We start from the raw sequence: 55,460 nt of genomic DNA, 5'->3' as shown, positions 1-55,460 counted from the left end.
TGCCCGTGACCACGGTGGCCATGAACATCAGCAACGCAAAGTTGCCTTCAATCAGGCCGAGGTACCACGACCCGGCGTAGCTCACAAAGGCTGCGAGCACAAAAGCGGTCAAAGTTGCCATCAATCCTCCACTTGCAGGATGGCCAAGAAGGCCTCTTGCGGCACTTCAACGGAACCAATTTGTTTCATGCGTTTCTTACCTGCTTTTTGTTTCTCTAGGAGCTTACGCTTGCGGCTAATGTCACCACCGTAGCATTTTGCCAGCACGTTTTTGCGCAGGGCCTTGATGGTTTCACGCGCAATGATGTTGGCACCGATGGCGGCTTGAATGGCCACGTCAAACATTTGACGACTGATGATCTCGCGCATCTTGGCCACCACGGCACGCCCGCGGTATTGCGCTTGGGTGCGGTGCACGATGATGGACAAGGCATCGACTTTTTCGCCATTGAGCAAGATGTCGACCTTCACCACATCGGACGTGCGGAACTCTTTGAATTCATAGTCCATCGACGCATAGCCACGACTGACCGATTTGAGCTTGTCAAAGAAGTCGAGCACGATTTCGCCCAGCGGCATGTCATAGGTGAGCATGACTTGGCGGCCGTGATAAGCCATGTTGAGCTGTACACCACGCTTTTGATTGGCCAAGGTCATGACAGCGCCCACATAGTCTTGCGGCATGTACAAATGCACGGTGACGATGGGTTCGCGAATTTCTTGCATCTTGCCCTGGTCGGGCATCTTGGCTGGGTTCTCGACCAAGACGACTTCGCCATCTGGTTTCACCACTTGGTAGACCACGCTAGGGGCTGTGGTGATGAGGTCTTGGTCGAACTCGCGTTCGAGTCGCTCTTGCACGATCTCCATGTGCAACAGACCCAAGAAGCCGCAACGAAAACCAAAACCCAGCGCTTGCGACACCTCGGGTTCGTAGTGCAAGGAGGAGTCATTGAGCTTGAGTTTTTCCAAGGCGTCGCGCAGGGCGTCGTATTGGTTGGCTTCGGTCGGGTAGAGCCCTGCAAACACTTGTGGCTGAATTTCTTTGAAACCGGGCAAAGCTTGTTCGGCAGGTCCTAAGTTGTTGGGCAGCTTCTTTTCCAGCGTGATGGTGTCGCCCACCTTGGCCGCTTGCAGCTCTTTGATGCCCGCGATGATGTAGCCCACCTGACCCGCTTCGAGTGACTCGCGTGACTCGTTGGCCGGCGTGAAGACACCCAGGTTATCCGCGTTATAGACAGCGTTGGTGGCCATCATCTTGAAGCGTTCTCCTTTGCCCAAGCGGCCATCAACCACACGCACCAGCATGACGACACCCACATAGGTATCAAACCAGCTGTCAACGATCATGGCGCGCAAGGGCGCATTGGGATTGCCTTTGGGTGGCGGAATCTTGGCCACCACGGCTTCGAGAATCTCTTCGATACCCATGCCTGTTTTAGCCGAGCAGGGAATGGCGTCGGTGGCGTCAATGCCAATGACGTCTTCGATTTCTGCTTTCGCGTTGTCGGGATCTGCCTGCGGCAAATCCATCTTGTTGAGCACTGGCACGACCTCCACACCGAGGTCCAGTGCGGTGTAGCAGTTGGCAACGGTTTGCGCTTCGACACCTTGACTGGCATCGACTACCAAGAGCGCGCCTTCGCATGCAGACAGTGAACGCGACACTTCGTAAGAGAAGTCAACGTGGCCCGGTGTATCAATCAGATTCAGGTTGTAGACCTGTCCATCTTTGGCCTTGTAGTGCAGCGCAGCCGTCTGCGCTTTGATGGTTATCCCACGCTCTTTCTCAATGTCCATCGAGTCAAGGACTTGCGCTTCCATGTCGCGCTCTTCTAATCCACCACAGCGCTGAATCAGGCGATCGGCTAGCGTAGATTTGCCGTGATCAATGTGGGCAATGATCGAGAAATTTCTGATGTGGTTCATCAAGGGGGACACTTAAGTGATTGAATTCAAAGGGTTGAAGGCATGAAAAAAGGGCGCGTCAGATGCTGACGCGCCCAGAACCAACAAGCAATGGCAACTGCGATAGTTGGGACTTCATTGTAGGCAAAAACCCGCAAACGTACAGCGACCTAGGCACTACTGCACGCTCGTTGCAGGCTAACAACATCGACTTATTCACAACTTATCAACATTCTGGAGGCGGGGTTATTTGGACAACTTGTGGGTGATCTGTGGAGCACCTGTGGAGCGTATCTTCCAATCCCATATCGTGGATTTCATGGTTCGCGATATATCGCAAAAGCTCTTTCAGCCCCTCGATTCTATACAAAAAGAGCTTGAACCCTCTTATTTAAGTTAGTAAGTGCAAACAAATAAGAGGGCTAAGAAGATTGAAAAATATTTTTCTTTCAACTCACACGCACCAAATCAGCCCCAAACCCGACTGAGTCTTAGGGGTTTAACGCTGTGGACGAATCACCGTGTACTGAGCCCAATCGCCACGACGAATCAAGAGACTGACAGGTTTGCTGCGGTCTAGCTTGGCCACCAAGCCCTCAAAGACCTGGACAGTCGGTGTTTCTGCGTTAGACAGCGCCAAAATCACGTCACCTTCTTGAATGCCAGCACGGGCAGCCAATTCAGCCACGGCATCGACACGCACACCACCACGCAGCTTGAGTTCTTTCTTCTGCGCATCGCTCAAGTCGCTCACAGACAGCCCCAAAACTTTTGCAGCCAAGGAAGAAGAGCTCGGCTTCTCCGCTGGTGCAGCAGCTTTTTTGGTAGGTTTTTCAGCTTCAACTTCACCCACCGTGACGGCCATGTCGCGGGTCGTGCCACGACGCAAGATTTGCAACATGCTGCGAGTGCCGGGTTTGGTGTTGCCCACTATGCGTGGCAAGTCTGAGGATTTTTCAATCGCCTTGCCATCGAAGCGCAAGATGATGTCGCCAGCCTCGAGACCCGCTTTTTCAGCAGGAGAGCCTTGCTCCACACCTCGCACCAATGCACCTTGGGCTTTACTCAGCCCCAAAGATTCGGCGACTTCTTTGCTCACTTGATCAATCTGGATCCCCAAACGACCGCGCTGCACCCTACCCGTCGCACGCAGTTGCTCGCTCACGCGAATCGCTTCATCGATAGGAATCGCAAAAGAAATTCCCATGAAGCCCCCGGAGCGGGAATAGATTTGGCTATTGATACCCACCACCTCACCTCGCATATTGATGAGGGGCCCGCCTGAGTTACCTGGATTGATGGCGACGTCGGTTTGAATAAACGGTAAATAGTCTCCGGTGTCACGCTGCTTGGCACTGACAATGCCTGCGGTCACCGTATTTTCCAATCCAAAGGGCGAACCGATGGCCATGACCCACTCGCCAACTTTGAGTCGACTCACATCCCCCACCTTTACGCTAGGCAAGCCACTGGCTTCGATTTTGACCACAGCCACATCGCTGCGCTTGTCAGCACCTACGATGCGGGCTTTGTACTCGCGTTTGTCAGGCAAGGTCACTACCACTTGATCTGCACCGTCGACCACATGGGCGTTGGTCATGATGAAGCCGTCGCTCGACAAGATAAACCCGGAACCCACGCCTCGCGGCTGCTCTTCGTCAGGTTGCTGGGGTTTATTCGGGCGCTGCTGGCGCGGCGAATTAGGGCTTGGCATAGGCACGCCAAAAAAGCGACGGAAAAACTCTTGCATTTCTTCGTCTTGCGGACTGTTTTGAGTCTCACGCACGGAAGCTTTTTCTAGGGTCCGAATGTTCACCACGGATGGCCCGACTTGCTCCACCAAATCCGTGAAGTCAGGCAGGGTACGCACAGATTGCGCGAATGCGGGTTCGGTGACACCAAGCCCTAAACCAGCCACAGACAAGCTGCTGATCATCAGGGCAATCGACAGGTAGCGTTTCAAAGCCATAAGAGCTCTCTTTCAGGACAAATAGGCACGGTCATACACAGCGCGTCGCAGATCTTGCCAGCGTGTGGGCTGAGTTGAGCGATTCAGCCACAGCCAACGGGTGACAACATTGTGTGGTTTAGATAAGGGTTGCCAGCGCAAAAGCAAGATGTGTTGAAAATCCATACAGACATGAGGCTGCCCCAACTGGTCAGAACCATGTTTCGAATTTTCTTCATGTAAAAGCCACACGTCCCCGTTCCAATACAAAGTCGCCAATGGGAGTTGCAGAACACGCCGACCCCAAAGCGCTGCACCAAGAACGCAACTCAAACCCACAAACAACCACACACTTCGAGGCTGTACTATGGCCCATGCGAACCATACGCCGCATGTCGCAATCATGAAAGCTATGTAAAGCCAACGCTCAAAAGCACAACGCCCCACCGGATAAGCAACCGATGGGGCGTTGTACATAGCAGTCGACTCAAACGCGCTTGAAAACCAATGCGCCGTTGGTACCACCAAATCCAAAGTTATTTTTCAGGGCTACATCGATTTTCATATCGCGCGCCACATTGGCGCAGTAGTCCAGATCACACTCGGGATCTTGGTTAAATATGTTGATCGTCGGGGGACTCTTTTGGTGATGAATGGCCAAGACAGTGAAGACACTCTCAATGCCGCCAGCACCACCCAACAGATGGCCGGTCATAGATTTGGTGGAATTAACCACCACTTTTTTGGCGTGATCGCCCAAAGCTGCCTTGATGGCATTGGTTTCGTTGATGTCACCCAGCGGTGTCGACGTACCGTGTGCATTCAAATAATGAATCTGGTCCGCATTGACACCTGCATTACGCATGGCATTGAGCATGGCTCGCCTTGGACCGTCCATGTTTGGCGCTGTCATGTGGCCCGCATCTGCGCTCATGCCGTAACCAGACAACTCAGCGTAAATCTTGGCACCACGGGCTTTGGCATGCTCATACTCTTCGAGTACCACAACGCCAGCGCCCTCTCCCAATACAAAACCATCGCGATCTCGATCCCATGGGCGCGATGCGGTAGTGGGGTCGTCATTGCGGGTCGACAACGCGCGCATGGCGGCAAAACCACCCACGCCCAGGGGCGACACAGTGCATTCAGAGCCACCAGCAATCATCACATCCGCATCACCATATTCGATGATCCGGCCAGCCTCACCAATGCTATGCAAGCCAGTAGTGCAGGCAGTGACCACGGCCAAGTTCGGGCCTTTGAAGCCAAAACGCATGGACACGTGGCCTGAAATCATGTTGATGATGGATGCTGGCACAAAGAAAGGCGAAATGCGTCGTGGGCCTTTGGCCAACAACTCACTGTGCATATCTTCAATCAGTGGCAAGCCACCAATGCCAGAACCAATCAGTACACCGACACGGGTGGACTCTTCCTCGCCTTGGGCTTCGCCCGTAGCAAGGCCAGAGTCATTCACCGCTTGAATGGCAGCCGCCACACCATAGTGGATGAACCGATCCATGGCTCGCGCTTCTTTGGGCGAGATGTATTGATCCAAATCTAAATCTTTGACCTCACCTGCAATGTGGCAGTTGAGGTTAGAGGCATCAAAACGTGTGATGGTGCCAATGCCGGATTTACCAGCCAAAAGATTGGCCCAGGCGTCAGCCACCGTGTTTCCCACGGGGCTGATACATCCCAGACCGGTCACGACGACGCGACGACGGCTCATGCGGAGGTTCCTATGAATTAGGCTTTTTTGTGCGTCAACGCGTAATCAATCGCGTTTTGCACAGTGGTGATTTTTTCGGCATCTTCGTCTGGAATTTCAATACCAAATTCGTCTTCCAATGCCATCACCAATTCCACGGTGTCCAAGGAGTCGGCACCCAAATCAGCCACAAAGGCTTTTTCACTGGTGACTTGTGACTCTTCCACGCCAAGTTGTTCGGCAATGATTTTTTTGACACGTGCTTCGATATCGCTCATGGGGTCCCTCAGAGGGTTGTGAATAAGTCCGCAATTTTAACCGGGCGGACACACCGTTTTGAATCAGTCGGTTCGAGCCAGCTCAAACCATGAACATGCCACCGTTGACATGCAGTTCTTGCCCAGTCACATAAGAAGCGTTGGCACTGGCCAAATACGCCACAGCATGAGCCACGTCAGATGGTTTGCCCAAGTGTCCCAAGGGAATTTGGGACAACAAGGCTTTTTGTTGTTCTGCTGGCAGTGCAGCAGTCATATCGGTTTCAATAAAGCCTGGCGCCACACAGTTGACCGTGATGTTACGACTACCCAGCTCGCGAGCCAGAGCACGCGTCATACCTGCTACCCCCGCTTTGGCGGCGGCGTAGTTGGCTTGACCAGGATTGCCAGAAGCACCCACCACACTGGTGATGTTGATGATGCGACCATAGCGCTGTTTCATCATCGGGCGAATCACGGCACGTGACAGGCGAAATACAGCTTTGAGGTTGGTGTCGAGCACCGCATCCCAATCGTCATCCTTAAGACGCATCGCCAACATGTCGCGTGTAATCCCCGCGTTATTGACGAGCACGTGCAAAGCACCGTGTTCTTTGGTGATGTCATCGACCAGCGCTTCGATCGCTGCCGCATCGTTGACGTTCAGGTTCGTCCCCTTGCAACCTGGATAAGTTGACAGGGTTTGACTGATTTTGGCTGCACCTTCATCCGTTGTGGCTGTGCCTACAACTGAAAACCCTTGTTGCGCCAACAGTTGGGCGATGGCTGCGCCAATTCCACGCGACGCACCCGTCACCAAAGCCACTTGAGGGGTCATTTGTTGTTCACTCATATTTCAATACTCAGGCCAAGGTCGTTTTGACGTCTGCAAGAGACGCGGGATCAAGTAAAGGCATGCCAACCAATTCAGCATCAATCCGCTTGATCATGCCTGCTAGCACTTTGCCTGGTCCGCACTCTACCAAGGTGGACACCCCACGCGCTTTGATGGCTGCGACACATTCGACCCAACGCACGGGGCCAAACGCTTGGCGATACAAAGCATCGCGAATACGATCCGCATCGCTCTCTACCTGGACATCAATGTTGTTGACCACGGGAATTTGAGGCGCCGCAAAACTTGTTGCAGCCAATTTTTCTTTCAATCGCTCTGCTGCGGGCTTCATCAAACTGGAATGGAAAGGTGCGGAAACTGGCAACAGCAAGGCACGTTTCGCGCCATTGGCCTTAAGAACTTCACAGGCTTTCTCTACAGCAGCTTTGCTGCCTGCAATCACCGTTTGACCTGGATCATTGAAGTTCACAGCTTCCACGACTTCAGCAGAACCAGCACCAGCACCAAAAGTAGCTTGGGCCTCAGCGCAACCGGCAATGACTTTGGCAGCATCCAAACCCAAGATGGCCGCCATGGCACCTGTGCCCACAGGTACGGCATCTTGCATAGCCTGTGCCCGAAAGCGCACCAAAGGCGCAGCTTGTGCAAGAGTCAATACGCCAGAGGCCACAAGTGCCGAATACTCGCCCAATGAATGACCCGCGACCACAGAAGGGGCCTCGCCGCCTTCGGCCAACCACACGCGGTAAGCGGCTACAGCAGCGACCAGCATGACGGGTTGGGTATTGGTGGTCAAAGCCAACGCCTCTTTGGGGCCTTCGTGAATCAACTTCGCCACGTCTTCGCTCATGGCATCGGAGGCTTCAGCCAGTGCTTCCAAGACCACTGGGTGATCGCCCCAGGCGTCCAGCATTCCTACCGACTGAGAGCCTTGCCCCGGAAAAATAAATGCAAATGATTTCATAAATGAATGATTGCTTTGATGTCTCCAAGAAATGGAGACTTACAACTTCAAGAGCACGGCACCCCAAGTAAACCCGCCACCCACGCCTTCAAGCATGAGTGTTTGCCCAGGCTTGACTTGGCCACTGCGCACAGCCTCGTCCAAAGCCAAAGGAATGGATGCCGCCGACGTGTTCCCATGGTTGTGGACTGTCAGCACGACCTTGTCCATTGGGAGTTTGAGTTTTTTGGCTGTGCTTTGAATGATTCGAATGTTGGCTTGATGAGGAATCAGCCAGTCGATGTCACTGTCTTGCAAACCTGCCTTGTTCAAAGCAGCCCTAGCAGCGCCTTCCAACAAGCCAACTGCCAATTTGAAAACTGCTTGACCATCCATTTTGAGGACCGGATCGCCCAAGACTTCGCCACCTCGCACATGGCCAGGAACGCACAAGATGCCTGCATGTTTGCCATCGGCATGGATGTCTGTTGCCAAGATCCCGGGCTGATTGGAAGCTTCTAACACCACAGCACCCGCACCATCGCCAAACAACACACAAGTGGTGCGATCTTTGAAGTCGAGGATGCGCGAAAAAACCTCCGCACCAACAACCAAAGCACGTGTTGCGGAACCGGCACGAATCATGGCGTCCGCCACGGTCAAGGCGTAAATAAAACCACTGCACACCGCTTGCACATCAAAGGCTGGCGCGCCAGCAATACCAGCGGCAGCCTCATCAATTTGTGCCAACTTATGTTGCAGCAGGCATGCCGTAGACGGGAAGACCATGTCCGGAGTGGACGTCGCCACAATGATCAAATCAATGTCTTGCGGACTGCGCCCCGCCGCAGCCAGGGCATGCTTGGCCGCTTCAAAAGCCAAATCACTGCTACTGACATCTGGAGCGGCAAAGTGGCGAGCATGAATACCTGTGCGCTCCACAATCCAGTCGTCTGAAGTTTCGACGCCTTGGGAGGCCAATTCCGCGACCAAATCTGCATTGGTCAACCGACGAGGGGGGAGAAAACTTCCGGTGCCGGTAATTCGGGAAAAACGGGTCATCAATGAGGTGGGTCAGACGGTCACTTCTGTCGATTGCGCCATAGCCAACAAAGGAGCGGCATGGGCAATGCGAGAGCGTACGCGTTCGAGCAAGTTATGGTGGGCTGCATCATACGCCCGGTTCAATGCTGTCTCGAAGGCTACCTCATCGGCTGAGCCATGACTCTTGAAAACGATGCCATTGAGGCCCAAAAGAGCCGCGCCGTTGTAGCGTCGATGATCCACCTTATCCTTAAAGTCAGATAAAACCGGATAAGCAAAAAACGCTGCAATTTTCGTGAAGATATTGCGCGTAAAAGAGTTTTTTAAGGTATCGCTGATCTTGAATGCCAAACCTTCGCTGGCTTTCAAGGCCACATTACCAACAAAACCGTCGCACACAATCAAATCCACAGTACCTTGGTAAATATCATTACCCTCAACATTACCGAAAAAATTCAAATCACCGGATTTGGCAGCAGTTCGAAGCAAATCACCAGTTTTTTTGATGATTTCATTCCCTTTAATCGCTTCTTCACCAATATTCAAAAGACCCACAGAAGGGCTCTCAATCTCATCCAACACAGATACCAAGGCTGAACCCATGACAGCAAACTGGAGCAAGTGGTCAGGCGTGCAATCGACATTGGCCCCCAAATCGAGCATGGTGGTGCCGCCACCTTTGAAATTGGGCATGCGCCCAGCAATTGCGGGCCTATCAATACCATCAATGGTTTTGAGCACATAACGCGCGATCGCCATCAAAGCCCCCGTGTTGCCAGCTGAAACAACCGCTTGGGCAGCACCATGCTTGATTTGCTCAATGGCCACGCGCATTGAAGAGTCTTTTTTGCGCCGCATGGCAACCTCGACCGGATCGTCCATGGCCACAATTTCAGAAGCAGCAATGACCTCAGCACGTGGATGAGCAAACGACGACAAAGCCTGCGGCAACCCGACCAACAACAAACGTGCATCAGGATGCGTCTCTAAAAATCGACGACATGCCGCGAGCGTGACACGTGGCCCGTGGTCGCCGCCCATGCAGTCAACAGACACAGTGATCATGTGAGCTCTCGTAGAAAAAACAAAAGCCCGAGGCGCTTACAGTGCCACGGGCCAGTGTGTGCCGAAATCAATCAGGCTTCTGATTTGCTTTTCAGCACTTTGCGACCACGGTAGAAACCGGTGGGGCTGATGTGGTGACGCAGGTGGGTTTCGCCAGTGGTTGGCTCAACAGCGGTACCTGGCACATTCAAAGCATTGTGCGAGCGGTGCATGCCGCGCTTGGAAGGAGATTTTTTGTTTTGCTGGACAGCCATGATTGGCTCCTGGACGTAAAAGTGGGTTGATCATTGGGCCACAAACCAACCTAAGCCAGTGTGACACGAAGCCCACGATTATAGACCAAGTCGCTGATTTCTTAGTTTTTGCGTATTTTCAATCCACGCAAAGCCGCAAAGGGGTGCGGTTTTTCTTCCAAAACATCGGCAGCAGACGCATCAGAAGTTGGCGCATGCTCACTTTCACAGGTCTGATGCATCGGCACAATCGGCATCGCCATCAAGAGCTCGTCCTCAATCAAAGCCAGTACATCAAAGTCTCGACTGAGCACCAGCAAATCCTCGTCAGACTCATCGTCTTCAGCCAAGGCGGTGGCCTCGTCTGCCACGAATCGAAAATCTTGGTCAATGTTCAAAGCAAGGTCGACCTTACCCAAGCAACGCTGACAGATCAGAGGAACGGACGCTGTCGCACTCACATGCAACCAAACTGATTCAGTACCCGCAGAAGCGGGCTGCATGGATCCCTGCACCGACCACACAACCTCACCCCGAACATCCCCCACACAGTCCTGGGACAAACGCTCAAATTGGCTAAGCGGTGTCTGCCCGGTCAAATGTGTCTGTGCTTTGGCAAAAGCTTTGACGTCAATATGTGGCGCATTCGATTGATTTTCCATTCGGGCAGTGTAAGAGAATTGCACCATGTCTACCTTATCTCGCCCCTTGATTCTGGGTTCTACCTCTCGCTATCGGCACGAACTGCTGAGCCGTTTACAACTTCCTTTTGAAGTGGTCTCACCTCATGTCGATGAAACGCCATTACCCCACGAAGCCCCTCAAGCGTTGGCATGTCGTTTGGCTTTGGCCAAAGCGCAGGCCGTGGCAACGCTGCACCCCGAAGCGGTCGTGATCGGCTCAGACCAAGTCGCCGATTTGGCAGGTGAACCACTCGGTAAACCTGGAACTCACCAGCGCGCAACACAACAGTTGCAACGCATGCGTGGTCAAACCGTGGTCTTTCAAACGGCCGTGGCCGTGGTATGCCTGTCCACAGGCTTTGAGCAGTGTGAGCTGGCATCAGTTGAGGTGAAATTTCGAGACTTGAGCGATGCAGAAATAGAGGCTTATTTGCTGGCAGAGCAGCCTTATGACTGCGCAGGCAGCGCCAAAAGTGAAGGACTGGGAATCAGCTTGCTCGACGCCATTCACAACGACGATCCAACGGCCTTGGTTGGATTGCCACTGATTCGAACCTGCCGCATGCTGCGTGCTGCGGGCATACAACTGCTATGACCCCCCAAGCAAACCTTGGCACCTTGTACCTGGTGCCCACCCCCCTGGACTTTGGCTGCGATATCCAGTCCCCCATCACTGACGTTTTGCCACAAGAAACATTGCTTGTGGCAAGCCGTGTAGCTCACTGGATCACAGAAAACGCGAAAAGTACCCGTGCTTTTTTGAAACGTGTCGACGGTTTGCTGCCGCTGGCTCTGCCTGTCCAGCAAGTCAGCATCACCGAGCTGCCGCGTGAAGTCCACAAAAAGGGCGATCATGCGGGGCAGTTCGATGCCAAGCCTTTGTTGAAAGCGGCTTTGGCTGGACACGACATGGCACTGGTCAGCGAAGCAGGCATGCCTGCTGTGGCCGATCCGGGCTCATCGGTCGTACGTGCCGCCCATGAATTGGGGCTGCGTGTCGTACCTTTGGTGGGGCCTGTGTCACTGTTGCTGGCACTGGCAGCGAGCGGACTGAACGGACAAAACTTTGCTTTTGTCGGTTATCTGCCTCAAGACGGGAGCGCACGCACCCAACGCCTGCGCGAGCTGGAAACCCTGGCCCTCAAAACAGGCCAAACCCAACTCTTCATCGAGACCCCTTACCGCAACCAAGCCCTCTGGGACGCATTGCTGCGGGGCCTGCAAAGCAGCACACGCCTGGCACGCGCCAGTGGCTTGACGCTGGCCAGCATGGATGTGAGCTCCCGCAGCGTGCAAGCCTGGCGCAACCAGCCTGTAGGTGTCTCGAACCAACCCACAGTGTTTGCCATCGGCAAATGACAAAGGCTCCCTCAGGAGCCTTTGTCATGCAGTCAGCACCGCTTCAGCGCAAGGGCTGCTGACGTTGCAGCGCATGCACCGCACCCTCGCCAATCGCCGCGCCAAATCGCTTGGCCAAACGCTCGGCCACGTTGTCGTGACGGGTGTAGTCGATGATGTCTTCGGCTTTGACAATCTCACGGGCCACAAAGTCCAAGTTACCCAAGCCGTCGGCCAAACCTAAGTCAACCGCTTGTTGGCCACTCCAAAACAATCCGCTGAACAACTCGGGGGTTTCCTTCAAACGCTTACCACGGCCTTCGCGCACCACCTGAATGAACTGCTGGTGAATTTGATCCAACAGCGTTTGGGCGTGGGCGCGCTGAGGTTTGGTTTGGGGGCTGAAGGGGTCCAAAAATCCTTTGTTCTCACCGGCTGTCATCAAGCGACGCTCGACGCCCAGTTTGTCCATCAAACCGGTGAAGCCAAAGCCATCCATCAGGACGCCAATGCTGCCCACAATGCTGGCCTTGTCGACATAAATTTCATCCGCTGCCACCGCGATGTAATAAGCGGCTGAGGCACACGACTCTTCCACCACGGCATACACGGGCTTGTTGTGTTTTTTCTTCAAACGACGGATTTCGTCATTGATGATGCCCGCTTGAACGGGACTCCCTCCTGGAGAATTCACCAACAACACCACAGCTTGCGAACCCTCGTCTTCAAAGGCAGTGCGCAGCGCGGTCACGATCCACTCTGCACTCGCATCTGCGCCATCGGCAATTTCACCCTTGATCTCCACCACCGCTGTATGCGGCTGGCTGGGGTTCGTGCCTCCCATGCCACCTTTGTGCAGACCCGTCCAAAACAAGGCCACCGCCAACAACAGCCAGGCAAACCGAAAAAAGATACGCCAGCGGCGCGTAGCACGTTGCTCTGCCAAGGTAGCAAAGGCCAAACGCTCCAACGCATCGCGCTCCCACGTCACCTTAGGTTCGGATAGATCGGGATTGGCATCAGACAAATAGGGGTCAGACATGACGGTTTCTTTGCGAAAAATAAATCAAAAAATCAAAACAAAAATTCAAAAGGCTTCAGGTTGTAGGCAGTATGCCAGTGCACCACACCGTCCATTTCCGTGAGGTCAATTTTTACCAAACCACCTCGACACGGGCCGCCAGCGCATTCACCCGTGTCGGGAGCATACGCAGCACCGTGTGTTGCACACAACAACCATTGGCCTGTATCGTCAAACAAACGGTTGGGTTGAAAGTCCATCTCCATCGCCACATGACTGCAACGGTTGAGGTAAGCATGGGCACGCCCTTGAAAACGGACGGCAAAAGCACGGCACGTTTGCCCGGCATACACCACATCGAAGGGTACGGCGAGTCCCCCTTCGACCAAATCAGCGCTTTGACAAAGCGCCAGTTGTACTGGAATGTGCGACTCAGGCATGGGTCAACAACCAATCGTGCAAAGCCCCCACCGAATGTGCCACATAGCGCGGCTTCAAAGGCTCAAACTGATCGTGCGCATGGGCGCCGTAACTCACGCCCACACTGGCACAGCCTGCGTTGAGCGCCATCTGCAAATCATGGGTGGTGTCCCCAATCATCAAAGTCCGTTCCGGCTCAACACCGAACTCACGCATCAACTCATGCAGCATGCGAGGGTGCGGCTTGCCCGCTGTTTCATCCGCAGTACGCGACCCATCAAAGACGCCTTTCAACTCAGAGGAATGCAAAGCCTCATTCAAGCCTCGGCGGCTTTTACCCGTGGCCACCGTCAACCAGTGGTGCCGTGCACGCAACGCATCTAACATGGGTAAGACGCCGTCAAATAACGCAATGTCATCTTTGTGTTGCACGTAATGATGGCGGTAACGCTCGTTGAGCAAGGGGTACTTTGCCTCAGGCACATCAGGCGCGGCATGGGCCAGTGCTGGCATCAAGGCCATGCCAATCACATAAGACGCGGCCTCGTCGCTTGGTTTTGCCCCACCCACATCGACCACGGCCAATTGGATACACCGCGTGATGATTTGGGTGGAGTCAAACAACGTGCCATCCCAATCGAAGGCAATCAAATCAAACTGGCGGGGTCGCAAGGTCATGGCCTCAATGGTCTTGGGTTTTGGATTGAATCGGCGGCTGAATCGAATCGACAAAATTTTGTAACTCAGCCGGCAAGGGGGCTTGCAAGGTAATCGGGCGCCCGCTTTGCGGATGCTGGAACTTGAGTTGCCAGGCATGTAAAAACATGCGTTTTAGCCCTAGCTTTTGCAGCTGTTTGTTTTGCTCAAAGTCACCGTATTTGTCGTCACCTGCAATCGGGTGACCTTGACTGGCCAAGTGCACGCGAATTTGGTGGGTGCGTCCGGTCTTGATGGTCACTTCCAACAAGCTGTAAGGGCCCACCGTGCGTGCCACGCGCACCAACGTGATGGAGCGCATGCCGTTCGGGTCATCCTTGCCCACCACCTTGACGCGACGCTCTCCCTCGCCATCCCCTTTTTCCACAATGTATTTGTGCAGCGGTGAATCAATGACTTTTTTATTAGAAGGCCACAGCCCAAGCACCAACGCCAAATACGTCTTACCCGTCTCGCGATCACGAAATTGGTCCTGCAAGTGTTTGAGTGCGCTGCGCTTTTTGGCCACCAGCAGCACCCCCGAGGTTTCGCGGTCCAGCCGGTGCACCAATTCCAAATTCAAGCTGGCCGGCCTTGCTCGACGCAACTGCTCAATCACACCAAAACTCACCCCACTGCCGCCGTGCACGGCCACACCGGCCGGCTTGTCGATGGCGATCAAAGATTCGTCCTCCATCAACACCGGGAACTCGCGTGCCGGCGCCGGACTGTCAGCCTTGGCGGCCACTTGAGCCGAAATACGCACAGGGGGTACGCGAATCAAATCGCCCGCGACCACCCGCTGGTCCGCCGTGGCACGGCCTTTGTTCACTCGCACTTCACCCGAACGAATGATCCGGTAAACGTGCGTTTTGGGGACACCCTTGAGGTGACGCAGTAAAAAGTTGTCCAGGCGCTGACCTGCCGAGTCTTCGTCAACAGCGAGGGTTTTCACCGAGGGGGCGTTGGCAGCAGTGGCTGCCTCTATAATGTTCTTCACCAGCGTTTTGTTCTAAGTGCTTGATTTAACTGAGATTAGAGCACGGACCAACAAACGCGGTGAGGTCGATGCCCCTTTTGTGCCTGCGATGCAGACCCAGTACCCAAGAGACTGGATGGCCCGCACCCCAAGAGATGAGCCGATGCTCAGAAAACACTGAAACGGAATACCCCAAGTTGCTGAAGCTCAGAAAGGCTTCAACAACGGATCACAGCGAGAAGCAAACCCCATGGTTTTGGTAATGATGATGTTGGAACTCTGTGCGCAATGGCTTTGGCCTTTGCAAATGCGCAGCTTTGCCCACATTGCCACCAACCCCAGGTCACGCCCTGCTCCACGTGCAACAGCCATACACATGGCGCACGCACAGCCCGGCACACGACTCGCCCCCATCCACGCGCCCACACACCGTCGCCCGCGCTAAAGCGCGAATAGCAGCGGTTTCAGCGGCAATTCCCTTCGTTTTCTGACGTTCGTTCCGGCATCGTTGGCCCGTCATGGGCCTGTGATGATTTGACAACGTGAAGGAATGCATCATGAAACGGATGCTGATCAATGCAACCCAGTCGGAAGAGCGCCGCCTGGCCATCGTCGATGGACAAAAACTGCTCGACTACGAAATCGAAATTGAAGGCCGCGAACAACGCAAAGGCAATATTTACAAAGCCATCGTGACGCGCGTCGAGCCTTCGCTCGAAGCCTGCTTTGTGGATTACGGCGAAGACCGCCACGGCTTTCTGCCATTCAAAGAAATCTCCAAACAGTACTTCGCCCAAGGCGTCTCAGTCAGCCAAGCGCGTATCCAGGACGTGATCCGCGAAGGCCAAGAGCTGCTGGTACAGGTTGAAAAAGAAGAGCGCGGCAACAAGGGCGCTGCCCTCACCACGTTCGTGTCCTTGGCGGGTCGCTATGTGGTGCTCATGCCCAACAATCCACGTGGTGGTGGCGTCAGCCGTCGCATCGAGGGCGATGACCGGGCTGAACTCAAAGAAGCCATGGACCAGTTGGAATATCCCAACGGGATGTCCATCATTGCCCGCACCGCAGGCATTGGCCGCACCGCCCCTGAACTTCAGTGGGACTTGAACTACCTGCTCAAGTTGTGGACGGCCATCGATGGCGCCAGCAAAACCAAAGGCGCTTTCCTGATTTATCAGGAATCGAGCTTGGTGATTCGCGCAATTCGCGACTACTTCAACAACGACATCGGTGACATCCTGATCGACACCGATGACATCTATGACCAAGCGCAGCAGTTCATGGCACACGTCATGCCCGAGCATGCCGCCCGCGTGAAACGCTACAGCGACGACACCCCATTGTTCAGCCGCTTCCAGATCGAACACCAAATCGAATCTGCTTATGCGCGCACCGTCAACCTGCCCTCTGGCGGCGCGATTGTGATTGACCACACCGAAGCCTTGGTCTCGGTGGACGTCAACTCCGCACGTGCCATCAAAGGTGGTGACATCGAAGAAACTGCCACCCGCACCAACCTAGAAGCCGCCGACGAAGTGGCCCGCCAGATGCGCTTGCGCGACTTGGGCGGCCTGATCGTGATCGACTTCATCGACATGGATGAATCGCGCAACCGCCGTGACGTGGAAAATCGCTTGCGCGATGCGCTGCGTCAAGACCGCGCCCGTGTGCAATTTGGCACCATCAGCAAATTCGGCTTGATGGAAATGAGCCGCCAACGCCTGCGCCCAGCGCTGTCGGAAGGTGCGTCTATTCCTTGCCCACGTTGCGGCGGCTCAGGCCATGTACGTGACACTGAAAGCTCGGCACTGCAAATCTTGCGCATCATCCAAGAAGAGTCCATGAAGGACAACACAGCCGCTGTGTACGCTCAGGTGCCGGTGGAAGTGGCTTCGTTCTTGCTCAACGAGAAGCGCACCGAGATCGCCAAGATCGAATTGCAACAGCGCCTCAACGTGCTGTTGGTGCCCAACAAGTCGCTGGAAACGCCCAACTACAAGTTGGAGCGCCTCAAGCACGACGATCCGCGCTTAGACCGCATCGAACCAAGTTACAAAATGGTTGAAATGGTGGAAGACCCCACCGCCGTGACCCGTCGCTCACAAGAGCCCACCAACAAACAAACGCCTGTCATCAAAGGCGTGTTGCCGGATGCACCCGCACCCGTGGTGGAGCCCAAAGCACCTGTAGCACCCAAAGCGGCTGCTGCAACAGCCGCACCCAAAGCCAAACCCCAACCAGCCCCTCAAGCTGAAAAAGGCTTCTTTGGCTGGCTCAAAGGCTTGTTCGGTGGCGGTGATGCGACACCGGCCACAACCCCTGTCGAGAAAAAGCCAGGTGAGAAAAAAGACGAACGACGCGAAGGCCGTGGCCCACGCGGAGAAGGTCGCGGAGAGGGTCGCTCAGAGGGCCGTGGCGAAGGTCGCGGTCGAGGCGGACGTGGTGGCCGAGGCGGTGACCGTGCAGAACGCGGCGAAGGCCGTGGCGAACGCACAGAGCGCGGCGAGACTAGAACAGGTGAGCGCCAAGACCGCAACGGTGAACGCACGGAGAACCGCACAGAGCGAGGAGGCGAACGCCAAGAACGCAACGGCGAGCGCGCAGAACGCGGTGAAGGCCGTGGTCCACGTCAAGACCGCAACCGAGGCCCCCGTCAAACCGCTGAGGGTCAAAACAACCGTCCGGCGGAGGCACAAGCTGGCGCAGAGGTCAGCCCTGAAGCTCAAGCCGAAATGCGTGCCAAAGCGCGCAATGAGCGCATGGCCCGTGAAGAACGCACCAGCGAACCCAATGGCAACGGCGAAGCACCTCGTAGCGAAGGTCGCCGCGAACGAAGCCCCCGTGGCGAGAATCGACGTGGTGAGCGTCCTGCCCGTCAAGATGAGCCAAGCGATGTGCAAAACACACTGCCTTTGACTGAGCAAGACGCGCAACTTGCGCCTGCAGCGCAAGCTCCCGCCGAAGACAACGGTGGCGAACGCCAACGCCGCTCACGTGACCGCTACGGTCGTGACCGTCGTGAACGTGGCGAACGCGCACCGCGTGAAGAAGGTCAAGCGCCTGAAGGCCAGGCCATCGAGGCGGAGCAAGCTCCTCGCGAGTTCGCACAGCAGCAAAACGCACCACGTGCATCCCAGCCAACGGCCCGGGCACCAGCCGCCCCCGCGGCTGTAGCTAACGTGGTGTCCGCATCTGCCCCTGTACACCGTGGTATGCCGCCCGTGCAACCGTTCACACTGGTGCTGTCTGACCTGGAAGCCATTGCGCAGCAAAGCGGTTTGCAGTGGGTCAACTCCGATGCTGAACGCGTCGCAGCAGTTCAAGCCGCGATTGCCGCAGAACCCAAGCCCGTCCACATCCCACGTGAGCGTCCAGCCCCTTTGGTGTTGGATGAAGGTCCTCTGGTGTTGGTGGAAACTCGCAAAGACCTGTAAGGCCTTTGTCTCAAGCCGCTGAATTAAGCGGCTGCCACTTCAGCGGCGCGTTTCCAGTACATCTGGGCACGCGCCGTTTCTTCTTTGTGCTCGGCCAATTGGGCCAATGTGCGCCAAGCTTGGCGCTGCAACTCGGCATCAGTGAGCTGAGGTGCCGCCAGTTCCAGCATCTGCTGAGCCTTGCCCCACAGCGTGTGCTGCCAGCACACCATACCGGCCAAATACTGCAATTCAACCCAACGTGGATAGACCTGACGCGCACGATCAATGCTGGCCAACCATTCGGCATCGGCTGGCAACATGGCCAAGGCTTGTGCCAACAACTGCACCAAACGTTGACGAATCACAGGCGTGCAACTGTCTGCCTGCTGGACCATGCGATTCCACAACGGCGTCAACCAAGGCATCACGGACTCGGCCTGTCCACTCAAGCGCAACATGCGTTGTGCCGCATGCAACACAACCTCGGGCAACGCTTGTTCACTGGGCTCCAAAGCGTCCCATGCCCGCTGTAACTGGGCGCTGTCGTGTGCATCATTCAAACTAGCCACGGCCAACTCGCGTACCAAGCTATTGGCCGCCGTGGCAGAAAAAGCCCCATGCTTGGTCAATAAGCGCGCGGTGTCCAATGCCAACGTATGTTGGCGATTCAGGCGCGTCGCTTTGAGTCGCATGCGCAAACTCAAGGTGCGACGTGCCGTGCCATGTGGCAGGCTGTCTAACCAGCGCAACGCTTGGGTCGCATCGCGGTCACTCAGCGACCAGCGGGCTGCGCCTAATTTGGCCGCGTCCACAGCCTCGGTCATGGCTTCGCTGGGATGCTGCTCGGCCAGTTGGAGCACCGATTGAAAATGGCTGTCTCGGTCATCGCGATCGCGCAAGACTTGGGCGCTCTCGGCGGCAATCAAATGCGCCAAGGCGCGCAGTTGCTGGGCATGACGTGGTGCAGGGTCATCACGGGTGCGGGTGTCGGCCAACAACGCCTCCAGTTGCAACACCTGCTGAGCCGATTTGACAGCACGCAGATAACGCCCCGTCATCCACTGCGTCAATGCATCCAGCAAAGCGGCATGCATGGCACGTTCTTTTTGCTGCAAACGCCAGCGACGTGCCTGATGCGGCAACTCAAACAAAGCGGACAAAGCACGCAGTGCCACATGCACCGTGACAAACAGCAGCGTCAGTACGGCCAAAGCCAGATTCAACGAGACATCCACCCGATAAGGTGCCCAAAACACGGTCACCGTGCTCTGGTTGCTGCCGGCCAACAAAGCCGAGGCCACAGCCACACCAAACAAAGCCACCAACCAGAGTGCCGCTCTCATGTCAACGCCCCGCTGTAGCCGTGGTGAGCGCCGCCAAAGTGTCGTCAACCCTGGGCAACTCGGTTTGCTTGGCTTGGGCCAAAACTTCGCGAGCCAATGCCAAGGTGGTTTGGCCTTGGCGGTTTAGGGTATCAAAATACTGAGTCAAATCGCGGATGACCAAATTCAAATCCGAACGGACCACCTCAAAATGACGCGCTAGCAAACCTAAGCGCACGTTCAAAATGCGCAGCTTGAGGTTCTCTCGCACAAAGTAACTTTGGTCAGGAGCCAACAAACTGGCTTCGGGCCGATCCACGCGGCTGACCCGAATCAAACCCCGCACATCGTCCCACACCCCCGCCAAGGTGTGCTCCCACCAGCTCGCGCTGATCGCGCTGGCCCAAGTGCTCTCAGGTTTGACGGGGGCCGGCTTGTCCATCGCAGCCCCCCCCACCGCATTGAGCAAGGGTAAGTTGTCCACCGCGTTGACGAGCTCATCGAGTTTGATCAACAAGCTGGGGGTATCGGTCACTGCCGTGGCCTTGATGCGTTCAATGTCGCGTGCGACAGCGCGCAGCACTGGCGCCAACCGAGGTTGCGCCACCTTGGTCAAACGCTGTTCGGCCGATTTGAGGGCCGCTAGCAAAGGTTGCACACTGCCGGTGAGTTGCGACTGTTGCTGCGCCAAGCGAATCGCAGACTCAATGTCCACCACCAAATTTTCATCGCGCGAGCGCGACAGACTTTGCATCAGCTCTTCCAACTGACTGCGTTGCAGAGAGACCTCGCTGAGCTTGGCGTCCGTGACGGCCAAGCGCGCCGCCGTCTCGCGTGCCAACTCTTCGGCCTGTTTGGCGCTCAAACGCGCCTCCACCGCTTGGCTACCCGTGTCCGCACTTTGACGTGCCAACTGTTCTTGAATGCCCGACAACTTGAACCACATGGCCCCCACGCCCACAGCGCCGACGCATGCGAGCACAGCAACGCTGCGCGTCCACCAGGCTGAGGTCAATGACGCCACAACAGGCAAAGCCTGGTCAACCTCATGGGCAGCGTTGGGAGTGGCAGGGCTTAGGGGTGTTTCGACATGCTCAGGCTTCATGCCAACGATTCTAATGAGGCCAAGACATCCGCCAACACTGGCCGAGCCACATGCACCTCACCAAAACCCAAGGCCTGTGCCACCTGCGCAATACGTTCGTGGGTGACGATGCAGCGTGCCCGAGTCCAGTCTTGACCAGGCAATCCATGTTTCAAATAGGCCACCGCCTGTGAACTGCTCAAACACCACACACTGCCATCACTTGCAGCTTGCGTCGCCTCCATACGTTGCGCAAGCGTCCAAACCGGCGCTTGGCGTTGGTAGGCCACCACAAAATGCACAGGCACATGGGCGGCTCTGAGCTGTTGCGCCAGCCAATCACGGCCAACGCCCTCATGGTTCACATCAGACGTCAGACCGCTGGCATCGCTGCCGCGCACGATCAGTCCCGGCTGACCAGGAATCACCCCAGCATGCACCTGCTTCCAAAGGGCTTCAGAGTCGAACTGTCCAGCGTCCTCGGCAGGACTGTCGATCAGCGCGGGCGGTACACCTGCTTTGAGCAAGGCATTGCGTGTGCCTGGGCCGGTGGCCCAGCAGCGTGTGCCGAGTGCTCCCCACTGCACGTCGTCCGGTTGACGCGCAAAAAAGAAACGCACCGCAGGGGCACTGACAAACATCACTGCCTGCCATTGCGACCACTGGGACCAAGCCAAGTCAATCGCCGCCACATCGGCCACTGGCGCGATTTCAATCAACGGCAGCAGGCGAGGTTCATGACCCGCATCGCGCAACGCATTAACCCATACAGGGGCATCGTTGGCTGGGCGAGTGATCCACACACGCATGGCGCGGTCTACCTGTCGGCTCACGCGGCGCCAAGCGCCTGTAACTGAGCGGCAACCGTTTCACCCAACTGTCGCGCCAAGTCCTGCGCATGGGGGTCAGCACTATCAAGAGGCTGCGCGCCTTCAGCACGCAACAAGACAGGCGCCCCCATCGGGTCCCCCCAAGCCGCTTGCAGATGCAGCACACCCTCACGCCATGTGGCGTGGGCAGCCAAGGGCATGGAACAACTGCCCCCCATGGTGCGGCTCACAGCGCGCTCAGCCGTCACAGCCAACCAAGTGGTGACATCGGCCAGCGGCGCCAACGCTTGAGCGACTTCGGGGTTGGCACTGCGCACCTCAATCCCCAAAGCGCCTTGACCTGCGGCGGGCAGCATCTCTGTCGTATCAAAAATATGGCGAATGCGCGCCTCAAGGCCTAGGCGTTTCAAGCCTGCAGCAGCCAGCACAATGCCGTCATACAGGCCTTCGTCCAGCTTGCGCAGGCGTGTATCCAAGTTGCCGCGCAAGGGTTCAATCTTCAAATCAGGGCGCAAAGCACGCAACAACACGGTGCGGCGCAAACTAGACGTCCCCACCACCGCCCCTTCGGGTAAATCTTGCAGGCGCGCATAGCGCGATGACACCCAGGCATCACGCGGGTCTTCGCGGGTCATCACACACGCCAAATCGAAACCAGCGGGCAAATCCATCGGCACATCTTTGAGCGAATGCACCGCTAAGTTGGCACGCCCCTCTTCAAGTGCCACCTCCAGCTCCTTGACAAACAGGCCTTTGCCGCCGACTTTGCTCAACGAGCGGTCCAAGATTTGATCGCCTTGCGTGGTCATCCCCAACAAGCTCACGCTGTGCCCTAGCTCCTCTAACAAGGCCTTGACATGGTGGGCTTGCCACATGGCCAGGCGGCTTTCACGGGTGGCGATGGTGAGGGACGTTTCGGAAAATGACACGTTGGACACAGCTAAACCTCTCTGAGGGTGACAACTAGGCAAATGGTAGCAGCCCCCCCCTAGGAGGTGACCCTGCCAAAGCCCTTATCGTGGCACCGATAAAATCAGCATCCTATGTCCTCCAAAAACCAACTCGATACAAAGTCCCAGGCCTGGTCGGCGCTGTTTTCTGAACCCATGAGCGAGTTGGTCAAGCGCTACACCGCCAGTGTGTTCTTTGACAAACGCTTGTGGCAAGCCGACATCACGGGCAGCTTGGCACATGCTGAGATGCTGGCCCATCAAGGCATCATCGCTGCGCAAGACTTGGCGGATATTCAGCGCGGCATGGCACAAATCTGGACTGACATTGAAACCGGTCAGTTCGAATGGAAGCTCGATCTGGAAGACGTGCACCTCAACATCGAGGCACGCCTGACCCAACTGGTGGGCGATGCGGGCAAGCGCCTGCACACCGGGCGCAGCCGCAACGACCAAGTGGCCACCGATGTGCGTCTGTGGCTGCGCGGCGAAACCGACCTGATCATTGACTTGCTCAACGAGCTGCAAAAGTCACTGGTCTCCGTGGCCGAGAAAAACGTCGAGGTCATCATGCCCGGCTTTACCCACTTGCAAGTGGCCCAACCGGTGAGCTTTGCCCATCATTTGCTGGCCTATGTGGAAATGTTTGCGCGTGATGCCGAACGTTTTGTCGACGTGCGCCGCCGCACCAACCGCTTGCCGCTGGGCTCTGCTGCACTGGCTGGCACCACCTACCCGCTTGACCGTGAACGCGTAGCCCGCACCCTGGGCATGGTGGACGCCAATGGCGAGGCTCAAGTGTCACAAAACAGCCTGGACGGCGTGAGCGACCGTGACTTTGCCATCGAATTCACTGCTGCCGCGGCGCTGTGCATGGTGCACATCAGCCGTCTGAGTGAAGAGCTCATTTTGTGGATGAGCCAAAACTTTGGCTTCATCAAAATTGCCGACCGCTTCACCACGGGCAGCTCCATCATGCCGCAAAAGAAAAACCCCGATGTGCCCGAACTCGCCCGCGGCAAAACCGGGCGTGTGGTCGGTCACTTGATGGGCTTGATCACCTTGATGAAAGGCCAGCCCCTGGCCTACAACAAAGACAACCAAGAAGACAAAGAGCCTTTGTTTGACACGGTGGACACCCTCAAAGACACCTTGCGCATCTTCAGCGAAATGGTCGGCGGGCAAGTCAACCCGGCCACCGGACAGAAAGAAGGCGGCATCACCGTCAACCCCCAAGCCATGGAAGCCGCAGCCAAAAAAGGCTACGCCACCGCCACCGACTTGGCCGATTATTTGGTGAAAAAAGGGCTGCCCTTCCGGGACGCCCACGAAACCGTGGCTCACGCCGTCAAAGCTGCCACCAGCCACAACTGTGACTTGTCAGAGTTGCCGCTCAATGTGCTGCAAAGCTTTCACCCCTCTATCGAAAAGGACGTGTACGACTGCTTGAGCTTGCACGGCTCCCTCAACGCACGCAACACCCTTGGCGGAACAGCCCCTGTGCAAGTGAGGGCGCAGATTGCAAGGCACCACGCCCGACTGAGCTGAGACGCGCATCATGTGTCACCTCCGGCCACCTTCAACACCCGCCGAGTGAAAGCCATGACACAAGAAACCCGTCAACGCAGTGCCCTCCACGCCATTGCTTTTTTTGAGGCAACCAAAGGCTTGGCCGCATCGGCAGGTTTGATTGGCGTACTTGACTTGCTGCACCAGGACGTCCGCGCAGTGGTAATGGCACTGATTGGTCGCTTTGGCCTAGACCCCGAAGCACACTATCCGTCGCTGCTGTTGCACTACGCCGAATTACTGCCCAACGCCGATGTTCACATGTTGGTGGCGTTGGGTTTGGCCTACATTGCACTGCGTTTTCTAGAAGCCGCAGGCTTGTGGCTTGGCAAGGCATGGGGCGAATACTTGGGCGCGTTATCAGGCGGTGTCTATATTCCTTTTGAGCTGATTCATCTCATTCACGAACCGTCTGTGCTGAACTTGTCCGTGGTGCTGGTGAATGTGCTCATCGTCGGCTACCTGACGCATGCTCTGTGGCAACGTCACCAACAGCGCGTGCGGCCATGACAGACATCCTCACGCTCACCATGAATCCGGCTTTGGATGTACTGACCACTTATGACAAAGTGGAAAGCACCCACAAGATGCGCTGTGGTCCCACACTCAAGCATCCAGGCGGCGGTGGTGTCAATGTGGCACGGGTACTGCATCGCTTGGGTGCCTCGTGTTTGGCGGTGTATCCAGCAGGTGGTGTCACCGGGGAGCGACACCACCAACTCATGCGTGCTGAACAGGTACGCTGTCACATCGTGCCCATCGCACAAGAAACACGCGAAAGTTTTTCTGTCCACGAGCTCAGCAGTGGCCAAGACTTTCGTTTTGTCCTGCCAGGACCGACGATGACCGCGCTTGAGTGCCAAACTTGCTTTGACTTTGTCGCGGCTCACCTGCCCAAGCAGTTTTTGGTGTTGAGCGGTGGCTTGGCACCAGATGTACCCACCGACTTTTATGCCCGCTTGACCCAGCTCGCGAACGCCCAAGGACTGCGCGTGGTGTTAGACACCACAGGTCCCGCCCTAAATGCCGCATTGCACGAAGGTGTGTATTTATTCAAACCCAGTTTGCGCGAACTGCGCGATCTGACTGGCCAGCACTTGCCTGATGAAGCCTCGTGGAAATCGGCAGCACAACAGCTCATCCAAAACCATCAAACTAAAGTGGTCGCTTTGTCTTTGGGCGATCAAGGTGCCATGCTCATCACCGCCACACACGCTTGGCGTGCACAAAGTTTGAGTGTGAACGTACAAACCACCATTGGTGCTGGCGACAGCTTTGTGGCAGCCATGGTGTGGGGTTTGAGTCGAGGCCTGGAACTGCCTCTTGCCATGCGCTATGGCATGGCTGCAGGTGCCGCTGCGTTGCTATCGCCTGGAACTGCACTCAGCCAGGCGAGTGAGATCCATCGCCTGGTGGATCAAGTCACGCTACAAAGCATTTAAGGTTTGTGTTTTTTCCGCACATCAGCCAAATCTGCGCGATGTGACGACGATGCGCCATCCCACTTGAAAATTTCAGGATGTTTTTGCATCACATGTCGAATCACGTGACTTGACTCGATGGCCGTCAACCCAAACATTTCTCGCAATGCGTCTCGTGTGACGTAGCCACGCTCTGTCGCAACATCAAGAATCATTTGGAAGCTTTTTTTAAATTCGTTTTCTTCCATATTGAAAATTTAACTATTTGCAAATTTATTATAAATAAATATCTTATTAAAAATATACCAAAAATAAAGTAATTTTATAGTTTCTGTTAAATTTACAAACCTCAAGCACGCCTGTCTGCAAGACGTGCCAGTGGTGTTAAAAAATTTCAACGCCACTGTCTCATGCATCACAAGTCCAACGGCGTGTGACAGCTAGGATCCTGGTTTTAAGAATTCGGAGACCTCCATGCCCGTGATCACCAACATCGAAGACCTGCGCGTTTTGGCTGAAAAGCGTGTGCCGCGCATGTTTTACGACTATGCCGATTCCGGCAGTTGGACCGAAGGCACCTACCGTGCCAACGAAAGCGACTTCCAAAAGATCAAACTACGCCAGCGCGTGGCAGTGAACATGGAAAACCGCAGCACCGCCACCCAGATGGTGGGCGTCCCCACCAAAATGCCCGTGGCCATCGCACCCGTCGGCCTGACTGGCATGCAAAGCGCCGATGGCGAAATCAAGGCCGCACGGGCTGCCGAGAAATTTGGCATTCCTTTTATTTTGTCGACCATGAGCATTTGCTCCATCGAAGACATTGCAGAACACACCAGCACACCTTTCATGTTTCAGCTCTACATGATGCGCGACCGCGAAGCCATGGCCAACATGATTGAGCGCGTGCGCAAAGCCGGCTGTAGCGCTTTGGTGCTCACACTGGACCTGCAAGTGATTGGTCAGCGCCACAAAGACCTCAAAAACGGCCTCACTGCGCCACCCCGCCCCACCCTCGCCAACATCTTGAACCTGATGACCAAGCCCCGCTGGTGTCTGGGCATGGCGGGCACACGCCGTCACACCTTTGGCAACTTGGTGGGACACGTCAAAGGCGTGAGCGACATGAACTCGCTGGCCGCCTGGACCAACGAACAGTTTGACCCCCGCTTGTCATGGGCCGATGTGGCCTGGGTCAAACAGCAATGGGGCGGCAAGCTCATTCTCAAAGGCATCCAAGACGTGGAAGACGCCAAGCTGGCCGTGCAAAGTGGTGCCGATGCCATCGTGGTCAGCAACCACGGCGGTCGTCAGTTGGATGGTGCGCAGTCAAGCATCGAAGCCTTGCCGGCCATCGTGGCAGCCGTGGGCTCAGACATTGAGGTGTGGATGGACGGCGGCATCCGCTCGGGCCAAGACGTGCTCAAGGCCTGGGCCTTGGGGGCTCGCGGCACGCTGATTGGCCGGGCCATGGTCTATGGCTTGGGCGCCATGGGTGAAGAAGGCGTCAGCAAAGCGCTGCAAATCATTCACAAAGAACTGGATGTGACCATGGCATTTTGTGGTCACACCAACATCCAAAACGTGAACCAAAGCATCTTGCTGCCAGGCACCTTCCCCACCGCCTGAACACGCCAATCAGGACTTGGCCTTCTCGCTCCACAACTCGCCACCCGTGGCCCAGTCTTGGCGCTTGATGTCGTAAAACAAAATGTCCACGCCATCGGGCTGACCGCCTAACACTTTGCAGGTCACTTCGGTGATGGCTTTGGCCAGTTCGCGCTTTTGTTCCAAGGTTCGGCCTTCGAACAAATCAATACGGATGGTGGGCATCTGAGACTCCTCGGGGGTTAGAAATGGCAGCGATTATGCTTGGGGGCCTGTGACCTCTCCCGCCCCCGACTACTCACCCTTGCGCCGCATCGCCCACCTCGACATGGACGCGTTTTACGCCTCGGTCGAGTTGCTGCGCTACCCACAGCTCAAAGGCTTGCCGGTGGTCATCGGCGGCGGTCGCCGCCGTGAGGACGACTTGCTCGGGCGCTTGCGCGAAGCCTACCCCGACCAAGAATGGTCCGAGGACCGTTTGGCCGACATCCCAGTCGACTTCTTTCCGCGCATCGCGGGCTACACCGGGCGCGGCGTCATCACCACCGCCACCTACGCGGCACGGCAATTTGGCGTGGGCTCGGCCATGGGCGTGATGAAAGCCGCCAAGTTGTGTCCTGATGCCATCTTGCTGCCGGTGGACTTTGACCAATACCGCCACTACTCGCGCACCTTCAAAGCCCTCATCACCGACATCGCACCCGTGATGGAAAACCGCGGCGTGGACGAGGTCTACATCGACTTCAGCGACGTGCCCGGCGGTCAACGCGAAGGCGGTCGTGTACTGGCGAGGCTGATTCAAAAAAGCATCTTCGATGCCACCGGTTTGACCTGTTCCGTGGGTGTGGCCCCCAACAAACTGCTGGCCAAAATGGCCAGCGAGTTCAACAAACCCAACGGCATTTCCATCGTGTACGACAGCGACTTGCAAGCCATGATCTGGCCCCTGCCCTGTCGCAAGGTCAACGGCATCGGCCCCAAGGCCGAAGCCAAACTGGCCACACACGGCATTCACACCATTGGTGACTTGGCGCAACGCGAACGCCAGTGGCTGGTCGAGCACTTTGGCAAAAGCTACGGCGCGTGGTTGCACGACGCGTCTCACGGCGAAGATGACCGCCCGGTCGAGACCGAGAGCGAACCGGTCAGCATCAGCCGCGAAACCACCTTCGAGCATGACCTGCACGCCGTGCGCGACCGCGAAGCGCTGAGTGCCATCTTCACCCGCTTGTGCGCGCAAGTGGCCGACGACCTAGCGCGCAAAGGCTATGTGGGCAAAACCATTGGCATCAAGCTGCGCTACGACAACTTTCAAAGCGTCACCCGCGACCACACCTTGGCCACGTACATCGACCAAGCCGACGCGATTCGTCAAGCGGCGGGCCAGTGTTTGAAACGGGTGGATTTATCGCGCCGCCTGCGCTTGCTGGGCGTGCGTGTGGGCTCGTTGATGAAACGCGAAGACTGGCAAGGCCTCAGCGCGCAAGAAACAGCCAGCCCCTATGAGGCGGAGACTCAGGCGGATTTGTTTTAGTTCGCTACTGCCGCGCGGTGCGCACATTCGCCGGAGGCGACTGAGGGTGGCTGGTGCGCCAGGGGTTGATGTCTAGGCCACCACGGCGGGTGTAACGCGCATACACCTCCAGGCGCAGAGGTTGGCAGCGACGCCAAATGTCCATGAAGATGCGCTCCACGCATTGCTCGTGAAATTCGTTGTGGTTTCTGAAACTCACGATGTAGGCCAGCAACCCGCCTTGCTCAATTTGCGGCCCGCTGTAGCAGATGCGCACACTGCCCCAATCGGGCTGGCCTGTCACCAGGCAGTTGCTCTTGAGCAGGTTGCTGGTCAAGGTCTCGGTCACCGGGGCTTCGTCAAAGTTGGCCCGCAAGAGCTCAGGTGCCGGTTGGTAGTGGGTGCATTCCAAATCAAGTCGGTCCAAGCTCAGGCCATCGAGTTCATGCACAGGTTCGTGGTCAAACTGCTCTGGCAACACCAGTTGCACACCCACCCCCGCCAGCATGGGGCCGCCTTGCCAAATGGCCGCGCTCAGGTCATGGCGCAGGCGGGCCAGCAACTCGTGCGTGTCGCCCAAGCGGGTGTTGTTGAAGCTGTTGAGGTAGAGCTTGAACGACTTGCTCTCGATGATGTGGGTTGATTCGGCGGGCACCGTGATGCGCGCCAGCGCCACCTGCGGCTTGCCGCGTGAATTGAGCCAACTCAACTCGTAAGCGGTCCACAGGTCAGCGCCAAAAAAAGGGGGCTGGCCTGCAATGCCAATTTCTTCGCGTTTGGTTTGACGAGGGATGGGAAACAGCAAGGACGGGTCGTACTGGTCCACATAGGCCGAGGCTTTGCCCAGCTGCGATTGTTCGGGGGTATTGCTCATGGGGTGTTCGGCACTCATCTCACATTCAACTCAGCTTGCGACGAAACACCAAACGGTCAGGCTCAGACACGGCGGCATCATAGGCATAGCCTTCCAGGTTGAAACCTTGCAAGCCTTTGGGTGTTTTCACTTGATGCGTGACGGCATAACGGGTCATCAAGCCACGTGCACGTTTGGCCAAAAAGCTGATGATTTTGTATTTGCCACCTTTGTAATCTTCAAACACACAGTCGATCACGCGTGCCTTCAGGGCCTTGCGGTCCACCGATTTGAAATACTCCTGCGAGGCCAAATTCACCACGATGGGTTCGCGTGCATCACCCAAGCGGGTGTTGAGGTAGTCGGCAATCTGCGTGCCCCAAAATTTGTACAGGTTGTTGCCTTGGTCATTGGCTAAGGACGTGCCCATTTCCAAGCGGTAAGGCTGCATCCAGTCGAGCGGGCGCAACACGCCATACAAGCCACTCAGAATCGCCACATGGTCCTGGGCCCACGCCAAGTCTTTGGCGCTCAAGGTTTTGGCGTCTAAGCCTTCGTACACATCGCCATTGAAAGCCAACACGGCTTGTTTGGAATTCTTAGCCGTGAACTTGGGCGACCAAGCCTGATAGCGCGCCACATTCAGCGCAGACAAGGCATCGCTCAAGTCCATCAAGCTGGCGATGTCTTGGGGTGACTTGTCTTTCAAGATATCGATCAACGCCACCGATTGTTTGACAAACAACGGCTGCGTGTGCGGCACATCACCCGCAGGGGTGTCGTAGTCAAGGGCTTTGGCAGGAGACAGCAAGAACAGCATGGACAGCTCAAAAAAAGAAAGGCTTCACAGGGAAGCCTGAATTATGGCGGCGCAGCACCGACCGATGGCTGCGCGGGGACTTATTTCAAATCCCCCGCCAGTGACGCCAAAGTGTCCGCTGCAATCTGGGTATGTGCTGGGTAGTGGGTGTGGTCACAACCCAGTTTGACCGCAGCGCCTGCCTTCACCGCAGCGCGCATTGCAGGCGTGAGCTCAAAGCGCACGAAATGCACTGCCGATGTCTTTTCATCGTTCTCGCGGTCCAGGTCTTCGTCCGCAATGGCGTAGACACGCGGGGAGCCCTCGACCTCGACAAACATTCGGTCTTCAATACCGATCAGCCGGGCCAGCTCACGCTTGCGCTCGTGGATGTCGGTGTATTCAAGCATCAACGTGCCTTTCCAGTTGGAGCCACTGGGAAGCAAAGGCGCATACGCCTCAATCTCTTGCGCAATGCCCTCTTCTTCAAACACTTTTTCAATGCGCAACATCTCTTGAATTTGGTAGCGAATCGTGGTCTCGCTCTCAAATTGCAAATTGAGGTGCTCACCCAGCTGCACGCTACGCAGCCTGCGGTGGGCGATGACCTCTGGCTTGTGAACTTTGCGCCACTTGGTGTAGGCCTCTAAGGACATGAGGCTCTCTGGCGTGATGTATCCGGTCAATTGCATCGTCATGTCAATCCGTAAGCTTTGCGCACCAGCGTCAGTGGATGGTTCAACTCTGGAGACCCCAAACCATTGACCTCAAAACCTTGGGCAATGTGGTGCCCGCCCAAGGGACAGTCGGAGCTGATGTAGTCGGGATGGCTGCCATCTTTCATGGTGGCCATGGCTTTGAAGACAGGTTTGCCAATCTTCATCGAATAGGCGTGCGAAGCTTTTTTCACGCCGTACGTACCCGCATGGCCTGAGCAACGCTCCACAGTGTTGATCTCGGTGTCTGGAATCATCTTGAGCATTTCTTCGGTCTTGCGACCGATATTTTGCACACGCCCATGACATGGAATTTGGTAACTCACTTTGCCCAGTGGTTGCACAAAATCTGTTTTCAACAACCCGTCGCGCTTACGCGCCATGAAGTACTCAAACGGATCCCACATGTGCTGCTTGACCCACTGGGTATCGGCACATTCGGGGTACATCAGTGGAATCTCTTGCTTGAACATCAGCGCACAACTGGGCACAGCGGCCATGATGGCGTAGCCCGCTTTCGCGTACTCAACAAGCACAGGAATATTGGCCTCTTTCGCCGCATGGACGGCGTCCAAATCACCCAGTTCAAGCTTGGGCATGCCACAGCATTTTTCCTTCTCGACCAACACGTACGGAATGTCGTTGTGGTCCAAGATTTTCAACAAGTCGTGGCCAATACCGGGCTCGTTGTAGTTGATGTAACAGGTGGCATAAACAGCCACCTTGCCCGGCGTCTTGGCACCGTTCACCACCTGTGTGCTTTGTGCCTCGTCCACGCTTGAGCGGAACTTGCGCGTGGCCAGCGAAGGCAACCAAGCGTTCTTGTCCACACCAGCCACCGACTCCAAGACTTTGCGGCCCAGTTGGCTGTGGTTGATCGCATTGACCGCCTGCACCACGATGGGAATGCCGGCCAAAGAACCATGCACATCGGTCGAGGCAAGCAGTTGCTCAGCCATGCCCACCTCGCCCTTTTTGAACTGGATGGCCTTGGCGCGCAACATGGTGTGCGGGAAATCCAGGTTCCAGGCGTGCGGCGGGGTGTATGGGCACTTGGTCATGTAGCACAGATCGCACATGTAGCACTGATCCACCACACGCCAGTAGTCTTTTTTGTCCACGCCATCGACTTCTAGCGTCGCGCTGCCATCCACCAAATCAAACAAGGTGGGAAACGCGCCGCACAGGCTCACACAGCGGCGACAACCGTGACAGATGTCAAAGATGCGCTCCAACTCCTGGACGCACTGCGCTTCGTCATAAAAGTCAGGATTGCGCCAATCAAGAGCATGTCGGGTGGGGGCTTGCAAATTGCCTTCGGTGGCCATGTGGGTCTCCTTCTCATCAAGCACACAGCGATTGCGGCAATGAGATCAATCCACCAGTTCGTTCAAGGCTTTTTGGTAACGGTTGGCATGCGAGCGCTCTGCTTTGGCCAGGGTTTCAAACCAGTCGGCGACCTCATCAAAACCTTCATCGCGTGCGGTCTTGGCCATACCAGGGTACATGTCGGTGTACTCATGGGTTTCGCCTGCCACAGCAGACGCCAGGTTTTGACGCGTTGAACCAATGGGTAGGCCCGTCGCGGGGTCACCCGACTGTTCCAAAAACTCCAGGTGTCCATGGGCGTGGCCTGTTTCACCTTCGGCGGTGGAACGAAACAGCGCAGCCACATCGTTCTGACCTTCAACGTCAGCTTTGTTCGCGAAATACAAGTAGCGACGGTTGGCCTGAGATTCGCCGGCAAAGGCGTCTTTCAAACATTGCTCCGTGCGTGAGCCTTTGAGTGCTGCCATGGGAATATCTCCTAAGGGTTGAACAAATGCTTTGACCATTGCTGTCAAAGACCGCTAAAGCGTAACGGTGTTTGACGCCTGCGACAAGAAGCGTCAGACCTAAACCCCGCTAGGTAGAATGTGATCACCTTATTTCCAGTCTCAAACGGCAGCTTTTTGGCTTGCCGTTTTTCATTTCCCAAAGCCGTGTCCATGAGCAATTCGCCCACCCCCAAAGCCGCACAACCAGGCCTAGAGAGCCTGTCCAAATCGTTCGAGCCCGCTGCGCTGGAAGCCCATTGGGGCCCCGAGTGGGAAAAACGTGGCTACGGCGTGGCCGGTTTTCGTGGCACCCAGGCTCCACAAGCAGGTGCACCCGCTTTTTCCATCCAGCTGCCACCACCCAATGTGACCGGCACCTTGCACATGGGCCACGCCTTCAACCAGACCATCATGGACAGCCTCACGCGCTACCACCGCATGATGGGCTTCAACACAGCGTGGATTCCAGGCACCGACCACGCAGGCATTGCCACCCAAATCGTGGTGGAGCGCCAGTTACAAGCCCAAGGCATCAGCCGCCACGACATGGGCCCCACGCCCGCCGAAGCACGTAAAAACTTTGTCTCCAAAGTGTGGGAGTGGAAAGAGCAATCGGGCAGCACCATCACCAGCCAAATGCGCCGCATGGGCGACAGCGTGGATTGGAGCCGTGAGTACTTCACCATGGACCCCAAGTTGTCCAAAACCGTGACCGAGACCTTTGTGAAGCTGTACCAACAAGGTCTGATCTACCGTGGCAAGCGTCTGGTTAATTGGGACCCGGAACTCATGAGCGCGGTGTCTGACTTGGAAGTCGAAAGCGCAGAAGAAGACGGCTCGCTGTGGCACATCCGCTACGACTTGGTCGACGGTCCACAAACCGTCAACGGCGAAAGCGTGCAAGGCTTGGTGGTCGCCACCACCCGCCCCGAAACATTGCTGGGTGACGTGGCCGTGATGGTTCACCCCGAAGATGAGCGCTACCAAGCCCTGATCGGCAAGCAGGTCAAACTGCCTTTGTGCGACCGCACCATCCCCGTCATTGCCGACGACTACGTGGACAAAGCATTTGGCACGGGCGTGGTCAAAGTCACCCCGGCGCACGATCAAAACGACTACGCCGTCGGTCAGCGCCACAAGCTCGACATGATTTGCGTGCTCCACCTCAACGCCACAATCAACACCAACGCCCCCGAAAAATACCGTGGCTTAGACCGCTTTGTAGCCCGCAAGGCTGTGGTGGCCGACCTCGAAGCCGCAGGTCACTTGGTGGAAGTCAAGAAACACAAACTCATGGTGCCGCGTTGCGCACGCACCGGCCAAGTGATTGAACCCATGCTGACCGACCAATGGTTTGTCGCCATGAACCAAGTGGGCAAGGGCGACGCCACCGGCAAGAGCATCACCCAAAAAGCCATTGACGCGGTGCAGTCGGGTCAGGTCAAGTTTGTGCCTGAGAACTGGATCAACACCTACAACCAGTGGATGAACAACATCCAGGACTGGTGCATCAGCCGCCAGCTCTGGTGGGGCCATCAAATTCCGGCTTGGTACGACGAAGACGGCAAGGTCTACGTGGCACGCAACGAAGCCGAAGCGCAAGCCCAGGCCCCTGGTAAGACGCTCAAGCGCGACGAAGACGTACTGGACACTTGGTATTCATCCGCCTTGGTGCCGTTCTCTACGCTGGGGTGGCAGGCTGATGCCGCGAGCGCGGGCGGCGCAGACAGTTTTGCTCCTCTTCGCTCCGCTCAGAATGTCGCTGCACCTGCCTCCGCCCCCCACGCCCACGGCATCAGCCAAAGTCAACCCACAGACTACGATTTGTACTTGCCCTCGAGCGTGCTGGTCACCGGCTACGACATCATCTTCTTCTGGGTCGCCCGCATGATCATGATGACCACCCACTTCACGGGGCGCGTACCGTTCAAGCATGTCTACATCCACGGCTTGGTGCTCGATGCGCAAGGCAAAAAAATGAGCAAGTCCGAAGGCAACGTGCTCGACCCGGTGGACTTGATCGACGGCATCTCGCTCGAGCCTTTGCTCGATAAACGCACCCAGGGCCTGCGCAAACCCGAAACCGCACCCAAGGTGCGCAAGCAAACCGAAAAAGAATTTCCAGAAGGCATTCCCGCCTACGGCGCCGATGCGCTGCGCTTCACCTTTGCGGCACTGGCCAGTTTGGGCCGCAGCGTCAACTTTGACAGCAAACGCTGCGAGGGCTATCGCAACTTCTGCAACAAGCTGTGGAACGCCACCCGGTTTGTGTTGATGAACTGCGAGGGCCAAGACTGCGGTCTGAAAGAGCACACCAAAGCGGAGTGCGCCGCACCTGGCGTTGACACCGCAGGCAACGCGACTGCAGCAGGGCCGTTCCACGGCTACCTGTCGTTTAGCCAAGCCGACCGCTGGATCGTGTCGCAACTCCAGCGCGTCGAAGCCGAGGTGGCCAAAGGCTTTGCCGAATACCGCCTCGACAACGTGGCCAACACCGTCTACGACTTCGTCTGGAACGAGTTCTGCGACTGGTACCTGGAAATTGCCAAGGTGCAAATCAACACGGGCAGCGAGGCCCAGCAACGCGGCACCCGCCGCACCCTGATTCGGGTGCTGGAAACCATTTTGCGTTTGGCCCACCCCATCATCCCGTTCATCACCGAAGAGCTGTGGCAAAAAGTGGCACTGGTGGCCGGGCGTTTGCCTGCGGATGCCGCCCAAGCGTCGGTGAGCATCAGCGCCTACCCGGTGAGCCAACCCGAGCGCATCGACGAAAAAGCCGAAGCGCATGTGGCACGCTTGAAGTCTTTGGTGGATGCCTGTCGTAATTTGCGCGGTGAAATGAATGTGTCGCCCGCCACCCGCATGCCCTTGTTCGCACTCGCGAGCAGCGCTGCGGATGTGGCCTTCATGCAGTCCGCTGCACCCGTGCTGCAAGCGCTGGCCAAACTCAGCGAGGTCAAGGTGTTTGACGACCAGGCTGCTTGGGGCTCCGCCGCACAGGACGCCCCAGTGGCCGTGGTGGGTGAACTGCGCTTGTGCTTGTTCATCGAGATCGATGTGGCCGCCGAAAAAGTGCGTTTGGGCAAAGAGGCTGACCGTTTGCAAAACGAGATCACCAAAGCCCACGCCAAGCTCAGCAACGAGGCCTTTGTGGCCAAAGCCCCTCCTGCCGTGATTGAGCAAGAGAAAAAACGCGTGGCCGACTTCACCGCCACCTTGGCCAAGGTGCAAGACCAGTTGCAACGGCTCGCCAAGTAAGCTTTGTAAAAAATCAGAGATTCGCATGAAACCAGTCTTGACCAAAGCCGTGTTCCCCGTCGCGGGCATGGGCACCCGTTTTCTACCTGCCACCAAAGCCAGCCCCAAAGAGATGCTGCCCGTGGTCGATAAGCCGCTGATTCAGTACGCGGTGGAAGAGGCTTATGAGGCGGGTATTCGTGAAATGATTTTTGTCACGGGCCGCAGCAAACGGGCCATTGAAGACCACTTCGACACGGCCTACGAGTTGGAAACCGAACTCGAAGCCGCGGGCAAACACGCCTTGCTCGAGGTGGTGCGCAGCGTACAACCCAGCGACATGCAATGCGTGTATGTGCGCCAACCGCGAGCCTTGGGGTTGGGTCATGCCGTGTTGTGCGCTGAGCACTTGGTGGGGGATGCGCCATTTGCCGTGTTGCTGGCCGATGACCTGATGCAAGGTCAGGCCGGAGGACCCGGCGTGCTGAAACAAATGGCCGAGGTATTTGCGCGCACCCGCTCGTCGGTGCTGGCTGTACAAGAAGTACCGCTCGACCATGTGCACCGCTACGGCATCGTGGCGGGCCATGACATGGGGCAAGGGTTGGTGGACGTGCAGCACATGGTCGAAAAACCCAAGGCCGAGGTGGCCCCTTCGCGTCTGGCCGTGGCGGGGCGCTACATCTTGACCCCTGCCGTGTTTGAACGCATCCGCGCGGGCGGACGTGGCGTGCAAGGCGAAATTCAACTCACCGACGGCATTGCCGGTTTGCTGGCCACAGAAAAGGTGTTGGCGTTTTCTTACGCAGGCAAACGTTATGACTGCGGCAGCAAGCAAGGCTTTTTACAGGCCACGGTCGAGTTGGCCTTGCAACACCCTGAGGTCGGTGCCGAGTTCCGCGACTACCTCCAGCAGCTCAACGTCGTTTGAGCACGTGAATGAAGTCGTTGCCCGAGGTTTCTTGGGACACGAGTTCGTTACCCGTCTGCTTGGCAAACGCCGCAAAATCGCGCATCGACCCGGCATCCGTCGACGTGACACGCAGCAGCTCACCGCTTTGCATGGTGGTCAGTGCCTTTTTGGCTTTGAGAATCGGCAAGGGGCAATTCAGGCCACGGGTGTCGAGTTCTTGGTCAATGTGCATATCAAGTCAATCTAGGTTCAGTTTTTCACGCTCCGCCCACTCCATGAAGCGTGGCTCAATGCCTTGCGTACGCTGCCAATCGGCCATGGCGTAACCGGTGCCAGCAGGCCAACAAATCACATCTTCGGGGCGGTAAAGCTTGTACTCTACCAACTCTGGCGACAGTGCAATGTCACCATCCGCAACCGCATGGTAGGCAATGATGACTTGGTTCATGCGCTGAAAGTCATACACCCCCACCAAACTCAGGGATTCGGTCTGTAGGTGGGTTTCTTCGGCAATCTCACGACGAATGCCATCTTCGGGTGATTCACCCGCCTCCATGAATCCGGTGATCAAAGCAAAGCGCCGCTCGGTCCATGCGGCATTGCGTGCTAGCAAAATTTGACCCCGGTATTGCACGATGGCCGCCAACACGGGTGTCGGATTGTTCCAGTGGGTCCAATCACAGGCGACACAACGCAAACGCTCGGTCAGCCCACCGTCTTCTTCTTTGGCAATCAGGCTCAGGGGTGTGGCGCAACTTGGGCAAAAACGAAACGCACTCATGCGGGAAACACACCGGTTGAGAGATACCTGTCCCCCCGGTCACAGACGATGAACACAATGGTCGCGTTCTCCACCTGCTCGGCAATGTGTTGCGCCACACAGCAAGCACCCGCTGCCGAGATGCCCGCAAAAATACCTTCTTCGCGTGCCAGCCGGCGGCACATCTCTTCGGCATCGTCTTGGCTCACATAGACCAACTCGTCCACATGGCTGGGGTCGTAAATTTTGGGCAAATACTCTTGCGGCCATTTGCGAATACCCGGAATGCGTGAGCCTTCGCTGGGCTGTGCGCCAATGATGCGCACATTCGGGTTTTGGGTTTTCAAATAACGCGACACGCCGGTGATGGTGCCCGTGGTGCCCATGGCACTGACAAAGTGGGTCACACGGCCTTGGGTGTCTTGCCAAATTTCAGGGCCCGTCGTTTCAAAGTGGATGCGCGGGTTGTCGTCGTTGCCAAATTGGTCTAGCACCCGCCCCTTGCCCTCACGCTGCATGCGCTCAGCCAAGTCGCGGGCGTATTCCATGCCGCCACTCTTGGGCGTCAAGATCAACTCAGCACCAAACGCCTTCATGGTCTGGGCGCGTTCAATCGACAAGTCCTCGGGCATGATCAACACCATGCGGTAGCCCTTGATGGCTGCGGCCATGGCCAGCGCAATGCCTGTGTTGCCGGAGGTGGCTTCAATCAAGGTGTCGCCCGGATGAATGTCACCACGCTCTTGCGCGCGCTGAATCATCGACAAGGCAGGTCGGTCTTTCACTGAACCCGCCGGGTTGTTGCCTTCGAGCTTTCCCAAAATCACATTGCCGCGACGCGCGTTGTCAGCGGCACCAATACGCTGCAAAGCCACCAGAGGTGTTTTGCCAATCGCGTCTTCAATCGTGGGGTACAAGTTTTTTTCGTTCATAGGCTTGGACTGTGCCATAATATCGGTCGTTCTCTCCAGTGCCCGGGTGGTGAAATTGGTAGACGCAGGGGACTCAAAATCCCCCGCCGCAAGGCGTGCCGGTTCGATTCCGGCCCCGGGCACCACTGGTAAACGTAGCGCAGGCCAAGCAGCCTGTTGGCTTTCAGAGAAACTCCATGAACGACGATTTCCCCGACTTCGTAGTACGCAGCGGTTCTGAGCACCATGTCTCGGTCTCCGAACACACTGGCAATGCCAAAACCCCGAAGAATGTTGTCGTTTCTCACCCCGAAGAAACACGTGAACGCAAATTAGCGTTTGACCACGTCCACGACGTCTCCACCGACACCGCACAAGACAAAACCCCGCAGCAACCCGCCAACGCTGTGGCAGTCCCCGCGTCAGACAGTGCCAAAGCCAACGTCTTGAACGTTCCCATCACGGTACTTGCCCCCAATAAGCAAGACGTGAACATCGACTCGATGCAAGACCATCGTCAAGCGATTGCGCAAGACGACCTGATCGGTACCAACCGTCAAACCACCGCGACAACAGCGCCGACCTCTGCCAACGTTCAAAACGTCAGCACAGAGGTCATCGCTGCTAACAAGCAAGCTTTGCCGACTGAAACGCTCAAAGACAACCTGCAAAGTCTCGGCAAGGGTCAGCTCGAGTCCGACAACCGACAAGCGGTCACGGGTGCTCCAACTGCGGGATCGAACGTTCAAAACGTTCCCGTCAACGAGGTGATCTCTGACAACAAACAAGGCATCCCCCAAGACACGCTGGATGACACGCGTGTCGTGATCGACACCGCAGGTTCTGAGTCCAATCGCCAAGCAGTGCCCACAGACGATGTCGGCATCAACCGACAAGCCCTGAGCAATGCAGCGTCTGCGCCAAACCGTCAACCAGGTCTGACCCAAGCATTCAGCACCAACGAGCAGCCGATCCCTACGCTCCAAGTAGAGGCCTATCCGACAGCTGTTGCCCAAGGGGCGGCGCTGTCAGACAACCACCAAGCGATCGACGCAGAAAAAATAGCTGACCATTTGGAAAAGCTACCGAGCGCAAAGACTGCCCTCGCCCAGGTCCCATTTGCTTCTGACGAAGCCTCCCCTTCCAGCGCGGCTTCTCACGAGGCTGCCAGCAAAACAAACACCTACCCCACGCAGGGCTCGTCGGCAGACGCACCTTCTCACACAAACCTGACCGCTGAAGAAAAAAAGCTCAAGCATGAAGAAGCTGCGGCAGCATTTCAGCGTCGGTTATTGGGCATCAAGCACAACGTCGACAACCTGAATGACCGCTTGACTGACTTTGAGCAAAAGCTGCCTTGACGCGCCTCATGGCTTGTCGCGTGTTTGCTAAACACCGACACACACAATGATTACGATCAACGCCTGCCGCGATCGCAGGCATTTTTGTTTCTGGAGTCCCTTTGAGCCACCTCTTTTCTGAATTCACCCTGACCTCCCCACGCGGCCCCTTGACCTTGGCCAATCGCGCTGTGGTGGCCCCCATGTGTCAATACTCCGCCAACAACGGCCTCGCCACAGATTGGCACTTGATGCACTGGGGCAACATGCTCAACAGCGGAGCCGGCTTGTTCATCATCGAAGCCACGGCGGTGACCGCACGTGGCCGCATCACCCCTCAATGCTTGGGACTGTGGGATGACACCACGGCCGCTGCTTTGAACAACACCCTGGATCGTGCTCGGCACCTGGCCCCCAAAGTGCCGGTGTGCATCCAGCTCTCGCATGCCGGGCGCAAAGCCTCAAGCTCTGCCCCCTGGGAAGGTGGCCAATTGCTGGATGCCGCTCACGGCGGTTGGCAACCCGAAGGCCCCTCAGCTCTGCCCCACTTGGCGCAAGAAACGCCGCCTGACGCCATCAGTGCACAAGGACTGGCCGATATCCAAGCCGCGTTTGTGCAAGCCGCACAACGCGCACAAGACATGGGCATTGAGGCGGTTGAGTTGCACGGTGCGCACGGCTATTTGTTGCACCAGTTTTTGTCGCCCTTGTCGAACCAACGCAACGACGGTTATGGTGGCAACTTTGAAAGCCGTATCCGCTTTCCTTTGGAAGTGTTCCAGGCCGTGCGAGCCGCTTTCAAAGGCAGTCTGGGAATGCGCCTGTCTGCCACAGACTGGGTCGAAGGCGGCTGGACCCCCGAAGAAACTGCCGACTTGGCGTTGCGCTTGAAGCAAGCCGGTGCCGACTTTGTGCACATCTCGTCGGGCGGCATCTCGCCACAACAAAAAATTGCCATCGGCCCTGAGTACCAAGTGCCGTTCGCGAAACTGGTCAAACAAAAAAGCGGACTGCCCACCATGGCGGTCGGCCTGATCACCACGCCACAACAAGCCGAAGATGTGTTGGTGCGTGGTGACGCCGACCTGGTGGCGCTGGCTCGCGCCTTCCTCTACAAACCCCGCTGGATGTGGGAAGCTGCCGCTGCACTGGGCGGCACGGTCCAAGCCAGCCACCAATACTGGCGCTGCATGCCGCGTGAAGCCCAAGGCATTTTTGGTGCTGTGCGCATTGGCCAACGTTGAACCTTGAATCGAGACACACCATGAACCATTTTTCTCGCCGCACGCTCACCACGCTCCTGGCATCTGCCACCCTGGCAACCTTGGCGCTGCTGCCCGCCTATGCACTTGCAGACACCTACCCCAGCAAACCCATCACCCTGGTGGTTCCTAACCCACCCGGCGGTTTGTTGGACACCTCGGCCCGTTTGCTCAGCGACCCACTGGCGCGCGCACTAGGCCAGTCGGTGGTGGTGGACAACAAACCCGGCGGCAGCGGCAACCTGGCTTACTCGCTGGTGGCACGCAGCCCGAAAGATGGCTACACCGTGCTGGTGTCTTACTCGGGCTACCACATTGCCAACCCGATCCTGATGGACAAGCTCCCCTGGGAACTCAAAGACCTCACCCCGGTAGGCCTGATCACTGTGGCCACCAACGTGATTGCGGTCCACCCCTCGGTGCCAGCCAACAACCTGAAAGACTTCATTGCCTGGGTCAAACAAAACCCTGGCAAGGTGAACTACGCCTCACAAGGCAACGGCTCGGTGTCGCACATTGGCACCGAAATTTTCAAACAGCAAACCGGCATTGAGATGACCCATGTGCCCTACAAAGGCTCGGGACAAGCCATTCAAGACGTGCTGGCGGGGCAAGTGCAAGTGTTCATCTCCACACCGCCCTCGGTGATGGGCCATGTGCTCAGCGGCAAGCTCAAAGCGCTGGCTGTCACCGGCAAAACCCGTCACCCCCAACTGCCTCAAGTGCCCACGGCTTCTGAAGCGGGTTTGCCGGGCTTTGAGCTGGAATCCTGGGTGGCTTTGTATGTAGCGGCAGGCACGCCCAAAGAGGTGGTGCAAAAGCTTTCGCAAGAAGTCAAGCGCAGCATGGAGTCGCCTGACACCAAGCAACGCGCCGATGCCGCCGGTGTGGAAGTGCGCTACCTCACGCCCGAGAACACCACCAAGCTGTTGGAACGCGATACCGCCAGTTGGGCCAAGGCCATCAAGGCTGGCAACATCAAGTTCGACTGAACGCGCGTCCTCACACCAAGCCGTCTTGTACCTGCGGGTAACGCAGTTGCAAGCGCAGCTCGCGCTTCATGCGGCGGTTGTCGAGTCGGCGTGACTCGCTCATGAAGCTCAGTTGCATCGCAGGCAATTCGATTTGAGCTTGCGCCCGGCTGATACGCGGTGGTTTGGGCAAGTTGTAGATCTGCGCGGCCAAGTCAAAGTAGTCGCCCATCTTCAGCTGGGCATCGTCGTTCACGTTGTAGCGCCGCTGTGTTTGGCCTCGCCACAGGGCCAGCTGGCAAGCACGCGCCAAATCGTCGGCATGGATGTGGTTGGTGAACACATCGTCTGGTGCCTCTAACACCGGGCTGCCACGCAGCAAGCGCTCACGCGGCGTGCCGCCTTCGCGGTCAGGCGCGTAGATGCCCGGAATGCGCAACACACTGGCCCGCACACCGGCACGCAAGCGTGCGAAATGGCGCACCCGGGCTTCAGCGTCCACGCGGCGCTGGGCACGCGGGGTGGTGGCGTTGAGCGCACGCGTCTCGCTCACCCAGTCGCCTGCGCAGTCACCATAGACACCGCTGGTTGAGCCATACACCACGCTGTGTGGCGCCGTGCGCAACAACAAAGCACGGGTAAGGGCCAAGGTGCGCGGGTCGGTGTGGCCCTGCAAAGGAGGTGGTGCCAAATGCAACACCCGCGTGGCCAATCCGGCCAAGCGCTTCACGCTTGCGGGTTGGTCTAAATTGCCCATCAAGGGCGTCACGCCCGCGGCACGCAAGGCTGGCACACGCGACGCGCTGGAGGTGAGCGCCAAGATGCGCACATGACGCTGGGTACGCGCCACACGCAGGCCCACGTCACCACAGCCCACGATGAGCAGCCGTTCACGGCGAAAGCGCGCAGGCAGCGCGCCAAGAGGAGATTGGTTGGAAGGCAAAATACGCTTTGTAAAAGTTCAAGGATACCCAAAGATGAGTTTCAACATCACGGTCCAACCCAGTGGCCGCGCATTCACCGCCAACCCCGACGAAACCTTGCTCGCAGCTGGCCTGCGCCAAGGCATTGGATTGCCTTATGGCTGCAAAGACGGTGCTTGTGGCTCGTGCAAGTGCAAAAAAATCTCTGGCGATGTGACACACGGCACCCACCAAGACAAAGCCCTGAGCGCCGAAGAAGAGGCCAACGGCTTTGTGCTGACCTGCTGCGCCAGCGCGCACAGCGATGTGGTGCTGGAGTCGCGCCAAGTGACCGAAGAAGGTGCCTTCCCCATCAAAAAAATGCCGGTGCGCGTGATTTCGCTGGAGAAGAAATCGCACGACGTGATGGTGGTGCAACTGCAACTGCCCGCCAACGACGTGATGAAGTTCCACGCCGGTCAGTATGTGGACTTCTTGTTGCGCGATGGCGACCGCCGCAGCTATTCAATGGCCAATGCACCCCACACCCTGGTGGCAGGCAGCCCCGCCATTGAGCTGCACATCCGCCACATGCCCGGCGGCAAGTTCACCGACCACGTGTTTGGCGCGATGAAGGAAAAAGAAATTCAACGCATTGAAGGCCCGCAAGGCAGCTTTTACTTGCGCGAAGACTCTGACAAGCCCTTGGTGTTTCTGGCCTCGGGCACCGGCTTTGCGCCCATCAAGGCCATGCTGGAGCACATGCAACACAAGGCCATCACACGCCCTGTCACGCTGTACTGGGGCGGCAGACGCCCCAGCGATTTGTATCTGAACGACTGGGTGCAAGCGCAACTGGCTTTGATGCCCAACCTGCGCTATGTGCCCGTCATCTCTGACGCACTGCCCGAAGACGCGTGGTCTGGCCGCACTGGCTTTGTGCACCAAGCGGTGCTGCAAGACACGCCCGATTTGAGCGGCTACCAGGTGTATGCCTGCGGCGCGCCCATCGTGGTGGACTCGGCGCGCAGCGCCTACACCGCAGCCGGCTTGCCCAGCGATGAGTTCTATGCCGACTCGTTCACCTCGGCGGCAGACAAAGCCGCCACCTAAGCTACAACACCCACCATGTTCCACCCATTGCACGCCCACACCCACGCACGCCCTCTGGCTCGTCTGCTGCTCATTTGGGCCGTGGGCATGACCGCGCTCAGTGGGTGGGCACAGAGCTTTCCCAACAAGCCCATCCGCTGGGTGGTGGTGGCGCCTGCGGGCTCGTCGCTGGACGTGATTGCGCGTGCCATGCAAGAACACCTCAAAGACCACCTGGGCCAAGCCGTGGTGGTGGACAACAAGCCGCAGGCGGGCGGCACGCTGGGCACCGCCGAGGTGGCCAAATCGGCGCCCGACGGCCACACCTGGGTCATGTCGTACAACGGCCCGCTGGCCTTTGGCCCGCACCTCTACCCCAAGCTGCCCTACCAACCGCTGCGCGACTTGCAGCCGGTGATGATCACCACCTCGCAACCCAATGTGATTGCTGCCAACGCCCAGTTCCCGGCCAACACCATGCGTGAATTGGTGAGCCAGCTCAAACAACACCCGGGCCAGTACAACTTCGCCTCGGTGGGCAATGGCAGTGCGTCGCACCTGACGATGGAATACATCAAGGCCGTCACCGGCACTTTTGCGGTCCACATCCCTTTCAACGGCAGCCCGCCTGCCGTGCTGGCCACGGTGGCGGGGCAAACACAGCTCATGGCCTCGGTGCCCACTGCGCTCACCCCACAGGTCAAACAAGGCCGCTTGAAATACCTGGCCGTCACCAGCGCGCACCGCTACGCCCTGCTGCCCGATGTGCCCACCGTGGCGGAGAGCGGCGTGCCTGAACTCAAAGGCTTTGAAGCACTGGCTTGGAATGGCGTGTTGGTGGCAGCAGGCACACCGCGTGCGGTGGTCGATCGCATCAACAGCGCGCTCAACGCCGCCTTGAACGACCCCGCGGTGCGTGAGCGCTTGAAGAACGCAGGCCTCGACCCGGTGGGCGGCACGCCTGAGCAGTTCACCCAGTTGATCACGCAAGAGTCCGCCAAGTGGGCGCCCATCATCCAGCGCTCGGGCGCACGCATCGACTGAGGCGGCTTGTGTTTCACACCTTGCGCCCTCGCCTGCACGTCATCGCGCGCGCGCACCCACAGCACCCACCACAGCACCCACCACAGCCCCTTCAAGCACGCTCAAAGCTGCACCTGCTGCTCGCGCTGCTGCTGCCTGTGACAGCCGTGGCCCAAGCACCGAACACCAAACCCATCCGCTTGATCGTGCCCTACGCCGCAGGCGGCCCGATTGATGTGACGGCACGCGCCCTGGCCGAGCGTGTCAAAGACACCTTGGGCCCGGTGATCATCGACAACCGGCCCGGTGCTGGCGGCAACATCGGGGCTGACGCCGTGGCCAAGGCCACGCCCGATGGCTCGGTGATCGGCATTGCCGCCACCGCCACCCATGCGGTGAACCCGTGGCTCTACAGCCGCATGCCCTACAACGCAGCCAGCGACTTTGCGCCCATCACCCAGATGCTGCGGGTGCCCAACGTGTTGGTGATGAACGCAGCCACCGCCCAGCGCTTGCACATTGCCTCGTTGGCCGACTTGTTGCGCTACGCACGTGCCCATCCGGGGCAGCTCAACTTTGGCTCGGGTGGCAACGGCAGTGCCGGGCATCTGGCGGGTGAATTGTTCAAAGCCCGCGCCGGTATTTTTGCGGTGCACATTCCCTACAACGGAGGCAACCCCGCGCAGCTGGCGCTGCTGTCGGGCCAGGTGGATTTCAACTTCGACAACCTCGCCACCGCCGCCCCCAACATCAAGAGCGGCAAGTTGCTGGCGCTGGCCGTGACCACGCGGCAACGCAGCCCCCACATGCCCGATGTGCCTGCCGTGGCCGAGACACTGAGCAACTTCTCGGTTGACACCTGGTGGGGCTTGGTGGCACCCGCAGGCACGCCCGCAGCGGTGATCGAGCGCTTGAACATTGCGTTCACCCAAGCCTTGAACGCACCCGAAACCCGCCAGCGTTTTGCCGTGCTGATGGCCGAGCCTGCACCCAGCACACCACAGGCCTTTGGCCAGTTCATGGCGTCTGAGTTGTCGGCCTATGAACGGGTGGTCAAGGCCAGTGGCGCCAAAGTAGACTGAGGCCATGTCCACCCCCACACCTCACCCCAAACTGCACGCCCGAGAGGTGGAGCTGTTGCGCCCCCTGCATTGGCTGGCGCTGGCGTGGCGCGACATGGAGCGCTGCCCCACCGCTGGTGCGATGCATGGCCTGATCTTGGCCCTCATCGGTGGCGCCTTGTTTTGGTTTGCGCGGCATGCGTTTTGGTGGCTGGCCGCCATGCTGTCGGTGTGCATGACCATCGCGCCCTTGCTCGCTTCAGGCCTGTACGACATCAGCCGCCGCCTGGAGCGCGGCGAAGACGCCAGCGTGACCGACGCGTTTCGCATTTGGTTCAGCGGCGACCGCCGACTGCGCCAGTTTGGCCTGCTGTTGGCGCTGACCAGCGTGGGCTGGCTGGTGTGCTCTGCGGCACTGATTCACTGGATGCTGCCTGCCAGCGTGTACTCGCCCGCCGACTTTGTGCGACTGGTGGTGTTGCAACCCAACTTTGGTTTGTTTGAGCTGTGGGTGCTCATGGGCGCGGTACTGGCCACCCCCATGTTTGCCTCCACCTTGGTGACCATTCCCCTCTTGCTCGACCATCCCACCCTGAGCTTGCAACAAGCCATCCTCACCAGCTGGCGGGTGGTGGCCCTCAACCCCTTGTCCATGGCGCTGTGGGCGGCGCTGCTGTGTTTGTTCACCGCACTGGGCATTGGGTCTGCCTTCTTGGGGTTGCTGGCGGTGGTGCCCATGTTGGGACACGCCAGTTGGCATGCCTACCGCGATTTGGTCAGCCATGACCCGGACGCGCATTGAGCGGGTATGACCGAAGAACAATTCGCCCAATTTGGCCTGACCTTCGGCGTGGGGGGCTTCATGCTCTACATGCTGTTCATCATTTACTCGTTGGCACGAGAGTCCAAAGCGGGCAAGTTCGGCACCTTTGTGCTGTTTTTGGTGCTGGCCTTTGGCATGATTGGCTTCATTGCCAAGCAGGTGCTAATTTGGATCATGACGCCTTGAGCGTCACCGCCCCCCACCCACACTCTCGCCCGACTCACTCACCCAAGTAGGCTTCACGCACCTTGGGGTCGTGCAACAAATCGCTGGCTGCACCGCTGAGGGTGATCAGGCCAGACTCCATCACATAGGCGCGGTCGGCAATGTGCAAGGCACGGCTGGCGTTTTGCTCCACCAGCAGCACCGTCACGCCTTGGGCCGACACCTCGTTCACCACCTCAAAAATTTTGTCCACCATCAAGGGCGACAAGCCCATCGACGGTTCGTCGAGCAACAAGATGTGGGGCCGACTCATCAGGGCACGGCCCATGGCCAGCATCTGTTGTTCGCCGCCCGACAAGGTACCCGCCAGTTGGTCACGCCGTTCTTTGAGGCGCGGGAAAGTAGTGAACACGCGCGCGATGTCATCGGTCACCGCAGCGGCGTCGCGGCGGATGTAGGCCCCCATTTGCAGGTTCTCAAAAATCGTCATGCGGGTGAACACGCCGCGCCCTTCAGGCACCATGGCCAGGCCTTGTTGCACCAGGTCCCAAGGCCCCAAGCCTCGAATGTCTTGCCCCATCAGTTCAATCTGCCCGCCCACCAAAGGCAGCAAACCGGTGATGGCTTTCATGGTGGTGGTTTTGCCCGCGCCGTTGGAGCCGATCAAAGACACCAGCTCACCCGCGCGCACCTCCAAGCTCACGCCTTTGACGGCCTGAATGCCACCATAGGCCACTTCGGCCTGGCGAACGCTGAGCAACACGGGGGCTGAGTCGTGGGCACGCATGTCAGTGGCCTCCTGTGCCCAAGTAGGCCTCGATGACCTGCGGGTCACGTTGCACCTCGGCGGGCGTGCCCTGCGCGATCACCTTGCCGTAGTCCAGCACCGTCACGCGGTCGCACAGGCCCATCACCAATTTCACGTCATGCTCAATCAGCAACACCGTGCGGTGGTCGTGGCGAATTTTGTCGATCAGCGCACGCAGCTGCACTTTCTCGGTGGCGTTCATGCCCGCAGCGGGTTCATCGAGCGCAATGAGTTGCGGGTCGGTGGCCAAGGCTCGGGCAATTTCCAAGCGGCGCTGGTCGCCATAGCTCAAGGTGCGCGCCTTGTAATGGGCCAAGGGGGCAATGCCCACGTAATCGAGCAGCTCGTGGGCGCGTTGTTCAATGGCGGCCTCTTCGGCCATGAAGTGACGTGTTTTGAAAATCGCCCCCAGCAGCCCCGAGCCCGTGCGCACATGGCGACCCACCATCACGTTTTCCAAAGCCGTCATCTCAGCAAACAAACGGATGTTCTGAAACGTGCGGGCAATGCCCGCCTGCGCCACGCGGTGCACGTCGGTCGGTTGGTAGGGACGCCCCGCCAACTCAAAGCGCCCCGTGTCGGGCGTGTACAGCCCGGTGATGACGTTGAAAAAGGTGGTCTTGCCCGCGCCGTTGGGGCCAATCAAACCGTACACCTGACCACGCGCAATCTGCATGCCCACATCGCTCAAGGCCTGCAAGCCACCAAAGCGTTTGGAAATGCCCGACACCTGGAGCACCCAATCCGGCGACAGGGCCGATGGGGGAGACACCACCGTCATGGCGGGCTGGGATGTGGCTGCTGTGATCGGTGTGGCAGTGGTCACAGCTTGGCTCCTGGCTGGGGCAGGCGTTGACCATGCTCAGGGCTGGGCCACAGACCACGCGGCCGCCACAGCATGACGCCCACCATGGCCAAGGCAATCAACAACTGGCGCAGGATGGCAGCGTCCAAACGGCCATCGGTCATTTCTTGCAGCGGGCCCGCTACGTAGCGCAGGGCTTCGGGCAAAGCGGCCAGCAACACAGCCCCCAAAATCACGCCGGGCAAATGGCCCAAGCCACCCAGCACCACCATGGCGACGATCATCACCGACTCCATGAGGCTGAACGACTCCGGCGAGATAAAGCCTTGGAAGGCCGCGAACATGGCCCCCGACATGCCGCCAAACGTGGCGCCCATGCCAAAGGCCATGAGCTTCAAATTGCGCGTGTTCAAGCCCATGGCCTTGGCGGCAATTTCGTCTTCACGAATCGCCATCCAGGCGCGTCCAATCCGCGAATTTTCCAGCCGGTGGCACACCACCACGCTCGCCACCACCAGGGTGAGGAAGAGGTAGTAATACAGGGTGACGCCAGGCAGTTCGATGAACCCCAAATCCAAAGGCCGCGACAAGGGATAGCCCCACACCGTGACCGCATCGATCGGCCCAATGCCTTTGGGTCCGTTGGTGATGTTGACGGGTTGGTCGAGGTTGTTCAAAAACACGCGGATGATTTCGCCAAAGCCCAGTGTGACGATGGCCAAGTAGTCGCCCCGCAGCTTCAAGGTGGGCGCACCCAGCAGCACGCCAAACAGTCCAGCCAAGCCAGCGGCCAGCGGCAGCACCAGCCACAAACTCAGGTGCAGGCCTTGTGGAAAGAGTGCGGCCATGGCCGGAAAACTCTCCAGCAAATGCGGTGAGGCGAGCAGTCCATACAAGTACGCACCCACCGCAAAAAACGCCACATAGCCCAGGTCGAGCAAGCCCGCATAACCCACCACAATGTTCAAGCCCAGCGCCAGCAACACATAGAGCAACGACATGTCGGCAATGCGCACCCAGGCATTGCCAAAGCTTTGCAAGACCAAGGGCAGCGCCAGCAGCACGGCGGCCATGAGCCAGCGATTCGGGAGATGACGCATCAACGAGCGTGTCATGCGCGGTCCGCCACACGCTCACCCAGCAAGCCCGAGGGGCGCAAGGTCAGGATCAAGATGAGCACCAAAAACGCCAAGATGTCGGTGTACTGGCTGCCCAGCACACCGCCGGTCAACGCACCCAGATAGCCCGAACCGATGGACTCGATCAAGCCCAACAGCAAACCACCCACCACCGCCCCCGTGAGGTTGCCAATGCCACCAAACACCGCCGCCGTGAAGGCTTTGAGGCCGGGCAAAAAACCCATCGCGTGCTGCACCGTGCCGTAGTTGGAGGCCCACATCACCCCCGCAATGGTGGCCAGCACAGCACCGATGACAAAGGTGGCCGAAATCACCACATCGGGTTTGACGCCCATCAAGCTCGCCACCCGTGGGTTCTCGGCCGTGGCCCGCATGGCGCGCCCCAGCGACGTGGCATTGACCAACCACGACAGCACGGCCAGCGCCATGGCGGTGACCGCCAAGATCATCAGTTGGGTGGGCGTGATCACTGCCTCGCCAATGGGTATCGGCGTGCTGGGCAGCAGCGTGGGGTAAGGCTTGTAGTTGGGCTTCCAGATGATCATGGCCAGGGTTTGCAGCAAGATGGACATGCCAATGGCGGTGATCAAGGGTGCCAACTTGGGCGCGTTGCGCAGTGGGCGGTAGGCGATTTTTTCAATCGCCAAATTCAAGGCTGCAGCGGCCACACACGCCACCACCATCGAGAGCAACAAAATCACCCAACCCGGTGTGTTGGGCAACAAGGGTTGCAACCAACCAATCATCGACCAGCTGCACAAGGCACCCACCATGAGCACCTCGCCATGTGCAAAGTTGATCAGGTTGATGATGCCGTAGACCATGGTGTAGCCCAAGGCCACCAGCGCATACATGCTGCCCAGCACGAGACCGTTGATGACTTGTTGAAGCAAAACGTCCATGGGGGTTCACTGACCTGCTTGTTGGTTTTTGTCGCGCAACTGGCGCAACTTGTCGGCTATTTTGATTTCCAAACCGCGCTCCACTGGGCGGTAAAAGCCCGGATTGTGCAGCCCCTCGGGCAGGTAGGTTTCTCCGGCTGCAAAGCCGTCTTCTTCGTCGTGCGCGTAGCGGTAGCCCTTGCCCCAGTCCATGTCTTTCATCATCTTCGTCGGGGCGTTGCGCAAATGCATGGGCACCGGGCGGGTGCCATCTTTCTTGATGAGCGCGCGCGCCTCGTTGTAGGCCTTGTAGACCGCGTTCGACTTGGGTGCCACCGCTAGGTACACCACGCACTCGGCCAGGGCCAACTCGCCTTCGGGGCTGCCCAAGCGTTCGTACACCTCGGCGGCGTCCAGCGCCAAACGCAGGGCACGTGGGTCGGCCAGGCCAATGTCTTCGCTGGCCATGCGAATCAAACGACGCGCCATGTACTTGGGCTCGGCCCCACCATCGAGCATGCGCACCAGCCAATACAGCGCGGCATCGGGGTCGGAGCCACGCACCGACTTGTGCAAGGCGCTGATGGTGTCGTAGAACTGTTCGCCGCCTTTGTCGTAGCGGCGCATGCGCTCGCCGAGCACACGCATCAACCAAACGTCGTTGATCTCTGGAAGCTTTTCACGTGTGGCCGCAACAGCCAAGGTTTCTAGGGTGTTGAGCAAGCGGCGGGCATCGCCATCGGCATAGGCCACCAAACGTTGGTGTGCTGCTTCGTCCAGGGCGGGCACCGCGTCAATGGCTTGCGCCTTGGCGATGATTTGGCCCAGGTCGTCCACGGACAAGGGTTGCAACACATACACCGCGGCACGCGACAACAAGGCCGAGTTCACCTCGAACGAGGGGTTTTCGGTGGTCGCACCAATGAAGGTGAACAGCCCCGACTCGACATGCGGCAAAAACGCGTCTTGCTGGCTTTTGTTGAAACGGTGCACCTCGTCCACAAACATGATGGTGCGCCGAGGGTCCAAGCCATCGCGCACGGCCACCGCCATCTCCACCGCTTCACGGATTTCTTTCACACCGCCCAACACCGCGCTGATGGACAAAAACTGTGCATCAAACGCATCGGCCATCAAACGCGCGATGGTGGTTTTGCCCACACCGGGCGGGCCCCACAAAATGCAGCTGTGTGGTTGGCCCGACTCAAACGCCACTCGCAATGCCATGCCCTCGCCCAGCAAATGCTGCTGACCAATGACCTCGCCCAAGATGCGTGGGCGCAGGCGTTCGGCGAGGGGGATGTGGGTGGAAGACACGTTGGGGAGGAGGAATCGGGTGATGGCCAAAGTGTAGCGAAGGGGGTCAAGCGGGAGAGGCTTGGCGGTTAAATGGGGCAGCCATGACCACGGGAACGGAATGGGGCCCTGCCGAGCGGTTCGTATCTGGGTCCGCGCCCACTAAGGCGCAACAAGGCCGTCATGCCCGTGCAAGAAAGCCGTCAACAGTGAATAACTCGCGCCTGCGAGTGCTTGACTACTTGGGAAGTCCCTGTGAAGGGTTAGGTCTCACTCGGCGGGCCACGCCCACTCCTTGATTGCCTGCACTGACTCGACTTGCAGCACCACCTCAGTTCTATGATGCCCAGTGTGGGCCAACAGGGGGATGCCTACTCACTGGGTCGCGAACATCTGAACCTCCTGTAGATCAGCCCAGTAGTACTGGGACAGCCATTCATACCGAACAGTTCTGTTAAACCGTTCGACATAAGCGTTTTGCTGCGGTTTGCCTGGCTGGATGTATTCAAACCGGATGCCCCATTGTTTGGCCCAGCACTGAATGCTGTTGCCCTTGTTCCAGCAGGGAGATGGCACCTGCACACTCTCCGCCGAGATGGTCGAGCAATGCAAAGTCGTTTTGGCCCGAGACATGCAGCTGCTGAGCTATGAGTTGGCGCATTTTTCCCTCGGGCAGTAGGCCCGCAAAGAAAGGGCGGCTCAGATGGTCATCAAAGGTGGCGGCTTGGAGTGGCAAGGCGCAAGAGATGGCCATGGCTTGGGGGTTTTGCAGCCACTGCTGCGCGTATTCAAAGCTGAGTCGTCCGTTGACCAAACCCAATGTACCCACGGGTTCATTGAAGAGCCAGACTTGTAATTTATGCGGCATCTCTTGTGTTCTCATGTTCAGGTGATGTCAAACCCTCCACGTGGATCACCCCACCGAGAGAGGCGATCACGCGCATCACCGCATCGAGTCGCACAGTTGGTTTGCCAGCTTCTAACTCAACAATAAAGCGCACCCCCACGCCTGCTGTCAATGCCAGTTGGGGCTGTGTGAGCCGCAGATGTTTGCGCGTTGAGCGAATGGCTTGGCCCAGCTGTTGAGCCGATGTGATGGTTGTCATGCAATTTCCCGTTCGGTAAATTATGCGAGGTTTTTCTCTGTACGGCAAGAATATTTCCCGATAGGGATATAAGTGGATATTCACGCAAGCCGTGGTAGCAAAAATCCCGAACGGGAAATCAACCCCTTGTGTCCTTGTTTAAGTGATTCAACCTAGAAACGGCAGTCAACCCGTCGCTGCCATCGTCGCTGCCATCGTCGTTGGAGGTCTAAACGGGCCAATGATGGGGGCGATCTTGTCGGTTTGCCTGACTGGAAGGCAAGTCTCAGAGGCCATGCCCTCGCCCAAGCTGCTTGGGCGCAGGCGTTCAGCGAGGGGGATGTGGTTGGGAATGAGGAATCGGGTGATAGCCAAAGTGCAGCGAAGGGGTTCAAGCGGGTAATGCTTGGCGGTTCACATGTCCAAAAAAAGAACCTCATAAGGTACAATTTAAGTGTGTCTTCTTATAGAAAAATTCCAGCAATTTTTTATTGCACTGCGAGTGGCGATGAACCCGTCCGTGACTGGTTGAAGGGACTGGACAAATCAGATCGGCAGAGCATCGGGGAAGACATTGCATACGTGCAGTACAAGTGGCCGATCGGCAAACCAACCCAGCCGATATCGAGTTGGCAAACAAACGATTCAAGGAGTGGCAACATGGCCAAGACAACTAAGCCGAACCCCCATATGGGCAGCAGTTTTGATGACTTCCTCAAAGAGGATGGCATCTATGAAGAGGTACAGGCCCGTGCACTCAAGCGAGCATTGGCCGAGCAATTAGACGACGCCATGCAAAGCGGCAAGATCAGCAAAGTCAGCATGGCGCAACGGATGGCGACCAGCCGCTCCCAGCTTGACCGCGTGCTTGACCCGAGCAACTTGTCCATTCAGCTGGACACCTTGATCAAGGCGGCAAGCGCAGTGGGAAGAACGGTGGAAATTCGTTTGAAGACTACCCCCCAGCGAACGCGCGCTAAGGCAGCGTGAGCAAGATGCATCCATGAGGCTACACAGTGAAGTGAGCGACGGCGCATCCGACGTGCTGTTTCGGGTGTTGGGAGAAGCAGGCCGTCATACGCGAACATCGGTTGGCGTGGCCCAGTTGCCCAAGGGCGCGACCGTTGAACTGGATTTGATGGCAGCGATTTAGCTGAAAGGCCAGCCATGCCGAAGATTGACTACCGACTCAACACTGCGTTGAACACATTTGACATCATCCGTGTCTTCAACAACTCAGGCATCACACGCCCTACGCAAGATGCAGCGCGCATCGCCCTGATGTTTGCCAACGCCAATGTGGTGGTGAGCGCACGGGACGGCGACCACTTGGTGGGCGTGGCGCGGGCATTGAGCGACTTTTGTTATTGCTGCTACCTGTCTGATCTGGCCGTGGACCATGCCTACCAGCGCCAGGGCATCGGCGACGCCTTGATCACCCAGGTACGCCACGCCATGGGCGACGGGGTGTCGCTGATTTTGCTGTCCGCTCCGGGGGCTATGGGCTACTACCCCAAGGTGGGATTCACAGCGGCAGACAACGCGTTTGTGATCAAGCGCCAGGCTTGATCAAGCCCACCGCCTCAAACACCTCGCACCACGCAGCCAACTTGCACGTGAACGACCAGCTGGCATTGGCCGGGCTGGTGGAGGGCAGACGGTACACCGGCAGTCCCAAAGCCTGCGTGATGCGGGCATGGCGAAAGCTCTCGCCACCGTTGTGGGCAACGCCCGCCAAGGCCGGGCAACGCTGGCGCAGGCTGGGTAAATCGTTGACTTGGGCATTTTGAATTTGGCTGTCCAAGCTACCCTCACGCTCACACGCGGCGTACACATCCCACAGGCCCACGCCATGGGCGAGCAACCACTGAGCACGTGCGTCGTAGTGCTGCGCCAGCACAGCCGCTGGGTCGGGCGATAACAAGGTGGCCACGATTTTCCAAAAATGGTTCTGTGGGTGGCCGTAATACTGCTGAGCGCGCA

59 protein-coding genes, 1 tRNA gene and 2 pseudogenes (2 of these 62 cut by a window edge) are annotated in these 55,460 nt (G+C 57.6%); 23 read left to right on the top strand and 39 right to left on the bottom strand.

Going from position 1 to position 55,460, the window contains the following annotated elements:
- From lepB to B9Z39_RS12520, 11 genes are all read right to left on the bottom strand, one after another.
- On the bottom strand, nt 1-121 hold the 5' portion of the coding sequence (lepB, locus tag B9Z39_RS12570; protein ID WP_100146456.1) for a signal peptidase I. The gene continues 875 nt to the left of window position 1, outside the view; 121 of the gene's 996 nt are visible here — the first part of the coding sequence; its start codon is at nt 119-121; the stop codon falls past the left edge of the window.
- Entirely contained in the window at nt 121-1,929 is a 1,809-nt protein-coding gene (gene lepA / locus B9Z39_RS12565; RefSeq protein ID WP_100146455.1) for a translation elongation factor 4, read from the bottom strand. Before lepA ends, lepB begins: the two co-directional genes overlap by 1 nt.
- A 478-nt stretch (nt 1,930-2,407) precedes the next feature.
- Nucleotides 2,408-3,844: a DegQ family serine endoprotease gene (locus B9Z39_RS12560; RefSeq protein ID WP_233249004.1), complete on the bottom strand. Its 1,437-nt coding sequence runs from the start codon at nt 3,842-3,844 to the stop codon at nt 2,408-2,410.
- 499 nt (nt 3,845-4,343) lie between these two features.
- Complete coding sequence (gene fabF / locus B9Z39_RS12555; protein WP_100146453.1) at nt 4,344-5,588, bottom strand: beta-ketoacyl-ACP synthase II; 1,245 nt, start codon at nt 5,586-5,588, stop codon at nt 4,344-4,346.
- 17 nt (nt 5,589-5,605) lie between these two features.
- Entirely contained in the window at nt 5,606-5,845 is a 240-nt protein-coding gene (acpP, locus tag B9Z39_RS12550; RefSeq protein WP_100146452.1) for an acyl carrier protein, read from the bottom strand.
- Between the two features lie 82 nt (nt 5,846-5,927).
- Nucleotides 5,928-6,677 carry a 3-oxoacyl-ACP reductase FabG gene (gene fabG, locus B9Z39_RS12545; RefSeq protein ID WP_100146451.1) on the bottom strand — a complete coding sequence of 250 codons (750 nt, stop codon included), beginning with the start codon at nt 6,675-6,677 and terminating at the stop codon, nt 5,928-5,930.
- 10 nt (nt 6,678-6,687) lie between these two features.
- Nucleotides 6,688-7,644 (bottom strand): ACP S-malonyltransferase, encoded by a 957-nt coding sequence (gene fabD, locus B9Z39_RS12540; protein WP_108301945.1) that lies wholly within the window; start codon nt 7,642-7,644, stop codon nt 6,688-6,690.
- Between the two features lie 39 nt (nt 7,645-7,683).
- Nucleotides 7,684-8,685 carry a beta-ketoacyl-ACP synthase III gene (locus B9Z39_RS12535; RefSeq protein WP_108301944.1) on the bottom strand — a complete coding sequence of 334 codons (1,002 nt, stop codon included), beginning with the start codon at nt 8,683-8,685 and terminating at the stop codon, nt 7,684-7,686.
- Nucleotides 8,686-8,697: 12 nt separating this feature from the next.
- Nucleotides 8,698-9,732 carry a phosphate acyltransferase PlsX gene (gene plsX, locus B9Z39_RS12530; protein ID WP_108301943.1) on the bottom strand — a complete coding sequence of 345 codons (1,035 nt, stop codon included), beginning with the start codon at nt 9,730-9,732 and terminating at the stop codon, nt 8,698-8,700.
- 71 nt (nt 9,733-9,803) lie between these two features.
- Entirely contained in the window at nt 9,804-9,986 is a 183-nt protein-coding gene (gene rpmF, locus B9Z39_RS12525; RefSeq protein WP_100146447.1) for a 50S ribosomal protein L32, read from the bottom strand.
- Between the two features lie 101 nt (nt 9,987-10,087).
- Nucleotides 10,088-10,654, bottom strand: coding sequence for a DUF177 domain-containing protein (locus B9Z39_RS12520; RefSeq protein ID WP_233248998.1), 567 nt, complete (start codon nt 10,652-10,654; stop codon nt 10,088-10,090).
- On the opposite strand from B9Z39_RS12520, the gene B9Z39_RS12515 reads away from it, so the two are divergent.
- Entirely contained in the window at nt 10,653-11,243 is a 591-nt protein-coding gene (locus B9Z39_RS12515) for a Maf family nucleotide pyrophosphatase (protein WP_108301941.1), read from the top strand. The two genes, B9Z39_RS12520 and B9Z39_RS12515, sit on opposite strands and share 2 nt — an antisense overlap.
- On the top strand, nt 11,240-12,007 hold the full coding sequence (locus B9Z39_RS12510; RefSeq protein WP_108301940.1) for an SAM-dependent methyltransferase: 768 nt from the start codon (nt 11,240-11,242) through the stop codon (nt 12,005-12,007). The genes B9Z39_RS12515 and B9Z39_RS12510 overlap by 4 nt, the downstream gene beginning before the upstream one ends.
- Before the next feature lie 43 nt (nt 12,008-12,050).
- On the opposite strand, the gene B9Z39_RS12505 is transcribed toward B9Z39_RS12510, so the two are convergent.
- The 4 genes from B9Z39_RS12505 to B9Z39_RS12490 are packed head-to-tail and all read right to left on the bottom strand — an operon-like array spanning nt 12,051 to nt 15,123.
- Nucleotides 12,051-13,028: a S49 family peptidase gene (locus B9Z39_RS12505; RefSeq protein ID WP_108301939.1), complete on the bottom strand. Its 978-nt coding sequence runs from the start codon at nt 13,026-13,028 to the stop codon at nt 12,051-12,053.
- A 32-nt stretch (nt 13,029-13,060) separates the two neighbouring features.
- Nucleotides 13,061-13,447: a Rieske 2Fe-2S domain-containing protein gene (locus B9Z39_RS12500; RefSeq protein ID WP_108301938.1), complete on the bottom strand. Its 387-nt coding sequence runs from the start codon at nt 13,445-13,447 to the stop codon at nt 13,061-13,063.
- Entirely contained in the window at nt 13,440-14,105 is a 666-nt protein-coding gene (locus B9Z39_RS12495) for an HAD family hydrolase (protein ID WP_108301937.1), read from the bottom strand. The genes B9Z39_RS12500 and B9Z39_RS12495 overlap by 8 nt, the downstream gene beginning before the upstream one ends.
- A 4-nt stretch (nt 14,106-14,109) precedes the next feature.
- The gene (locus B9Z39_RS12490; protein WP_199221214.1) at nt 14,110-15,123 is read right to left on the bottom strand and encodes an RluA family pseudouridine synthase; all 1,014 of its coding nucleotides are present in this window, start codon (nt 15,121-15,123) and stop codon (nt 14,110-14,112) included.
- Between the two features lie 229 nt (nt 15,124-15,352).
- Here B9Z39_RS12490 and B9Z39_RS12485 point away from each other — a divergent pair, with 229 nt between their 5' ends.
- Both B9Z39_RS12485 and B9Z39_RS12480 read left to right on the top strand, forming a co-directional pair.
- Complete coding sequence (locus tag B9Z39_RS12485; protein WP_146183331.1) at nt 15,353-15,547, top strand: hypothetical protein; 195 nt, start codon at nt 15,353-15,355, stop codon at nt 15,545-15,547.
- A gap of 112 nt (nt 15,548-15,659) precedes the next feature.
- Complete coding sequence (locus B9Z39_RS12480; protein WP_108301934.1) at nt 15,660-18,536, top strand: Rne/Rng family ribonuclease; 2,877 nt, start codon at nt 15,660-15,662, stop codon at nt 18,534-18,536.
- Nucleotides 18,537-18,559: 23 nt separating this feature from the next.
- Here the strand turns inward: B9Z39_RS12480 and B9Z39_RS12475 are convergent, their stop codons facing one another.
- Genes B9Z39_RS12475 through hemC form a run of 4 tightly spaced genes read right to left on the bottom strand, consistent with a single transcriptional unit; the run spans nt 18,560 to nt 22,629 of the window.
- On the bottom strand, nt 18,560-19,861 hold the full coding sequence (locus B9Z39_RS12475; protein WP_100146438.1) for a heme biosynthesis HemY N-terminal domain-containing protein: 1,302 nt from the start codon (nt 19,859-19,861) through the stop codon (nt 18,560-18,562).
- Between the two features lies 1 nt (nt 19,862).
- The gene (locus B9Z39_RS12470) at nt 19,863-20,945 is read right to left on the bottom strand and encodes a uroporphyrinogen-III C-methyltransferase (RefSeq protein ID WP_108301933.1); all 1,083 of its coding nucleotides are present in this window, start codon (nt 20,943-20,945) and stop codon (nt 19,863-19,865) included.
- The gene (locus tag B9Z39_RS12465) at nt 20,942-21,757 is read right to left on the bottom strand and encodes a uroporphyrinogen-III synthase (RefSeq protein ID WP_233248997.1); all 816 of its coding nucleotides are present in this window, start codon (nt 21,755-21,757) and stop codon (nt 20,942-20,944) included. Before B9Z39_RS12465 ends, B9Z39_RS12470 begins: the two co-directional genes overlap by 4 nt.
- On the bottom strand, nt 21,754-22,629 hold the full coding sequence (gene hemC, locus B9Z39_RS12460; RefSeq protein WP_233249003.1) for a hydroxymethylbilane synthase: 876 nt from the start codon (nt 22,627-22,629) through the stop codon (nt 21,754-21,756). The genes B9Z39_RS12465 and hemC overlap by 4 nt, the downstream gene beginning before the upstream one ends.
- Nucleotides 22,630-22,797: 168 nt before the next feature.
- Here hemC and argH point away from each other — a divergent pair, with 168 nt between their 5' ends.
- From argH to B9Z39_RS12445, 3 genes are read left to right on the top strand one after another with little or no spacing between them, the layout of a single operon-like run.
- On the top strand, nt 22,798-24,252 hold the full coding sequence (gene argH, locus B9Z39_RS12455) for an argininosuccinate lyase (protein WP_108301931.1): 1,455 nt from the start codon (nt 22,798-22,800) through the stop codon (nt 24,250-24,252).
- Nucleotides 24,253-24,306: 54 nt separating this feature from the next.
- Complete coding sequence (locus B9Z39_RS12450) at nt 24,307-24,783, top strand: DUF2127 domain-containing protein (protein ID WP_100146434.1); 477 nt, start codon at nt 24,307-24,309, stop codon at nt 24,781-24,783.
- Nucleotides 24,780-25,715, top strand: a complete 936-nt coding sequence (locus tag B9Z39_RS12445) for a 1-phosphofructokinase family hexose kinase (RefSeq protein ID WP_100146433.1) — start codon at nt 24,780-24,782, stop codon at nt 25,713-25,715. The genes B9Z39_RS12450 and B9Z39_RS12445 overlap by 4 nt, the downstream gene beginning before the upstream one ends.
- Here the strand turns inward: B9Z39_RS12445 and B9Z39_RS12440 are convergent.
- The gene (locus tag B9Z39_RS12440) at nt 25,712-25,942 is read right to left on the bottom strand and encodes a hypothetical protein (protein WP_100146432.1); all 231 of its coding nucleotides are present in this window, start codon (nt 25,940-25,942) and stop codon (nt 25,712-25,714) included. The two genes, B9Z39_RS12445 and B9Z39_RS12440, sit on opposite strands and share 4 nt — an antisense overlap.
- Nucleotides 25,943-26,168: 226 nt before the next feature.
- Here B9Z39_RS12440 and B9Z39_RS12435 point away from each other — a divergent pair, with 226 nt between their 5' ends.
- Nucleotides 26,169-27,323 carry an alpha-hydroxy acid oxidase gene (locus tag B9Z39_RS12435; RefSeq protein WP_100146431.1) on the top strand — a complete coding sequence of 385 codons (1,155 nt, stop codon included), beginning with the start codon at nt 26,169-26,171 and terminating at the stop codon, nt 27,321-27,323.
- Between the two features lie 9 nt (nt 27,324-27,332).
- Here B9Z39_RS12435 and B9Z39_RS12430 read toward each other — a convergent pair whose 3' ends face one another.
- Nucleotides 27,333-27,527, bottom strand: coding sequence for a 4-oxalocrotonate tautomerase (locus tag B9Z39_RS12430; RefSeq protein WP_108301930.1), 195 nt, complete (start codon nt 27,525-27,527; stop codon nt 27,333-27,335).
- 103 nt (nt 27,528-27,630) lie between these two features.
- On the opposite strand from B9Z39_RS12430, the gene dinB reads away from it, so the two are divergent.
- Nucleotides 27,631-28,836, top strand: a complete 1,206-nt coding sequence (gene dinB / locus B9Z39_RS12425) for a DNA polymerase IV (protein WP_108301929.1) — start codon at nt 27,631-27,633, stop codon at nt 28,834-28,836.
- 4 nt (nt 28,837-28,840) lie between these two features.
- Here dinB and queF read toward each other — a convergent pair whose 3' ends face one another.
- The 5 genes from queF to B9Z39_RS12400 all read right to left on the bottom strand — a co-directional run bounded on the left by queF (nt 28,841) and on the right by B9Z39_RS12400 (nt 32,979).
- On the bottom strand, nt 28,841-29,689 hold the full coding sequence (gene queF, locus B9Z39_RS12420; RefSeq protein WP_108301974.1) for an NADPH-dependent 7-cyano-7-deazaguanine reductase QueF: 849 nt from the start codon (nt 29,687-29,689) through the stop codon (nt 28,841-28,843).
- Nucleotides 29,690-29,714: 25 nt separating this feature from the next.
- On the bottom strand, nt 29,715-30,488 hold the full coding sequence (gene yaaA, locus B9Z39_RS12415) for a peroxide stress protein YaaA (protein ID WP_100146429.1): 774 nt from the start codon (nt 30,486-30,488) through the stop codon (nt 29,715-29,717).
- A gap of 80 nt (nt 30,489-30,568) precedes the next feature.
- Nucleotides 30,569-31,159 carry a DUF3501 family protein gene (locus B9Z39_RS12410; protein WP_108301928.1) on the bottom strand — a complete coding sequence of 197 codons (591 nt, stop codon included), beginning with the start codon at nt 31,157-31,159 and terminating at the stop codon, nt 30,569-30,571.
- A gap of 2 nt (nt 31,160-31,161) precedes the next feature.
- Nucleotides 31,162-32,511: a (Fe-S)-binding protein gene (locus B9Z39_RS12405; RefSeq protein WP_108301927.1), complete on the bottom strand. Its 1,350-nt coding sequence runs from the start codon at nt 32,509-32,511 to the stop codon at nt 31,162-31,164.
- Nucleotides 32,512-32,556: 45 nt separating this feature from the next.
- A complete protein-coding gene (locus B9Z39_RS12400) occupies nt 32,557-32,979 on the bottom strand; it encodes a rubrerythrin family protein (protein ID WP_100146426.1) in 423 nt (140 codons plus the stop codon).
- A 192-nt stretch (nt 32,980-33,171) separates the two neighbouring features.
- Between B9Z39_RS12400 and B9Z39_RS12395 the strand changes: the two genes are divergently transcribed.
- Nucleotides 33,172-36,261: a valine--tRNA ligase gene (locus B9Z39_RS12395; protein ID WP_108301926.1), complete on the top strand. Its 3,090-nt coding sequence runs from the start codon at nt 33,172-33,174 to the stop codon at nt 36,259-36,261.
- Between the two features lie 25 nt (nt 36,262-36,286).
- Complete coding sequence (galU, locus tag B9Z39_RS12390) at nt 36,287-37,171, top strand: UTP--glucose-1-phosphate uridylyltransferase GalU (RefSeq protein WP_108301925.1); 885 nt, start codon at nt 36,287-36,289, stop codon at nt 37,169-37,171.
- On the opposite strand, the gene B9Z39_RS12385 is transcribed toward galU, so the two are convergent.
- Genes B9Z39_RS12385 through cysM form a run of 3 tightly spaced genes read right to left on the bottom strand, consistent with a single transcriptional unit; the run spans nt 37,158 to nt 38,845 of the window.
- On the bottom strand, nt 37,158-37,385 hold the full coding sequence (locus B9Z39_RS12385) for a sulfurtransferase TusA family protein (RefSeq protein WP_100146423.1): 228 nt from the start codon (nt 37,383-37,385) through the stop codon (nt 37,158-37,160). The two genes, galU and B9Z39_RS12385, sit on opposite strands and share 14 nt — an antisense overlap.
- A 6-nt stretch (nt 37,386-37,391) precedes the next feature.
- A complete protein-coding gene (locus tag B9Z39_RS12380; RefSeq protein WP_108301924.1) occupies nt 37,392-37,934 on the bottom strand; it encodes an NUDIX domain-containing protein in 543 nt (180 codons plus the stop codon).
- Complete coding sequence (cysM, locus tag B9Z39_RS12375) at nt 37,931-38,845, bottom strand: cysteine synthase CysM (protein WP_100146497.1); 915 nt, start codon at nt 38,843-38,845, stop codon at nt 37,931-37,933. The genes B9Z39_RS12380 and cysM overlap by 4 nt, the downstream gene beginning before the upstream one ends.
- Before the next feature lie 40 nt (nt 38,846-38,885).
- Here cysM and B9Z39_RS12370 point away from each other — a divergent pair.
- From B9Z39_RS12370 to B9Z39_RS12355, 4 genes are all read left to right on the top strand, one after another.
- Nucleotides 38,886-38,970 (top strand) — tRNA-Leu (locus B9Z39_RS12370).
- Between the two features lie 51 nt (nt 38,971-39,021).
- Complete coding sequence (locus B9Z39_RS12365) at nt 39,022-40,185, top strand: hypothetical protein (protein ID WP_108301923.1); 1,164 nt, start codon at nt 39,022-39,024, stop codon at nt 40,183-40,185.
- A 101-nt stretch (nt 40,186-40,286) separates the two neighbouring features.
- Nucleotides 40,287-41,408: an NADH:flavin oxidoreductase/NADH oxidase gene (locus tag B9Z39_RS12360; protein WP_108301922.1), complete on the top strand. Its 1,122-nt coding sequence runs from the start codon at nt 40,287-40,289 to the stop codon at nt 41,406-41,408.
- 20 nt (nt 41,409-41,428) lie between these two features.
- Entirely contained in the window at nt 41,429-42,418 is a 990-nt protein-coding gene (locus tag B9Z39_RS12355) for a tripartite tricarboxylate transporter substrate binding protein (protein WP_108301921.1), read from the top strand.
- A 10-nt stretch (nt 42,419-42,428) separates the two neighbouring features.
- Here B9Z39_RS12355 and B9Z39_RS12350 read toward each other — a convergent pair whose 3' ends face one another.
- Entirely contained in the window at nt 42,429-43,340 is a 912-nt protein-coding gene (locus B9Z39_RS12350; RefSeq protein ID WP_108301920.1) for an SDR family oxidoreductase, read from the bottom strand.
- Nucleotides 43,341-43,374: 34 nt separating this feature from the next.
- On the opposite strand from B9Z39_RS12350, the gene B9Z39_RS12345 reads away from it, so the two are divergent.
- The 5 genes from B9Z39_RS12345 (at nt 43,375) to B9Z39_RS12325 (ending at nt 47,484) form a co-directional block, all read left to right on the top strand.
- Nucleotides 43,375-44,412 (top strand): CDP-6-deoxy-delta-3,4-glucoseen reductase, encoded by a 1,038-nt coding sequence (locus B9Z39_RS12345; RefSeq protein ID WP_108301919.1) that lies wholly within the window; start codon nt 43,375-43,377, stop codon nt 44,410-44,412.
- Between the two features lie 15 nt (nt 44,413-44,427).
- Entirely contained in the window at nt 44,428-45,435 is a 1,008-nt protein-coding gene (locus B9Z39_RS12340; protein WP_233248996.1) for a tripartite tricarboxylate transporter substrate binding protein, read from the top strand.
- Between the two features lie 113 nt (nt 45,436-45,548).
- Entirely contained in the window at nt 45,549-46,496 is a 948-nt protein-coding gene (locus B9Z39_RS12335; protein ID WP_233249002.1) for a tripartite tricarboxylate transporter substrate binding protein, read from the top strand.
- Nucleotides 46,497-46,500: 4 nt separating this feature from the next.
- Entirely contained in the window at nt 46,501-47,277 is a 777-nt protein-coding gene (locus B9Z39_RS12330) for a DUF2189 domain-containing protein (protein WP_108301918.1), read from the top strand.
- A gap of 6 nt (nt 47,278-47,283) precedes the next feature.
- Nucleotides 47,284-47,484 carry a DUF2788 domain-containing protein gene (locus B9Z39_RS12325; protein ID WP_100146415.1) on the top strand — a complete coding sequence of 67 codons (201 nt, stop codon included), beginning with the start codon at nt 47,284-47,286 and terminating at the stop codon, nt 47,482-47,484.
- Nucleotides 47,485-47,518: 34 nt separating this feature from the next.
- Here the strand turns inward: B9Z39_RS12325 and B9Z39_RS12320 are convergent, their stop codons facing one another.
- The 8 genes and pseudogenes from B9Z39_RS12320 to B9Z39_RS12285 form a co-directional block, all read right to left on the bottom strand.
- The gene (locus tag B9Z39_RS12320; RefSeq protein ID WP_108301917.1) at nt 47,519-48,250 is read right to left on the bottom strand and encodes an ABC transporter ATP-binding protein; all 732 of its coding nucleotides are present in this window, start codon (nt 48,248-48,250) and stop codon (nt 47,519-47,521) included.
- Between the two features lies 1 nt (nt 48,251).
- On the bottom strand, nt 48,252-49,052 hold the full coding sequence (locus tag B9Z39_RS12315; RefSeq protein ID WP_108301971.1) for an ABC transporter ATP-binding protein: 801 nt from the start codon (nt 49,050-49,052) through the stop codon (nt 48,252-48,254).
- A gap of 41 nt (nt 49,053-49,093) precedes the next feature.
- Nucleotides 49,094-50,191: an ABC transporter ATP-binding protein gene (locus tag B9Z39_RS12310; protein WP_369908130.1), complete on the bottom strand. Its 1,098-nt coding sequence runs from the start codon at nt 50,189-50,191 to the stop codon at nt 49,094-49,096.
- Entirely contained in the window at nt 50,188-51,117 is a 930-nt protein-coding gene (locus tag B9Z39_RS12305) for a branched-chain amino acid ABC transporter permease (RefSeq protein WP_108301916.1), read from the bottom strand. The genes B9Z39_RS12310 and B9Z39_RS12305 overlap by 4 nt, the downstream gene beginning before the upstream one ends.
- A 6-nt stretch (nt 51,118-51,123) precedes the next feature.
- Nucleotides 51,124-52,413, bottom strand: coding sequence for a replication-associated recombination protein A (locus tag B9Z39_RS12300; RefSeq protein ID WP_108301969.1), 1,290 nt, complete (start codon nt 52,411-52,413; stop codon nt 51,124-51,126).
- Nucleotides 52,414-52,770: 357 nt separating this feature from the next.
- A pseudogene (locus tag B9Z39_RS12295) lies at nt 52,771-52,926 on the bottom strand (integrase core domain-containing protein); the annotation flags it as partial.
- A complete protein-coding gene (locus B9Z39_RS12290) occupies nt 52,898-53,260 on the bottom strand; it encodes a HipA N-terminal domain-containing protein (protein ID WP_108301915.1) in 363 nt (120 codons plus the stop codon). The gene B9Z39_RS12290 and the pseudogene B9Z39_RS12295, both read right to left, overlap by 29 nt.
- Entirely contained in the window at nt 53,250-53,498 is a 249-nt protein-coding gene (locus B9Z39_RS12285) for a helix-turn-helix transcriptional regulator (protein WP_100146409.1), read from the bottom strand. The genes B9Z39_RS12290 and B9Z39_RS12285 overlap by 11 nt, the downstream gene beginning before the upstream one ends.
- A gap of 639 nt (nt 53,499-54,137) precedes the next feature.
- Here B9Z39_RS12285 and B9Z39_RS12275 point away from each other — a divergent pair.
- From B9Z39_RS12275 to B9Z39_RS12270, 3 genes and pseudogenes are all read left to right on the top strand, one after another.
- Nucleotides 54,138-54,467, top strand: a complete 330-nt coding sequence (locus B9Z39_RS12275) for an XRE family transcriptional regulator (protein WP_100146408.1) — start codon at nt 54,138-54,140, stop codon at nt 54,465-54,467.
- A 25-nt stretch (nt 54,468-54,492) separates the two neighbouring features.
- Nucleotides 54,493-54,630, top strand: a pseudogene (locus B9Z39_RS16915) (RidA family protein); the annotation flags it as partial.
- 14 nt (nt 54,631-54,644) lie between these two features.
- The gene (locus tag B9Z39_RS12270; RefSeq protein WP_108301914.1) at nt 54,645-55,046 is read left to right on the top strand and encodes a GNAT family N-acetyltransferase; all 402 of its coding nucleotides are present in this window, start codon (nt 54,645-54,647) and stop codon (nt 55,044-55,046) included.
- Here the strand turns inward: B9Z39_RS12270 and B9Z39_RS12265 are convergent.
- Nucleotides 55,030-55,460, bottom strand: the 3' portion of a protein-coding gene (locus B9Z39_RS12265) for a DNA-deoxyinosine glycosylase (RefSeq protein ID WP_100146406.1). The gene runs 106 nt beyond the window's last position; only the last 431 of its 537 coding nucleotides appear in the window; its start codon lies off the right edge, out of view; the stop codon is at nt 55,030-55,032. The genes B9Z39_RS12270 and B9Z39_RS12265 overlap by 17 nt on opposite strands.

Origin of the sequence: Limnohabitans sp. JirII-29 (assembly GCF_003063395.1) — a bacterium.
GTDB lineage: Bacteria > Pseudomonadota > Gammaproteobacteria > Burkholderiales > Burkholderiaceae_C > Limnohabitans.
Note: the sequence above shows the minus strand (reverse complement) of the source record. Positions and strands in the feature narration are given on the sequence as shown.

Bases quoted from the DNA above. Each gene is read 5' to 3' on its own strand.
- rpmF (WP_100146447.1), bottom strand. From the start codon at position 9,986: ATGGCTGTCCAGCAAAACAAAAAATCTCCTTCCAAGCGCGGCATGCAC.
- B9Z39_RS12395 (WP_108301926.1), top strand. From the start codon at position 33,172: ATGAGCAATTCGCCCACCCCCAAAGCCGCACAACCAGGCCTAGAGAGC.
- yaaA (WP_100146429.1), bottom strand. From the start codon at position 30,488: ATGCTGTTCTTGCTGTCTCCTGCCAAAGCCCTTGACTACGACACCCCT.
- B9Z39_RS12450 (WP_100146434.1), top strand. From the start codon at position 24,307: ATGACACAAGAAACCCGTCAACGCAGTGCCCTCCACGCCATTGCTTTT.
- B9Z39_RS12285 (WP_100146409.1), bottom strand. From the start codon at position 53,498: ATGACAACCATCACATCGGCTCAACAGCTGGGCCAAGCCATTCGCTCA.
- B9Z39_RS12485 (WP_146183331.1), top strand. From the start codon at position 15,353: ATGGTTTTGGTAATGATGATGTTGGAACTCTGTGCGCAATGGCTTTGG.
- argH (WP_108301931.1), top strand. From the start codon at position 22,798: ATGTCCTCCAAAAACCAACTCGATACAAAGTCCCAGGCCTGGTCGGCG.
- cysM (WP_100146497.1), bottom strand. From the start codon at position 38,845: ATGAACGAAAAAAACTTGTACCCCACGATTGAAGACGCGATTGGCAAA.
- B9Z39_RS12345 (WP_108301919.1), top strand. From the start codon at position 43,375: ATGAGTTTCAACATCACGGTCCAACCCAGTGGCCGCGCATTCACCGCC.
- hemC (WP_233249003.1), bottom strand. From the start codon at position 22,629: ATGTGGCAAGCCCACCATGTCAAGGCCTTGTTAGAGGAGCTAGGGCAC.
- B9Z39_RS12310 (WP_369908130.1), bottom strand. From the start codon at position 50,191: ATGACACGCTCGTTGATGCGTCATCTCCCGAATCGCTGGCTCATGGCC.
- B9Z39_RS12365 (WP_108301923.1), top strand. From the start codon at position 39,022: ATGAACGACGATTTCCCCGACTTCGTAGTACGCAGCGGTTCTGAGCAC.
- B9Z39_RS12410 (WP_108301928.1), bottom strand. From the start codon at position 31,159: ATGCAATTGACCGGATACATCACGCCAGAGAGCCTCATGTCCTTAGAG.
- B9Z39_RS12385 (WP_100146423.1), bottom strand. From the start codon at position 37,385: ATGCACATTGACCAAGAACTCGACACCCGTGGCCTGAATTGCCCCTTG.
- B9Z39_RS12270 (WP_108301914.1), top strand. From the start codon at position 54,645: ATGCCGAAGATTGACTACCGACTCAACACTGCGTTGAACACATTTGAC.
- acpP (WP_100146452.1), bottom strand. From the start codon at position 5,845: ATGAGCGATATCGAAGCACGTGTCAAAAAAATCATTGCCGAACAACTT.
- queF (WP_108301974.1), bottom strand. From the start codon at position 29,689: ATGAGCAATACCCCCGAACAATCGCAGCTGGGCAAAGCCTCGGCCTAT.
- B9Z39_RS12505 (WP_108301939.1), bottom strand. From the start codon at position 13,028: ATGTCTGACCCCTATTTGTCTGATGCCAATCCCGATCTATCCGAACCT.
- B9Z39_RS12380 (WP_108301924.1), bottom strand. From the start codon at position 37,934: ATGAGTGCGTTTCGTTTTTGCCCAAGTTGCGCCACACCCCTGAGCCTG.
- dinB (WP_108301929.1), top strand. From the start codon at position 27,631: ATGGACGCGTTTTACGCCTCGGTCGAGTTGCTGCGCTACCCACAGCTC.
- B9Z39_RS12520 (WP_233248998.1), bottom strand. From the start codon at position 10,654: ATGGTGCAATTCTCTTACACTGCCCGAATGGAAAATCAATCGAATGCG.
- B9Z39_RS12475 (WP_100146438.1), bottom strand. From the start codon at position 19,861: ATGAGAGCGGCACTCTGGTTGGTGGCTTTGTTTGGTGTGGCTGTGGCC.
- B9Z39_RS12405 (WP_108301927.1), bottom strand. From the start codon at position 32,511: ATGGCCACCGAAGGCAATTTGCAAGCCCCCACCCGACATGCTCTTGAT.
- B9Z39_RS12560 (WP_233249004.1), bottom strand. From the start codon at position 3,844: ATGATCAGCAGCTTGTCTGTGGCTGGTTTAGGGCTTGGTGTCACCGAA.
- B9Z39_RS12440 (WP_100146432.1), bottom strand. From the start codon at position 25,942: ATGGAAGAAAACGAATTTAAAAAAAGCTTCCAAATGATTCTTGATGTT.
- B9Z39_RS12330 (WP_108301918.1), top strand. From the start codon at position 46,501: ATGTCCACCCCCACACCTCACCCCAAACTGCACGCCCGAGAGGTGGAG.
- fabD (WP_108301945.1), bottom strand. From the start codon at position 7,644: ATGAAATCATTTGCATTTATTTTTCCGGGGCAAGGCTCTCAGTCGGTA.
- B9Z39_RS12480 (WP_108301934.1), top strand. From the start codon at position 15,660: ATGAAACGGATGCTGATCAATGCAACCCAGTCGGAAGAGCGCCGCCTG.
- B9Z39_RS12325 (WP_100146415.1), top strand. From the start codon at position 47,284: ATGACCGAAGAACAATTCGCCCAATTTGGCCTGACCTTCGGCGTGGGG.
- B9Z39_RS12430 (WP_108301930.1), bottom strand. From the start codon at position 27,527: ATGCCCACCATCCGTATTGATTTGTTCGAAGGCCGAACCTTGGAACAA.
- B9Z39_RS12275 (WP_100146408.1), top strand. From the start codon at position 54,138: ATGGCCAAGACAACTAAGCCGAACCCCCATATGGGCAGCAGTTTTGAT.
- B9Z39_RS12470 (WP_108301933.1), bottom strand. From the start codon at position 20,945: ATGAAGCCTGAGCATGTCGAAACACCCCTAAGCCCTGCCACTCCCAAC.
- B9Z39_RS12320 (WP_108301917.1), bottom strand. From the start codon at position 48,250: ATGCGTGCCCACGACTCAGCCCCCGTGTTGCTCAGCGTTCGCCAGGCC.
- plsX (WP_108301943.1), bottom strand. From the start codon at position 9,732: ATGATCACTGTGTCTGTTGACTGCATGGGCGGCGACCACGGGCCACGT.
- B9Z39_RS12305 (WP_108301916.1), bottom strand. From the start codon at position 51,117: ATGGACGTTTTGCTTCAACAAGTCATCAACGGTCTCGTGCTGGGCAGC.
- B9Z39_RS12315 (WP_108301971.1), bottom strand. From the start codon at position 49,052: ATGACGGTGGTGTCTCCCCCATCGGCCCTGTCGCCGGATTGGGTGCTC.
- B9Z39_RS12435 (WP_100146431.1), top strand. From the start codon at position 26,169: ATGCCCGTGATCACCAACATCGAAGACCTGCGCGTTTTGGCTGAAAAG.
- B9Z39_RS12500 (WP_108301938.1), bottom strand. From the start codon at position 13,447: ATGCCTGAGTCGCACATTCCAGTACAACTGGCGCTTTGTCAAAGCGCT.
- fabG (WP_100146451.1), bottom strand. From the start codon at position 6,677: ATGAGTGAACAACAAATGACCCCTCAAGTGGCTTTGGTGACGGGTGCG.
- B9Z39_RS12400 (WP_100146426.1), bottom strand. From the start codon at position 32,979: ATGGCAGCACTCAAAGGCTCACGCACGGAGCAATGTTTGAAAGACGCC.
- B9Z39_RS12445 (WP_100146433.1), top strand. From the start codon at position 24,780: ATGACAGACATCCTCACGCTCACCATGAATCCGGCTTTGGATGTACTG.
- B9Z39_RS12340 (WP_233248996.1), top strand. From the start codon at position 44,428: ATGTTCCACCCATTGCACGCCCACACCCACGCACGCCCTCTGGCTCGT.
- B9Z39_RS12515 (WP_108301941.1), top strand. From the start codon at position 10,653: ATGTCTACCTTATCTCGCCCCTTGATTCTGGGTTCTACCTCTCGCTAT.
- fabF (WP_100146453.1), bottom strand. From the start codon at position 5,588: ATGAGCCGTCGTCGCGTCGTCGTGACCGGTCTGGGATGTATCAGCCCC.
- B9Z39_RS12535 (WP_108301944.1), bottom strand. From the start codon at position 8,685: ATGACCCGTTTTTCCCGAATTACCGGCACCGGAAGTTTTCTCCCCCCT.
- B9Z39_RS12510 (WP_108301940.1), top strand. From the start codon at position 11,240: ATGACCCCCCAAGCAAACCTTGGCACCTTGTACCTGGTGCCCACCCCC.
- B9Z39_RS12355 (WP_108301921.1), top strand. From the start codon at position 41,429: ATGAACCATTTTTCTCGCCGCACGCTCACCACGCTCCTGGCATCTGCC.
- B9Z39_RS12495 (WP_108301937.1), bottom strand. From the start codon at position 14,105: ATGACCTTGCGACCCCGCCAGTTTGATTTGATTGCCTTCGATTGGGAT.
- galU (WP_108301925.1), top strand. From the start codon at position 36,287: ATGAAACCAGTCTTGACCAAAGCCGTGTTCCCCGTCGCGGGCATGGGC.
- lepA (WP_100146455.1), bottom strand. From the start codon at position 1,929: ATGAACCACATCAGAAATTTCTCGATCATTGCCCACATTGATCACGGC.
- B9Z39_RS12290 (WP_108301915.1), bottom strand. From the start codon at position 53,260: ATGCCGCATAAATTACAAGTCTGGCTCTTCAATGAACCCGTGGGTACA.